Genomic DNA, 57,671 nt, shown 5'->3' with positions numbered 1-57,671 from the left:
TATCTTTTTATTAAAAGAATTATAGGAGGAATGGCAATTTTAGTAGTCCTTTTCCTTTTCCTACCTTGGACACAAAATATTTCTGGTTCTGGATTTGTAACCACATTAAAACCAGACCAAAGACCACAAGACATTCATTCTGCCATTGCTGGAAGAATAGAAAAATGGTATGTGAATGAAGGCGACTTCGTAAAAAAAGGAGATACCATCTTGTTTATTTCTGAAATTAAAGAAAATTATTTGGATCCAAATCTAGTTGAAAATACGGGCAATCAAGTAACTGCTAAAGAAAATGCGGTTAATTCATACGCTAGTAAAGTAAAAGCTTTAGACTTACAATTAGGTGCAATCGAAAATGAAAAAAACTTAAAATACAAACAGGCACAAAACAAATTAAAACAATCCTATTTAAAAGCAACTAGCGATAGCATTGATTTACAAGCTATACAAACACAATTGAAAATTGCTGAAACACAATTTAATCGTGCCGTTAATTTGAACAAAGAAGGGCTAAAACCTTTAACTGATGTAGAAGAGAAAAAAGTAAAATTACAGGAAATGCAAGCTAAAATTATTACACAAGAAAATAAATATTTAGCAAGTCAAAATGAAATTTTAAATGCGACTATGGAGTTAAATCGAATTGCAGCAGAATATGCTGAAAAAAGTGCCAAAGCTAGTAGCGATAAACAAACAGCATTAAGCTCACAATATGACACTGAAGCACAAGTAAACAAGCTTAAAAACCAATATACAAATTACCAAATTCGAAACGGTTTATATTATATTACAGCACCTCAAGATGGTTACATCAATCGTGCCATTCAATCTGGGATAGGAGAAACTATAAAAGAAGGTGCTTCAATTGTAAGTATTATGCCTTCCAATTTTGAAATAGCAGTTGAAACCTATATCGACCCTGTTGATTTTCCATTGATTAATAAAGGAGAAAAAGTTAGAGTATGGTTTGATGGTTGGCCTACTATTGTTTTTAGTGGTTGGCCAGGTGTTTCTTATGGTACATTTGGAGGAGTTGTTGTGGCTAAAGAAAACTTCATTAGTCAAAATGGAAAATACCGTGTGTTAATTGCTCCAGATCCTAAGGATAAAAAATGGCCAGAACAATTAAGCATTGGTGCAGGAACTCAATCAATCGCTTTATTAGAAGATGTTCCTATTTGGTTTGAAATTTGGCGAACCCTAAACGGTTTTCCTCCCAATTTTTACCGACCAGAAAGTGCTAAAAACAAATCAGACCAAAAGTAATAGTATATGAAAAAAATCAATAGCCTTTTTTTATTACTATTTGGAACAATACTTTTTGGTCAAAGTCCTTCAAAAGAATTTACGTTTGAAGAGTTTCTTGGACATGTCAAAAAAAATCATCCATTAGTAAAACAAGCCGATTTAAAAATATCTGAAGCACAAGCAAAGTTATTAAAAGCCAGAGGTGGTTTTGATCCTAAAATAGAGGCAGATTACACTGAAAAGCAATATTCAGACAAAAACTACTATTCTATTTTTAACGGAAGCTTTAAAATTCCAACTTGGTATGGCATTGAAATTAAAGCCGCTTTTGACAACAATGAAGGTATTTATCTAAACCCAGAGAATACCGTTCCCAATGCTGGATTAACTTCTGTAGGAATTAGTATTCCTGTAGGTCAAGGCCTTTGGATAAACGAAAGAATGTCTGATTTAAGAAAAGCAAAATTGTATCAAAAATTAAATAAAGCCGAAAGAGATATAGCAACCACTGATGTAATATACGAAGCGGCTTTACGCTACATCAATTGGAAAAAAAGTTATAATGAAAGGGAACTTTATGCAACCTACCTTGAGAATGCTGAAATACGATATAAAGGTGTTATAAAATTAATTGAACAAGGAGACAAGGCTGGCATAGACAGTATTGAAACTGGTATAACCCTAAAAACAAGAAAATTAAATCTTGAAAATGCTCAGTTGAAATTAACTAAAAGTAAATTAGAGTTATCAAACTTTTTATGGACAGAAGAAGGAGTACCTTTAGAACTAGATGATTCATTATTTCCAGATACCAATTTAGAAAATACCATTTTAACCTCGCTGCAAATGGATGATTTTGCGGCGATAAATATGGTGGATCATCCAAAAATTAATGCTTTGGAATCGAAGATAGCTGTTTTGCATGTAGATAGAAAATTACAAGCTAATAGTTTGTTACCAAAATTAAATTTAAGTTATAACTATCTTTCAGAACCAAGTAATTTTGAAGATTATCGGTTTGAAGATTATAAAATAGGAATTCAATTTGCCTTTCCTTTATTTTTGAGAAAAGAAAGAGCCAATTTAAAATTAGCCAAACTTAAAATTCAAGATGCAGAATTTGGTTTGCTTTTTGAAAGAGAAAGTTTAAAGAACAAAATAACCTATCAAAAACAAGAAATTGAATCATTTAAGAGGCAAAGAGATTGGAACAAGCAATTAGTGCTAGACTACAACACAATGCTTAACGCTGAGGAACGCTTATTTCAGATGGGAGAAAGCTCTATTTTTTTAATTAACTCTAGAGAAAACAAAGTAGTGAGTACACAATTAGAAAATATAGCTCTTGAAAATGCCTTTTTAGCAGCAACACTAGGATTATTTAAAACCATTGCCAAACCAGAATAAATAAAAAATCCCGAAATATTTCGGGATTTTATCTTTTATAACACTACAGATAATTAGTAACGACCACCTCTATTGTTATCTCTGTTGGAAAAGTTTCCTCTTCCACCTCCACCATTTCCACTACGGTTGAAAGGTTTTCTTTCTCTTTCACCTTGTGGTTTTGGTTCAGATTTGTTTACAACGATAGTTCTGCCTTCAACAGTACCACCATTTAACTCATCGATAGCTTTTTGAGCTTCAGCGTCATTTGGCATTTCAACGAATCCAAATCCTTTACTTCTTCCAGTAAATTTATCAGAGATAATCTTAACTGAATCAACAGTTCCATACTCTTCAAAAAAACCTCTTAAATCTGCTTCCTCTATACTATAAGGAAGACTTCCTACAAAAATGTTCATAAATAGATATTATATTACAACAAATGTAGTATTTTAATGAATACAAAAGTGTTTTATTTCATTTATTTTCAAATATTTAGATAAATATTTTTTTTTAACCAACAAACTATTGAGTTACAAACTATTTACTAAATCAAAATAAGCCTTCTCAATCCTCTCTTGATGGGTAGGATGTGCAATTTTGACTAATTCATTCACCCTTTGTTTCAAAGACTTACCGTATAAATCAGCAATTCCGTTTTCTGTAATCACATAATGTATATGAGATCTAGTAGTAACTACTCCAGCTCCTTGTTTTAAATAAGGAACAATTCTACTGTCTCCATTTTTTGTAATTGAAGGCAAGGCTATAATAGCTTTTCCCCCTTCACTTAAAGAAGCTCCACGAATAAAATCCATTTGCCCTCCTACTCCTGAATACATTTTGGCTCCAATAGAATCGGCACATACTTGCCCAGTAACATCTACTTCAATAGCAGAATTAATTGCTACCATTCTTGGATTTTTGCGAATGCGAGCCGTATCGTTTACAATAGAAGATTCTTTCATTTCTATAAAAGGATTATCATGTACAAAGTCATATAAGCGTTTTGACCCAATTAAAAAAGTAGCTAAAGCTCTTCCTTGAAAAATACCTTTAGAATTACAATTAATTACACCTTTTTCAATTAAATCAATCACGCCATCAGAAAACATTTCAGTATGTAATCCTAAATTTTTATGATGAATTAATTTTGACAAAGCCGCATTAGGTATAGAACCGATGCCCATTTGTAAGGTACTTTTATCTTCAATTAACGATGCAATAAATGTTCCTATTTTTTCTTCTGCGGCTGTAAAAGGCGCTACATCATGAGCATATATTGGCAGATTTACTTCCACCAAACAATCAATTTTTGAAATATGAATAATTCCATCTCCAAAAGTTCTAGGCATATTTGGATTTACTTGTGCTATCACTTTTTTAGCATTTTCAATAGCTGCAATTGAGGCCTCAACAGAAACTCCTAACGAACAATATCCATGTAAATCGGGAGGTGAAACCTGAATAAAAACAACATCAAGTAATACTACCTTTTTTCTAAAAAGCAATGGCAATTCACTTAAAAAAACTGGAGTATAAGACCCATTTCCTGCTTTTAAAGTATGACGTACATTTTGACCAATAAAAAATGAATTTACGTGAAAACTTGCTGCTAATTCAGGATTTGCATAAGGAGCATCTCCTTCTGTATGTAAATGACAAATCTCAACATTTCTAAGTTCGGAAGCCCTTTCAGATAGTGCTTTCGTTAAAACCGTGGGAGTTGCTGCTGCTGCTTGTACATACACTCTATTTCCAGATTGCACCATTTTTACCGCTTCAGCTGCTGTTACAAACTTATTCATACCTTTTAATTTTATAGTGCAAAATTAACAACCAATATTCTTATAAAACATGATATTTCTCACCTTTTAATAGTAAAAAGGATTTCAAAATAAGTCTGAAAAATCATTTTAAATTGTATTTTTGTTTTTTGAATTAAATGGATTATGATTATTATAAAGACAAGAGAGGAAATTGAATTAATGCGTGAAAGCGCACTACTTGTTTCAAAAACTTTAGGATTAATAGCAAAGGAAATAAAACCTGGTGTTACTACATTATATCTTGATAAAATGGCAGAAGAATTTATTAGAGACCATGGTGCAGAACCTGCTTTTTTAGGCATGTATGGTTTCCCAAATTCGCTATGCATGAGTCCAAATACGCAAGTTGTACATGGTATACCAAATGAAACGCCTTTACAAGAAGGTGATATTATTTCTGTAGATTGTGGTGCCTATAAAAATGGTTTTTATGGTGATCATGCCTACACATTCGAAGTAGGTGAAGTAGATGTTGCAACCAAAAAATTACTTCAAGTAACCAAAGAATCTCTTTATGAAGGGATTCGTGCTACCAAAGTGGGTAATCGTGTGGAAGATATTGGATATACAATTCAACAATATTGTGAAAAACACGGTTATGGAGTAGTACGTGAATTATGTGGTCATGGTTTGGGGAGAAAAATGCACGAAGATCCAGAAGTACCTAATTATGGTAAACGTGGTAGAGGTAAAAAATTAGTAAACGGCATGGTCATTGCCATAGAGCCAATGATTAATATGGGAACCAAAAATATTATCCAACATAGAGATGGTTGGACAATAACCACAGCAGATGGAAAACCTAGTGCACATTTTGAACACGATGTAGCTATTGTAGATGGAAAACCAGAATTACTATCTACTTTTGCATACATTTATGAAGCATTAGGCATTGTAAGTAATGAAGAGGACGGACTAAGACAAAATGCATTCGTTTTATAATACTTAAAAAATCTATTTATTCCTAAAAAACAATTTATGAACTGTAAAACTTGTGATACATTATTAGATTCTAATGCCAAGTTTTGTTCTCATTGTGGAGCCAAAATTGTTCATGACCGACTCTCTTTCAAAGGAACTATGGAAGAATTTATAGGTCCATTTCTAAGTTGGGAAAACAATTTCTGGAGAACATTTGTTGGGTTGTTTAAAACACCTAAAGAAGTACTAGAAGCCTATATTCATGGTGCAAGAAAAAAGTATTTTCAACCTTTTTCTTATCTGATTTTATACACTACTATTGCCGTTCTTTTTTACAAATTGTTTCCCTTACCAGACATTTATGATTTTACAGCTAATTTTAGTGAAGGGGCAAAGGATCCGAATGTTCCACAAATAGACATGAAAAAGTTTTATAGTAATTTCTACAATTACTATAACTTTATTATTATATTAACGATTCCTTTATATTCCTTATTAACGTATCTTACTTTTAAACGAAAAGGAAATAATTTTTTTGAGCATTTAGTATTCAACTCTTATTTACAAACTAACATCGGTTATGTATCGATAGTTATACAAATCCTATTATTACATATTTTACATCAGCCATCACCTTTTTTTACCATTCAAATTTTATTTTCCGTTTGTTTTAGTGTTTATGCTTTTAAAAAACTTTATCTTTTAAGTACAAAACAAATTGTTATTGCAATTTTAAAATTTTGGGGCTTAGCATTATTAATGTATCTTATACTAACTATTATTATTGGAGGTTTCGTAGCAATTTCAATGCTTTTATCAAAATAAACGAAATGAAAAAAATTTTCAAATTTATCCTTAACACTATTCCCAGACCTATTCTTATTAGACTGAGTATCGTGGTAAGACCAATTATTGCTTTTGTTTTAAAAGGAAACAAATTTACAGATCCTATAGACGGAAAAAGTTTTTCTATGTTTCTTCCTTATGGATATGGCACACAAAGAAACAACGTACTTTCTCCTAGCACTTTGTCTTTAGAAAGACATCGTTTGCTTTGGTTATACCTTCAAAATGAAACCAATTTCTTTTCCTCTGAAGAAAAATTAGAAGTTTTACATTTTGCTCCAGAACAAGAATTTTACAAACGGTTTAAGAAGCAAAAAAATATTCATTACACCACTACCGACTTGCTTTCACCATTAGCAGATGTAAAAGCAGATATTTGCAATTTACCTTTTGAAGACAATCGATATGATGTTATTCTTTGCAATCACGTTTTGGAACATATCCCAGACGACACTAAAGCCATGCAAGAATTGTATCGTGTTTTAAAACCTGGCGGAATGGGTATTTTTCAAATTCCTCAAGATTTATCCAGAGCAACCACCTTTTCAGATGACAGTATAACAGATCCAAAGGAAAGAGCCAAAATATTTGGTCAATATGACCACGTAAGAGTTTATGGTCGCGATTACTTCGACAAATTAAGAAGCATTGGTTTTGAAGTAAAAGAAGTAAATTATACCCAAACACTTTCTAATGATTTAGTTGAAAAGTACTGTTTAGCTAAAGGAGAAATTATCCCTGTTTGCTTTAAATAATTAAATATGCCCACTTCAAAAGAGACAAATCATGCTTTAGTATTTGATTTATCTTACCATTCCATTTTAGAAACCTACATTCCTTCTGCTTATATTGTGGAGCAAAACGAAGGTGCCCTTTCCTATATTATTAAAATGGCAAATAGTAAGACTATTGCAGAATCTGAAATAGAATTAGATATTACCGAACAGCAATTATTAAGTATTTCTGATAAACTGACGACAAAACAATTACTATCAAAATATAAGATTAAAAATAAAGAAGCTAAAAGTTTGGAATTACTTTTAAGTGATTTAAAAGTAAAAAAATTAGTTTCTCATTTTATTGATTTTTCCATGGAACGCTTTTTTAAGCTTATTGCATCTACAGTAATTCCATTAAGCATCGATTTGAACAAAAAAGACGTTTTTAATAAGCAACAAGTGGTATTTGCTACAACAATACTAGAACCTAAATTCCATTTTTCTAAAACACCAGAAAATCTTATCTATCGCTTAACTTTATTAGATAATCAAAAAGAATTTTTTCCGTATAAACAAGAGGTAAAAATCGTAATGAACGAACCTTCATGGATTACTTTTAATAGAAAAATATATCATATTCAGCATATTAATGGAAATAAACTAAAACCTTTTTTACAAAAGAAAGAAGTTATTATTCCTAACAAAAACAGTATTGAATATTTTAATAAATTTATCAAGAATGTTATTAAGAAAGTGCCTATAGAAGCGGAAGGTTTTAATGTCATAAAGGACGTTTATTGTAAAGGTTGTATTATAAAACCTAGTTTATCTATAACACATAAAGTTTACCTTTTAGAAATACTTTTTGTTTATAACGATTACACTTTCTCTATAATTGACGAAAAAAACACACATATTAGTTTAAATTACAACGACGATAATGAATTTACTGTTCTACAAACAGTGCGAAATAAAAATCAAGAAGCTGAGATTATTAAAAATCTAGAAACAAACGGATTTTTATTTCTAAATTCCAAATTCGCTTCTTTTACAAATAACATAAATGAAGTTTCGGAATATTATAATATAACAGAACTGATTGCAAAACGAGAGACCATTGAAGATGAAAGCATAACTATCGATTGGGAAATAAATGGCAAGTTGATAAATACGCAACATTTCAAAATAGCGTCTCATTTTATTGAAAAAAAGGATTGGTTTGATATTGAAATGACGATTGAAATTGGAACTCATACCTTTCCATTCTCATCCATTATTCCTTATTTAAAAACAGGAAACCCTTATTATGAGTTACCCGATGAAAGCCTATTTATTATTCCTGATGCGTGGTTTAGTAAATACAAACCTTTGGCTGATTTTGGTAAACAACAAAATAATTTAATTCAAATTCAAAAAAACCAATTTACGCTTTTAGAAGAAACTGGGATTGCTAAGGAAAATAATTCGTTTAACAAAGAAATTATTCCTTATGAAACAACAGGTAACATTCAAGCTACCTTGAGAAATTATCAAAATGAAGGTGTTAATTGGTTAGTTAAAAACTACCAATTGGGTTTGGGTTCTTGTTTAGCAGACGATATGGGACTTGGGAAAACGATTCAATCTTTAGCCTATTTAGATTTTGTTTTTACTCGTTTTGAAGAAGATTTTTCAATAATTCCAGAAACTGAACCTTCCTTCGATTTATTTAGCAATGCTACTCAGCATAAAGAAAAGAAATTAAAAGCATTAGTAGTAGCACCTAGTTCGTTAACCTACAACTGGTTCAATGAAACCAAAAAATTTGCTCCACATTTTACGCGATTAAACTATACTGGTTTAGACCGAAAAATAAAACGAAAAAAGTTAGACAAAGTAGATTTGGTTTTTACCTCCTATGGTTTACTACTTAAAGACATTTCAATACTAAAGGCAATCCCATTTCATTTTTTAATTATAGATGAAAGTCAGCAAATAAAAAATAGAAATTCTAAGATTTACAAGGCTATTAATACCATAAATGCTACTCATAAAGTATCTTTAAGTGGAACTCCTATAGAAAATTCTTTAAGTGATTTATGGAGTCAGATGCAATTTATAAATCCGAATTTATTAAATAGTTTTACTTTTTTTGATTCTCATTTTAAAAAACCAATTGAAAAACAGCAAGACGCTCAAAAAGTTAAAGAGTTAAAATCTTTGATAAATCCTTATTTATTAAGGAGAACTAAAATGGAAGTCGCTCAGGATTTACCAGAAGTATCAGAGCAGTTATTTTATTCTGAGATGAGTGAATTACAAGCCAAATTATATGATAATGAAAAGTCTATTGTCAGAAATTATTTAATTGATAAAAAAATAAATGCCTTAGAAGCAAAACAAAATTCGAAAATTTCAATTTTAAATGCTTTATCGAGACTAAGACAATTAGCCAATCATCCTATTTTAATAGGTGAAGAAATGGAATCGGGCAAGTTTTCAGATGTGACAGCTTATTTAGAAACATTGGTACAAGCCCAACAAAAAACATTAATTTTTAGTTCATATACCTCACATTTAAAAATTTATACAGATTGGTGTGATAAAAAGAAACTAGATTACTGTCTTTTAACCGGAAATACTACATTAAAAGACAGAGAAAAGCAAGTGACTCAATTTCAGGAAAACAATTCAAAATTACTTTTCTTTATTTCTTTGAAAGCAGGAGGAACGGGTTTAAATTTAACAAAAGCTTCTTACGTCCTTCTTTTAGACCCTTGGTGGAATCCTTTTGCCGAATTACAAGCGATTGGGAGAGCTCATCGTATTGGTCAAAAGAACCAAGTAAATGTGGTTCGTTTTATTGCTAAAGATACTATTGAAGAAAAAATTAATCAATTACAACAAAGCAAAAAAGAGATTTCAGATTCTATTATTGAAAATACAATTCCAGAAGAAATTTTCGACAACATAAACTATATATTAACATAAAAAAACCCCACTTTTAGGCAGGATTTTTTTATGTTAATTTTTTAAATTTATTCTTCTGGCATCAACACCGCTACAACTTTATCTTTTGTTAGGTATTTTTTCGCTACAGCTTGAATATCTTTTGTTGTTATTTTAGAAACCTGATCTAAATAATTAAGCATTTCTTCTGGGTTACTTTCGTTTAAATATGACTTTGTTAAATTGTTCATCCAAAATCTATTCTCTTTCATTTTTTCTTTATAATCTAATTTCTCAGTTTCTTTAAACTTATCTACATCTTTTTGTTCAGGACCCTTTTCAATAATTTTATTTAATTCTCTTAAAGCCGAAGCAATTAAAGTTTCTGCGTTTTCAGGTCCACAAGGAAAGTTGATTGAAAAATTATAGCTTCCATATGGGGTTTTACTCATCGAACCTCTTGCCCCTACACCATACACACCACTTTCATTTTCTCTAAGTTCCTCTACAAGTTTAATCGTTAAAACGTCTCCTAATGCTTTCAACGCAAAAGCTTCTTCACTATCATATTTAGTATCACCATAAAATAAAATATTCACTGTACTTTTTGGATCTTTTCCTTTGTTTACTACTTTTTTATGTTCTCCTTTTAACATTCTATAACCTAAATCTACCATTTTTTCTTTATTCTTAGAAGAAGGTAAAGAAGCTATATAAAGTGCTGCATATTCTAAAATTTTTGCTTCATCTATGTTCCCTATAAAATAAAAATTAAAATCCCCTGCATTCGAAAAACGTTCTTTATAAATCTTGTAGGCTAAATCATAATCTGCACTATCATAATCTTCAGGTTTAGGAAACCCTTTATAACGAGGATTTTCTTTATTTAAATAAGTATACAATTCATTAGAAAAATATGTAGAAGGTTGCGACAACAAATTAGACATAAAACCTTTTTGTTTAGCAACATAACCCGTAAATGCTTCTTTATCAAAATTCAAATCTGTAAAATAAGCATATATCATTTGCATTAAATATTCAAAATCTTTTGGAGTACAAGACCCATTCATTCCTTCGGATGTAGAGCTTACAAAAGGATTTACTCGAGCTATCTTACCAGTCATGAATTTATTAATATCGTTTTTATTCATTCCAGAAAAACCTGCTTCAGACAATCCATACATAGCTAAAGAAGTTTTTAAATACTCTTCATTAGAGACTAAATTTGTTCCTCCAAAACTTAATGCTTGAAATTGAATTTCATCATTTTTAAAATCGGTTTTTTTATATACAACTGTTGCACCGTTAGATAAGGTAAGCGTAGTAATATCTAACTTATCATTTTTTTCGGTTTTTATAACTTTCCCTTTTACTGGTTCTTTTCTTAACAAACTTGTTGCTATAGCTGTTTCTTTATAAGGTTCCAATGTTTTTTGATCCACTTTTAGTGTTTCTAATACTTGCTTCTCTGTTGGCAAATCTAAACCTTCCTTTTCAGGGCCAGTTAAAATGACTACTCTGTTCTCATCTTTAATATAAGTTGCAATTAAATCATTCGTTTCTTTTAAAGAAATACTAGGTAATAATTGTTTTAAGGCAGCAAATGTCCATTCGATACTTGGAACAGGCTCCTGATCAAGAAAATTACGTTGTAGGTTATTTACAAAACGATCTGATTCTGTTTTATCTCTTTCGTTATATTGTCTTTCAATTTGATTTAAGAATTCAGCTTTAGCTCTTTCTAATTCGCCTTCGGTAAATCCAAATTTCTTCACTCTTTCATTTTCTTCAACTAGAACTTTTAAAGCATCTAACTGTTTGTCTTGACCTACCATAGCAAAAGATTGAAAAGCTTTTTTGGTTCTAGCCCAAGTTTCACCATGATATGTGTAACCAAAAGTAAAAGGTGGTGTAGGTGAATTTTGTTTTTCTTCTAATCTATTGTTCAACATGGTGGTAAATAAACCATCAATTAATTCGTCTCTAAAATCCTTTACAGTAACGTTTTTTTTGGGTTCAGATTTATCTTTGTATAACAATTGAACTTGTGTAAAAGCAGCTTCTTTATCGCTTTCAATAGCTACAAAGGTTTCCTTATGATTTGGAACATCAAAAACCTTTCTCTGTTTTTCATTTTTTGGATTTTTATAGCTTGAAAAATGGTCTTTAATTTTTTGTTCCATTTCTGCCACATCAATATCACCAACCACCACTACACTCATTAAATTTGGTCGATACCAATCTTTGTAAAAAGAAGTTAATTTATCGTATGTAAAATTTTCTAAAATTTCTTTTTGACCTATTGGTAAACGCTTAGCATAATGTGAATTATACATCATTTTGGGCATATAACGTCCCATCATTCTTTTATCTGCTCCAAGGCCTAAGCGGTATTCTTCTAAAACAACACCTCTTTCTTTATCTATTTCTTCAGGTGTTAAAGTAGTATTGAATGCCCAATCTTCAATAATTTGAAATCCTTTTTCTACTTTTTCTTTATCGTCTGATGGAATTGGCAAAAAATATACGGTTTCATCAAAACTAGTATATGCATTAAGATGCTGGCCAAATTTAACGCCAATACTTTGAAGATAATCTACTAATTTGTTTTTTGGAAAACGTTTGGTACCGTTGAAACACATATGTTCCATAAAATGGGCTAATCCTTGTTGTTCATCTGTTTCTAAAATAGAACCTGCATTAACCATTAATCGTAACACCACTTTATTTTCTGGCTTACTGTTTTTCTTAATGTAATACGTTAATCCATTTTTTAATTTGCCCATTTTTACAGACGGATCCATAGGGATTGGACTGTCCATTTTTAATTCCTGCGCAACTAATAAAGAGGGTGTTGCCAGTAAAAAATAAAAGAATTGTCTAAATTTTTTCATGAAGTTATATTTTTTTCAAATCTAAATATATAACCATGAATAAGGTAAATTATTATAATTAAATTAACTTTTACTTTATCAATTTAGAAAAGTTAGCTGTAGTAAATTGTTGCAATTTATTATTGTTATCTACATATAAAATCAGAATATACAAATCGGGATGCTTTGTTGTAAATGCTTTTATATCCTCTAAAGACATGAGCATAAAAGCAGTTGCATAACCGTCGGCCATAATACATTTTGATGCTAAAACTGTAGCACTCAAAATGGTGTTTTTCTCTCTTTTACCGGTTTTAGGATTGATAATATGTACAAATTTTTCGCCCGTAATCGAATCGGTAATTACTTTTCTATAATTTCCAGATGTTGCCATTCCAAGATTTTCAATCCCAATGGTTGCAATTAATCTTCTTTCATCTGGTTTTTGAAGTGGATCATCAATACCCACCACCCATTTTTTTTGATCGATAGAATTACTCCCTATAGCTACTAATTCTCCTCCTATTTCAATTATAGCATCTTCAATTCCTTTAGATTTTAAGAAATCAGCAACAACATCTACAGAATAACCTTGGGCTATAGCATTAAAATCGAAATAGGTTTGTGGATACTGTTTAGAAATAGCTAAATCAGATTTTAATTTCACTTTATTAAATCCCACATATTGTAATAAACTATCAATTTCATTTTGAGATAAATTTTGATGTCTTTTACTAGGACCAAACCCATACGCATTAATTAAAACACCAATTGTCGGGTCAAACAAACCGTCTGTCTCCTCATAGATTTGATTAGATGCTTCAAATGTAGTTACAAACAAATTATCAACAACGACTGTTGTATCACCTGCATTAATTTTTGAAATTTTAGAATCGGCCCTATATGTTGATAAAGACATATCAAAAGCTGTAAGTAAAGAATCGATTTGCTTTTTTATAACCCATTCCTCAGTGGCAATGTATTTAATACTATAAGTACTACCTTGAGCGACACCTTGAATTACAAAAAAAGTAGGTGTTTTATCTTGCTTTTTATCTTGGCAAGAGGATAAAACAAAAACAAAAAAAATAAAGCTATAAAAGAGTTTGGTATCCATTGTAATTAATTATATAATCAGAATTTTTGCAAACAGGTTTCTCTAAATCTTCGGTATTTGCAATTCCTACACCTGCATACAATACTTTAGCATTTTTAGTTTTTGCATGGTTAATGAAAGTTTCTACAAATAAAAGATTAGGTTCGTCTGGATTAATTGGATAGGGAACCGCTTGAACCATTACAAAGTGAAGTGTATTTGTTTTTTTATCAACACAAACAAACTGAGGGTGCTTTCTCAATTGACTATTAATTGCAATGAACTCAAAACCGTTTTTTTCAAGGTCTTTGCCAACATGGTTCATGGCAATTTGATGTAATTCCTGTTCTGTTAATTCTTCCATACTACAAAAGTACAAATTGATTGTATAGAAATAAAAAAACCGTTCTAAAATAAGAACGGTTTTTATGTAATAATATTCATTTAGATTATCCACCGAAGTCGTCAAATCTAATATTTTCAGGATCTAATCCAAAATCTTCACCCATTTTTTGAACTGCTTTGTTCATCATAGGTGGTCCACAGAAATACAATTCTATGTCTTCAGGATTGTCGTGTTTTGACAAGTAATTATCAATTACAACATTATGAATAAACCCAACAAATCCATCTCCATCTCCTTCTACTCCGTCTTTTACTTTCCAGTTATCTTCTGGCAATGGCTCAGATAAAGCAAGGTAGAATTTAAAGTTTGGAAAATCTTTTTCTAAAGCTCTAAAGTGATCCGTATAGAACAGCTCTCTCTTAGAACGACCTCCATACCAATACGTTACTTTTCTTCCTGTTTTAATAGTACGGAATAAATGATATAAATGAGAACGCATTGGAGCCATTCCAGCTCCTCCACCTACATATAGCATTTCTGCATCAGATTCATTAATAAAGAACTCCCCATAAGGACCTGAAACTACAACAGGGTCTCCTGCTTTTCTAGAAAAAATGTAAGATGAAGCAACTCCTGGATTTACTTTCGCCCAACCATTAATATTTCTATCCCATGGTGGTGTAGCCACACGTACATTTAACATAATTTTTCTTCCTTCTGCTGGATAAGAAGCCATAGAATAAGCTCTTTCCACTAACTCATCGTTTTTCATTACTAATGGCCATAAATTAAATTTATCCCATTCTGCTTTGAATTTTTCTGGTTCTCCAGGGTGTTCAACAGGATGTGCTGTAATATCTATATCTGAGTATTTAATTTCGCATTTAGGAATTTCAATTTGAATATAACCTCCTGGCTCATAATGCATATCGTCTGGTAATTCAACAATAAATTCTTTGATAAAAGAAGCAACATTATAATTAGAATATACTTTTGCTTCAAATTTCTTGATACCAAATACTTCTTCAGGTACCTCGATTTTCATATCTCCTTTTACCTTTACCTGACATCCTAAACGCCATCCTTCTGCTAATTCTTTTCTATTAAAATGAGGTATTTCAGTTGGTAAAGCTTCCCCTCCACCTTCTAATACCTTACATTTACATTGAATACAAGTTCCACCACCACCACATGCAGATGGTAAAAATATTTTTGAACTTCCCAATGTAGATAATAAAGAACTTCCTGAATTTACTTCAATTTCTTCTTCACCATTGATTTTAATTTTAACAGGTCCGGAAGGAACTAATTTTGCTTTAGCAAACAAAATAACAGCCACTAAAACCAATAATAAAACTAAAAAGGCAACTACTGTTGTTAAAATTAAACCTGTAGTACTTACTTCTAATGCTATCATAATTAATTTTGCGCTATTTCGGTTAATGAATCTTTTACAGTTTCCACAGCAGTAGAATCAATTTTTACTTCTTCAACTGGAGTTATTTCTTGTATTTCGGTTGGTGTTACAACTTCCACAACTTCTTTTTTAGGCGTTTCATCACCTCCAGTTAACATTCCACCGAAAGACATAAATCCGATAGCCATTAAACCAGTTAAGATAAAAGTGATACCTAATCCTCTGAAAGCTGGTGGCACATTGGAATATCTGATTTTTTCTCGAATCGCTCCAATAGCTAAAATAGCTAAAAACCATCCAATACCAGAACCTACTCCATAAACCGTTGCTTCTGTAATGTTATTAAATTCTTTTTGTTGCATAAATAAAGACCCTCCTAAAATTGCACAGTTTACCGCAATTAATGGTAAGAAAATCCCTAATGAATTGTATAATGCTGGTGCAAATTTCTCCACAATCATCTCAACTAACTGAACCATTGTTGCAATAGTGGCGATGAATAAAATGAAAGTTAAAAAGCTCAAATCATAATCTACATACTCATCCCCTAACCATACTAATGCACCAGGACGAAGTAAGTACTGATCTAACAAATAGTTTAATGGTACCGTTACTAACATAACGAAAATTACCGCTGCTCCAAGTCCTACAGCTGTAGAAACTTTTTTAGAAACTGCTAAGTAAGAACACATTCCTAAGAACGTGGCAAATACCATATTGTCAATAAAAATTGACTTTAAAAATAATTGTAATAAATCCATTTCTTAGTGTGTTTCTTCAATTAAACTTTTATTTCTTGAACGTTGGAAACCAATAATTAGACCCAATGTAATTAAAGCCATTGGTGCTAACAACATGAATCCATTGTTTTCATATCCTAAGGCATACAATCCTGTTTTTTCAACTGGATTACCTAGTATTTCAATACCGAATAATTTTCCTGAACCTAATAATTCACGGAAAAAACCAACGATTACTAAGATAACTCCATATCCTAATCCGTTACCTATACCATCTAAGAATGATTTCCATGGTGTATTTCCTAAAGCGAATGCTTCAAATCGCCCCATGATAATACAGTTGGTAATAATTAATCCAATGAAAACTGATAATTTTTTAGCTAAATCTGGTACAAAAGCTTTCAAAGTTAAGTCTACCAAGATTACTAATGCTGCAGCAACTACTAACTGTGTAATAATACGAATGGAATTTGGTATAATATTACGCATTAAAGATATTACTACGTTACCCATAGCTGTTACGAAAATTACCGATAAAGCCATAATAACTGAAGCTTTTAATTCTGCGGTAATTGCTAAAGCAGAACAAATACCTAATACTTGAACCGTAATTGGGTTATTATCTGCTAAAGGATCTTTTACAAGTCCAAGATTCTTTTTTGAGAACAATGGCTCTTTTTCTTTTGTTTTAGTATCTGCCATAGTTTTATTTTTTTAGAGTTTCAAAGTAAGGTAAATACAAACTTAAATCTTTTTTCAACATAGCAGTTACTCCATTTCCTGTAATCGTTGCTCCAGAAATAGCGTCTACTTCGTTATCGGTTTTGTCTGTATTATTAGGATCTCCATTTGATTTAGAAGTAGCAACTGCTTTAAAATTACCTGCTTTATCATAAATCATTTCACCTTTAAAATCGTCTTTAAAGAAAGGTTCAGTAATATTAGCTCCTAAACCTGGTGTTTCTCCTTTATGATCGAAGAAAACCCCATAAATAGATTTTAAATCATCATTAAGTGCAACATATCCCCAAATGGAGTCCCATAATCCATTACCTCTTACAGGAACAATGTAGATAGTTTTTCCGTCTTTTTCAGCTTCAAAAATAGGTAAACGTTGCGTTTTTCCTTCTTTAGCTGCATTTTGTTCTTTTTTAATATCAATTAAATAAGCTTCAGAATTCTCAGTTGGAGTAGTTCCTTCTACAACAAATTGTTTTTTAATATACTGATTAAACATTTCAGTTGCATTGGCACGAGTTGCCTCTACACCTATCGAACTTAAAATATCTAATTGCGTTTTAACTTTATCATTGTTAACACGCATATCTTTTGTAGCATTTGCAAAGAATGCCAACAAAGAACCCACCACTACTACTAGTATTACAGCGAATACGATAGTATATATGTTTGAATCTGTACGTTTTGTTGACATAATTAAGTTGTTTTAAGTTTTAAACGTTTCATTCTTCTCTTCACGTTTGCCTGAACAACATAATGATCAATTGTAGGAGCAAATACGTTCATTAATAAGATTGCCATCATTACACCTTCTGGATAAGCAGGATTGAAAACTCGAATTAAAATAGAGAATAATCCAATTAAAAATCCATAAATAATTTTACCTATATTGGTTTGTGAGGCACTTACTGGATCTGTAGCCATAAATACAATACCGAAAGCTAAACCACCTATTAATAAGTGTTGCCAAAATGGTAAATGCATTAAGCTATAGAACTTACTTCCTTCTACGATAGCTCCAGAATCTACTAAACCATTAAAAATTAACCCCATTACTGCAGCACCAATGATAGCAGAAATCATGATTCGAGCACTTCCAATACCAGTTAAAATTAAGAATAAACCAGCTAGCAAAATTAAGAATGTAGAAGTTTCTCCAACTGAACCTGGAATAAATCCCATAAACATATCGTATGCTGAATGATGTAATTCTTTATTCTGAGCTAATTGCCCTAAAATAGTTTCTCCTGAAATAGCATCTACACCATTTGCCTGCATTACTTTATCAACAGCACCATGAACCCAAACTTTATCACCAGACATCCATGCAGCCCAGTTAAAGAATAAAAATGCACGAATTGTTAACGCAGGGTTTAGTACATTCATACCCGTACCCCCAAATAATTCTTTACCAATAATAACACCAAATGCCACAGCAACAGCTAACATCCATAAAGGCAAATCGATAGGCACAATAAGTGGTACTAACATACCTGTTACTAAGTATCCTTCTTCCACTTCGTGTTTTTTAATCGTAGCAAAGATAAATTCGATACCTAAACCAACGCCATAAGAAACTACTAATAATGGAAGTATCTTTTTCAATCCAACTAAAAAGTTGTCTAATGTGAAAAAATCAACAGCTTCAAAACCATTAATTTGTCCATTCATTTGGTAACCTGCATTAAACATACCGAATAATAGAACAGGAACCATTGCCATAATAACGGTGTTCATCACACGTTTTAAATCGGCAGCATCTCTAACATGTGAACCAGAATGTGTTGTAATGTTAGGCATATAAAGAAAAGTATGCAACGCGTTGAACGATTGTTCCATTTTAGTACCGCGATACTTTTCTTTTAAATTATGTAAATTTTGTTTCAAACTCATTTTTTGTGATTTTAAATTTCTTAAAGGGATTAACCTACTTCTTTAATCATTAAGTCTAATCCTTGTCTCACAATTCTCTGATGATCTTGTTTTGAAACATCAACAAATTCTGTTAAAGCAAAATCTTCAGGAGCAACTTCATAAATACCTAACGCTTCCATTTGGTCAATATCTTTAACCAAAATAGCTTTTAATAATTGCATTGGGTAAATATCAAGCGGACAAACTTTTTCATACTCACCTGTTAACACAAAACCTCTGTGCTCACCGTTTGTATTTGTATTTAAGTCGTATTTCTTATTCGGTGTTAAAAACGAGAACATCATCGCTCTGTAAACACTAAATTTATTAGGACGTGGTAAATTCCAACCAAAGAAATCGTAATCATTACCTTCTGGAATAACCGTAATCTGATTATGATAAAAACCTAAAGCGTTTTCTTTTGTTTTTTTATCACCCGTAAGTACATTTCCACTAATAATTCTATAATTACCTTCTTTTAAGTTCCCAGCAACTATATCGTTAATTTGTGTACCAATTAAAGCTTTCACATAAGAAGGTCTTTCGAAACCAGTTCCGGTTAAAGCAACTATTCTTTCTGAATTGATTTTACCCGTTAAAAACAACTCACCAATAATAACTACATCTTCTATCTGAACAGTCCACACTTTTTCACCTTTATTGATTGGATCAATTTTAGCAATTTGGGTAGAAACTAAACCAACAGGGTGAACACCTTCACCTTTATGTATTACGACTCCTTCTACTGAAGGTATAAAATCAGCTTTTGGAGAAACTGTTACATGTACTTTCCCCGAAGTTAATTTTGTTAACGCAGAAAAACCAGCTTCAAGAGCTTGATTTTTTCCTTCTAATACAAAGCTTAAATCACCTTCAAGTGGTGCTGAGTGAATTCCAGAAACAAAAATAGCTTTTGGAGTATCTGCCGAATTAGCAACAACATCATAAGGACGCTGTTTAATAAATGGCCAACAACCAGAAGCTAATAAATGTTGTTTTACTTCGGAACCAGATAAAGATCTTGGATCTTGTTTGCTATGCTCTACATGGACATCTTGAGAGTCAGCAAGTATTCTAATCTCTAGAATTACTCTTTTTTCTCCACGGATGATTTCCTGAATGGTTCCACTTACTGGTGAAACAAACTTTACACCTTCATCTTTCTTAGAAAAGAAAATCGGCTCACCTGCTTTTACAGTAGCTCCTTCTTTTAAAATCATTTTTGGAGTTACTCCATGAAAATCGGAAGGTTTAATAGCATAGACTTTCGATCGGGCAGCATTTGAAAGTTGTTTTTCCGCTTCACCCTTCAACTTAAGGTCTAAACCTTTTTTAATTCGAATGTCTTTTGACATGTTTATTGAAGATATGGTTAGTACTATTTTATAAAACGTGCAAATTTAATTAATTAAGAAACACTACTCCAAAAATATAACCACTGATTTTCATTATTTATATTTATTCTAAATTGTAAAAAAACAAGTAATGTTGCATAAATTTTGTATTCCTATTTACAGAATTATTATTTTTACAAAAACAATAAAAAACATAATGATAAAAAAAGCATTTTATATTTTTATTTTACTCTCACTATCAACAACTTACTCCCAAATAGAAAATGAAATTGAACCGCCTTATAACATCAAAACCATCTCCTTTGTTCAAAACAACAAAAATGTTTTACCTTTCTTCAGATTAGGTGAATCTTTTGAATTACAATTTGATGATTTATTTGGAAATGAAGCAGACTACTATTATACCATTACACAGTATAACTACGACTGGTCTCCCTCCATATTAGCTAAAGTTGAATATTTAAATGGAATCGACAACCAAAGAATTATAACATATGAAAATTCTTTCAACACCTTACAGCTTTATTCTCATTATAAACAACAATTCCCAAACAAATACAATCGTATTACAAAATCAGGAAATTATATTTTAAAAGTATTTAACGACGAACAAGAAATTGTTTTTTCAAGAAAATTTATCATTTATGAAGAATCAGTTACTGTAGCTTCAGAAGTAAGAAGAGCGAGAGACTTTGAAAGCTTAAACGAAAAACAAAACATTCAAATTGCAATTAATTATGGTGATTTAATTTTACAAAACCCAATTCAAAATGTAAAAATTAACATCTTTAAAAATGGTAATTGGAAAGAACAAATCTCAAACATTAAACCACAATACACCATTGGCACAGAATTAATCTACAGATACAATAAAGAAACACAATTTTGGGCTGGCAATGAATTTTACACCTTAGACAATTCTCAAATTCGAGTAACAAACAATAGTGTTTCAAGGGTAACATCAGGAGACATTTACAACTCCCATCTTTATGTAAATAATGCCCGAAAAAACGGTGTTTACACTTATTTCCCAGATTTTAACGGCAACTATATTATTTTGAATGCCAATTCAGAAAACCCAGAAGTGGAAGCGGATTATTCTTGGGTTTATTTTTCTTTAAACGCCCCCAACTTATTCCACGATGAAAGCATTTATATTACTGGTATGTTCAACAATTACAGTATAGGCGAAGAAAATAAAATGACTTACAACTCAGAATCAGGATTGTTTGAAAAAGCCATTTTAATTAAGCAAGGTTATACCAACTATCAATATACCATGCTCGATAAAAATAAAAAAATAGACTATAAAAATGCCATTGACGGCAACTTTTATCAAACAGAAAATAATTATACCATTATAGTTTATTACAAAGGAAATAATGACCGCTACCATAGTGTTATAGGCATTGCGAATACTAATAGTGAAGGAATTAGAAATTAATGATAAAAAGAAAATTCAAACAGTATCGAGGCTACGAATGTTTAAACTGCGAAACCCCTTTAGACGTAAGTGAAAAATATTGTCATCATTGCGGACAACTAAATTCTACAAAAAAAATAACTATTAGCGATTTTATTGAAGAATTTCTATCCAATTTTTACGCATATGACTCTCGTTTGCGTAACTCTATTATTTCCATGTTTACAAAACCTGGTCTTTTAGCCAAAGAGTTTAATGAAGGAAAAAGGCAAAAATATGCCAACCCTTTTCGTTTATTCTTAAGTGTTTCTATTCTTTTATTTCTTTCAATGAGTTTATCTAACAAATATTCTCAACCTGAAAAGACAGCAAGTTCAACCTCTATTAATAGTAACAAACCAGAAGAACTAAGCAAGCTTATTATTAATGACAGTCTTGCTAATCCGGAACAAGAAAAATTGAAAAAAAAAATTGAAAAGCAAATAGAATCTCGTCGCGATTTTCATAAAGATTCTATTTACACCAATCAGGAATTAAGCAAAAATTCTTTAGGTTTTTATTATGGCTTAAGCTCATTTAGAAACTTCAATTTAAAATACCCTAATAAATCTGAAAGCGAAGCCTTAAAAGAGCTTGGATATGATGATAATCAACTTAATCGATATATTTACAGTAAATCTAAATTATTTAAAACTAATGATATAAAAAGCGAACTTACCGAATATTTTTATCAAAAACTCCCGTTTTTAATTTTTTTATCACTACCCATCATTACTATTATTTTCTGGATGATGTTCTATTCCAGAAAAATAAATTATACGGAACATCTTATTTTTTCATATACCTATTTTACATTCTTATTTATTTGTTTAATACTCTACAACACAATAGATATTTTCTACAGTACTGTAGCCGATTTTTTAATGGGATTTTACACCATAATTCTGTTTCCTTTTTACCTCTATCGCTCGTTACGTAATTTTTATCAGCAAAATCGTTGGATAACCATTTTAAAATTTGTAATTTTGAATCCTTTATTTGGGATATTTTTATTAATTTCATCACTGATTATGATATTCTTAGGAATACTTTTATTTTAGAATATGGTAACACAAATAACAAAAGGCATTAAAATTTCAGTTTTAACTAGTTTTGAAGGTACTTACTTCAAGAACTATAAGATTCATTTTGCCTTTAGTTACGAAATCAAAATTGAAAACCAAAGCAAAGACTCTGTTCAATTAAACACAAGACATTGGGAAATTTACGACGCATTAAACAATAAAGAAATTGTGGATGGTGAAGGAGTTGTAGGTAAAAAACCCGTTTTAAAACCAGGAGAAACACACACCTATACTTCAGGATGCTTACTATCTTCTCCTATTGGCGCAATGAAAGGGTTTTACAACATGATTAATTTTACGACCACCAAAAGCTTTAGAGTTATCATTCCTACCTTTAAATTTAGCGCTCCTTTTGCTCTAAATTAACTTTTTATTGACTTTATTCTACAACATTTGTTGCTAGTTATCCATTATTTTTTTCTTAAATTTGCCCATCTATATTCAATAATTCATTAAAAAACATTACTTATGTTAAAAGGATTTTTTAACGTTCCAAAAGCTGTAAATGAACCTGTTAAAACATATGCAGTTGGCTCAAAAGAAAGAGAAGCAGTTGCAAATGCTTACAAAGAAATGTGGAATTCAACAATAGAAGTTCCATTATATATAGGAGATCAAGAAATTAAAACTGGCAATACACGCAATATGTCTGCTCCTCACGATCATCAACATATTGTAGGAACATATCATTTAGCAGAAAAATCGCATATCACACAAGCAATTGACAATGCCCTTGAAACCAGAAAAAAATGGGCGACCATGTCTTGGGAAAACAGAGCTGCTATATTTTTAAAAGCTGCCGAATTAATCGCAGGACCTTATAGAGCAAAAATTAATGCCGCAACCATGATTGCACAATCGAAGACAATTCACCAAGCAGAAATTGACGCAGCTTGTGAATTAATCGATTTTTTACGTTTTAATGTAGAATACATGACACAAATCTACAAAGAACAACCTAACTCCGATTCATCAACTTGGAACCGACTAGAACACAGACCTTTAGAAGGATTCATATATGCCATCACGCCATTTAACTTTACAGCTATTGCCGCTAACTTACCTGCAAGTGCAGCTATGATGGGTAATGTTGTGGTTTGGAAACCAAGTGATAGTCAAGTATTTTCTGCCAAAGTAATTATTGATGTTTTCAAAGAAGCTGGACTACCTAATGGAGTAATCAATGTCGTATTTGGTGACGCTATCATGATTACTGATACTATTTTAGCAAGTCCTGATTTTGCTGGAATACATTTCACAGGTTCTACACATGTATTTAAAGATATTTGGGCTAAAATTGGGAACAACATTAACAAATACAAAACATATCCTAGAATTGTAGGAGAAACTGGAGGTAAAGATTTCATTATTGCACATCCTTCTGCAAATGCAAAACAAGTTACTACAGGAATCACAAGAGGTGCTTTTGAATTCCAAGGACAAAAATGTAGCGCAGCTTCTAGAGTTTATATACCTCAAAGTTTATGGCCTGCTGTAAAAAACCAATTAGAAATTGATTTAAAATCAATGAAAATGGGCTCACCAGAAGACATGTCTAACTTTATTACTGCTGTAATTCACGAAGGTTCGTTTGACAAATTAACCTCATATATTGATCAAGCTAAAAAAGATTCGGATGCAGAAGTAATTTTTGGAGGAAACTATGATAAATCAAAAGGATATTTCATAGAACCTACCGTTATTTTAACTACAAATCCAAAGTATACCACAATGGAAACAGAATTATTTGGTCCAGTAGTAACTATTTATGTATACGAAGACGCAAAATGGTCTGAAACACTTACACTAGTTGATGAAACTTCTGAATATGCCTTAACTGGAGCTGTATTTAGCACAAATCGATTTGCTATTGAAGAAGCCACTGTCGCTTTACAAAATTGTGCGGGTAACTTCTATATTAACGACAAACCAACAGGTGCTGTAGTAGGTTGCCAACCATTTGGAGGAGCTAGAGCTTCAGGAACAAATGATAAAGCAGGTTCTGTATTAAACTTATTACGATGGGTTTCACCTAGAACTATCAAAGAAACTTTTGTAACACCAGAAGATTATAGATATCCTTTCTTAGGAAACTAAGTCAAAAGGAATAAATAAAAAAAACGCTATCAGAAAATTTGATAGCGTTTTTTGTTAGACTATTTCTTATGCTTCAATGGTAAATACACTACTTTTTTAGTTTCAAAAAAATCTTCTTCAAAAAAATCAGACAAGTCATATTGTTTTGCATTTGGAAAAGAGGCTAATTCTTCGGTTAAATCACCACCTTTTAAATATAAAATTCCGTTTTTAAATTCGTGCTTTGATTCTTTCACAGTTCTATCTGCAACCCATTTTACAAAATCTGGCATATTAGTAACTGCTCTGCTTACGATAAAATCAAAGTTCCATTTTACTAATTCAGCTCTTTTTTGTTCAGCAACCACATTTTTAAGTCCTAAAGCCTTAGCTACTTCAGTAACCACTTTTATTTTTTTTGCAATAACATCTATTAAGTAAAACTCCACTTCAGGATACATAATAGCTAATGGAATTCCCGGAAACCCACCGCCTGTACCTACATCCATAATCTTAGACCCTTTTTTAAATTCTAAAACTTTGGTTATTCCTAAAGAATGCAACACATGTCTTACATATAGCTCTTCAATATCTTTTCTTGAAATCACATTTATTTTCGCATTCCAATCTTCATACAAATCCTTCAGCATCTCAAATTGTTTTATTTGATTCTCATTAAGATCAGGGAAATATTTTAAAATTAACTCCATTGCTTTTTTTGTTGCAAAAATACATTTTTTAAGAAACAATTAGGTTAAAATACGCAGTCTAATAGAGATTATTATTATCTTTGGTCGCAAACAAAGCTTTAGACAAAAATAGAATGAATACAAAAACCCCTATTTTCTCAAAAACTGATAATGCTAAGTTTTTTAGAACTTTAAATAAAAGAGTAAACGATTATTTTAAAGAAAAAAACTTAAAAAGAACTGGTAACTGGAAGTTGCATTTGAAAACTGTAATTATGTTTACTTTATTTCTAGCTCCTTACTTTATTTTGATTTCATTGGCTATGCCATTTTGGGTCTATGTTTTACTAAGTATAACTATAGGTATTGGAATGGCAGGCGTAGGAATGAATGTAATGCATGATGGAAACCACGGTTCTTATTCTACTAAATCGTGGGTTAATAAATTCATGGGAGGCAGTATCTATATTTTAGCCGGTAATGTATACAACTGGCAAGTACAACATAATGTATTACACCATACCTATACCAATATTCCTGGACATGATGAAGATTTAGACGCAGGCAGAATTATTCGCTTTACTAAAGAAGCAAAATGGTATAAATTTCATAAGTTCCAACATTATTATTCTGTATTTTTATATGGTTTATTAACTTTCAATTGGGCTTTAACTACCGATTTCAAACAGATGAAAGGTTATATCAAAAGAAAACTTTCGTATGGAAAAGTAAAAAGTCCAAAAATCTTATGGACTACCTTAGTTATCACTAAAATGATTTATTTTTCTGTTTGGATTATTATCCCCATGCTACTAGGCGTGTTATGGTGGAAAGTACTTATTGGATTTTTTATCATGCATTATACTGCGGGTTTAATTTTAAGTGTTATCTTTCAATTAGCACACGTAGTGGAAGAAACCTCAAATCCAATTCCATCTGAAGAAACGGGAGAAATCGAAAATACTTGGGCTATCCACCAATTGTTTACCACTACTAACTTTGCTCCTAAAAACTGGATTGTAAATTGGTACACTGGAGGTTTAAATCATCAAATTGAACACCATATTTTTCCAAATATTAGCCATATTCATTATACTAAAATTGCAGAAATCGTAAAACAAACGGCTAAGGAATGCAATCTTCCCTATTATGAATATAAAACGATGAGAAGTGCCGTAATAGCACATTTTAAGCATCTCAAAGAATTAGGTCAACAACCACAATTAGCATAAAATTGAGACGCGAGTAATCGCGTCTTTTCTATAAACTATAAATAACAAACTACACAATGAATGTATTATCAGATAGAATTAACAATTTATCTACTTCGCAAACACTAGCAATGGCTGCTTTAGCTAGAGAGTTAAAAGCACAAGGAAAAGATATTATTAGCTTAAGTTTAGGTGAACCCGATTTCAACACACCCGATTTTATTAAAGACGCTGCCAAAAAAGCAATCGATGAAAATTACAGCACCTATAGTCCTGTTGACGGTTATGCAGACTTAAAAGAAGCTATTTGTAAAAAATTCAAACGCGATAATGATTTAGAATACAAACCAGCCAACATTGTAGTTTCAACAGGTGCAAAACAATCCCTTTATAATATTGCTCAAGTAATGCTAAATGAAGGTGATGAAGTAATTTTACCCGCACCATATTGGGTATCCTATTTTGAAATTATCAAACTTTCTGGAGGCACTCCAGTAGAAGTACCCACTTCAGTGGAAAGTGATTTTAAAATAACTCCTGAACAATTAGAGAAAGCAATTACACCAAAAACAAAAATGATGTGGTTTAGTTCACCTTGTAATCCAAGTGGTTCAGTATATAACAAAGAAGAATTAACCGCACTTTGTAAAGTTTTAGAAAAACATCCAAATATTTATGTAGTTTCAGATGAAATTTATGAACATATTAATTTCTCTGGAACATTTTGTAGTATTGGGTCTATCCCTGGAATGTTAGAAAGAACCATTACTGTAAATGGTGTTGCCAAAGCATTTGCCATGACTGGATGGCGAATTGGGTACATTGGTGCTCCTGAATTTATCGCAAAAGCGTGTACAAAAATTCAAGGACAAGTAACTAGTGGTGCCAATAGTATTGCACAAAGAGCTACTATCACAGCTGTTGAAGCAGACCCAAAAGTATTACACCACATGGTGGATGCTTTTCACAAAAGAAGGGATTTAGTGGTAGGATTAATTCAAGAAATTCCTGGTTTAAAAATTAATGTACCAGAAGGTGCATTTTATGTATTTCCAGATGTTTCTGAATACTTTGGTAAAACATTAAAAGGAACTAAAATAGAAAATGCAACCGATTTCTCTATGTATCTTTTAGCAGAAGCTAATGTAGCAACCGTAACAGGAGAAGCTTTTGGAAACCCAAATTGTATTCGTTTTTCTTATGCAACTAGCGAAGAATTATTAAAAGAAGCATTACGCAGAATAAAAGAAGCGTTAAGCTAATTCTAAAATACATATAAAAGGGTGTGAATTTAAAATTGCACCCTTTTCCTTTTTTAAAACAAAACTATTCCTTTACATACAAAGCTGCAATATTCTTCACTATACTGGTTGGTGAATGGCAATCACAATTACTTAAGCCTACCACATAGATCTTTTCCTTTGGCAAATAGACAGCCATTGATTTAAAACCAAAAATACTTCCACCGTGTTCATATGAAATGGCTTCCTCTATTTTAGTAATATGCCATCCATAACCATACCCTATTTTCTCACCATTATTTAACATGTAATTTTTAAAAATCTTATCTTTTGTTTTTTGTTTTACTAATGTATTTGTCTCCAAAGCCATTTGCCATTTCAACAAATCATCAACCGTAGACAATATAGAACCCGAAGCATAAGGCAAACTAAAACTAATATATTTATTATTTACAAATGCTCCTTTAAAATGATACCCTGATACTCTTTTTTTAGTTATTTTATTATGACTTGCGTAAGATGAAGAACTCATATCTAATGGTTTAAAAATATTTTCTTGGATAAATTCAGCATACGATTGACCTGAAACAACTTCAATGATATAACCTAACATAACATAGCCTGAATTGCAATATTTATATTTTTCTCCAGACTTAAAATCCATGGGTTCGTCTTTAAAAAACTGAATAAGTTCGACTGGAGACAACTCTTTTTCTGCAATATCATTAATCGCTTTTATCTTAGTAAAATCTTTAATGCCTGATGTGTGTGTTAAAAGATGATGTATCGTAATTTTATGACCATGAGTAGGATAATCGGGAATATATTTTACAATTTCATCTTCAAAATGCAATTTTCCTTGTTCTTCTAGCAATGCAATTCCTACTGCTGTAAACTGTTTTGTCATCGAACCGATTTCAAAAATAAACTCAGGTTGCATCATAACATCTAGCTCTAAATTAGCTATTCCAAAAGCTTTTCTATAGTTTATCTTTCCATCTTTGGCTACTAAAAAAACGCCTCCAGGCTCTTCTTCTTTAAAGGTATGTTTAATAATACTATCTATTTCTGAAGTAGTAACTTGCGCATAAAAAATATTCTGAATTGCTAAAAAAGCCATCAGAAAAAAAAGGATAACTGCTCTCATGATTTTTAGATTAATGATTTCCTTTTTTGACTTCCAAAAAGACTTCTGGGTTACAAAAAAAGCGAACATAACGTCCGCTTTTTTTATTTTCATATTAAGATTGCCATCGCTTCTTTTTATAAGAAACAATAAAAAACATTTGTAAAAGACTAAATACGAAAAATAGGAGTAAAGAAAATATAACGGTCTTAGAAAACTTTAGCCTTGTAAAAAAAGCATCATACGTATTCTGAAACACTCTTTCAAAGAACAACTTACTAGCTGATTCTGTACTGTTTTCATTTAATAAATAAAAAGCTACTAATAAAAAAACAGAAAACAAAACGCCAATTATTACCCATATTGTTTTAGAAATTAATGGTGCATTTATTTTTTGAAGCACTACTTCATGTTCAATTTGTTGCATTACTTTTAAAGTAAATTCTTCTGATGGGGTTTCCAAACTTGATTTACGTATCAATTGATTTACAAAAGCTTCATTCTTAATTTCTTCTTTCATAATTTTCTATAATTTCGGTTGGCAATTGTGTTCTTAAAATAGCTTCTAATTTTTTCCTACTTCTAAATAATTTTACTTTAGCATTATTTGAACTAATATGCAATACTTTTGCAATGTCATCTAGAGATTGATCTTCATAATAATATAAAGTTAACAATATACTTTCATCATAAGGTAACAAATGAAGACATTTTTGAATTATTATTTCTTGTTCTTGCTGAACTAATAGATTAAAAACAGATTCTAACGCTATACTTTCTTTTTCATTATAATCCGCTACTGCTACAATAAGCCTCTCCTTTTTATATTTTTTTAAAACATCTAAACACGTATTATATGCAATTTTATACACCCAAGTAGAAAATTTAGAATTCCCTTTAAACTTAGATAAGGATTTGAAGACTTTTACAAAAATATCCTGAGATGCTTCTTCTGCCTCTTCTCTATTTTTAAGCATTCTAACAGCAATAGTAAATACTAAATCTTTATACTTGTTCACTAAAACAGCAAAAGATTGAGTATCTCCTTGCAATACTTTTTGTATATAAATCTGATCTTCCGTACTACTCATATATCCATAAGACTGCTACTTTGTTATTTTGGTTACATCCTTTTAAAAAAAATCAAAAAATGTGTAACCTTATGAAAGTTCTCTTCGTCATAGACTAAAAACACATCCAATTTAATCAATTAAAAAACGAAAAGTTATGGGATCAGAAATTATTATTGTACCAATTATGTTTTTATCCATTTTTGGAATCTTTTATTTATTTTTAAACACACGTAATAAAGAGCGATTAGCACTTATTGAAAAAGGAGCTGATGCTAGTATCTTTTTTTCAAACAATACATCTGGTGTGCCTACATGGAAAATTATAGTAATTAATTTAGCTTGTTTAATGATAGGTATTGGTACAGGTATTTTATTGGCTTTAGTAGTCGATAATCTGTTTGAAATAGATAACGGACCTCTTTACCCAAGCTTAGTATTTATTTGTGCTGGTTTAGGTCTTTTAGTAGGATTTAAAATCGCTAAGAATCTAGAATAATTTCATCTAAATTTCTAAAAAATTGAATCCTTTTTGTAAAAAAGGGATTCAATTTTTTTTTACGTTTTTAAAAACTTAATTTTGTTTCGATTTAAACCAACACAACAATGACTAAAAAAATTTTACTTCTAGGTTCAGGTGAGCTAGGAAAAGAGTTTGTAATTGCAGCACAACGTATCGGACAGCATGTAATTGCAGTTGACAATTATGAAAATGCACCAGCCATGCAAGTAGCCCATCAATTTGAAGTAATTAATATGCTTAATGGATCTGAACTAGATCGCATTGTTGCTAAACATCAACCCGATTTTATTGTTCCAGAAATAGAAGCCATTCGTACCGAACGTTTTTATGATTATGAAAAACAAGGCATTACTGTGGTGCCATCTGCAAAAGCAGCTAATTTTACAATGAACCGAAAAGCCATTCGCGATTTAGCAGCTAAAGAATTAGGCTTGCGAACTGCTAAATACCGTTATGCTACTACTGCAAAAGAGCTAGAAGAAGCCGTAAATGAAGTAGGAATTCCTTGTGTGGTTAAACCTTTAATGAGTTCGTCAGGTAAAGGTCAATCAACAATAAAAACAATTCAGGATATTGAAAAAGCATGGAACTATGCGGTTGAAGGTTCTCGAGGCGATGTAGTAGAAGTTATTGTAGAAGCATTTGTAACCTTTGATTCGGAAATAACACTTTTAACAGTAACTCAAAATCACGGTTTGCCTACCCTATTTTGTGCGCCCATTGGTCACAGACAAGAAAGAGGAGATTATCAGGAAAGTTGGCAACCTGCAAACATTTCTGAAGCGGCACTTACTGAAGCTCAAGACATGGCAAGAAAAGTTACCGAAGCATTGGGTGGTGCTGGACTTTTTGGTGTAGAATTTTTTCTTACTAAAGAAGGCGTTTATTTCTCTGAATTATCTCCAAGACCTCATGATACAGGCATGGTAACTTTAGCTAATACGCAAAATTTTAATGAATTTGAATTACACCTTCGTGCTATTTTAGGTTTACCAATTGCCGAAATTACATTAGAAAAAAAAGGTGCTAGTGCGGTTATTTTAGCTTCTGAAAATTCGAATCATCCAACATATAGTGGCATTGAAAAAGTAGCGGTATTACCTAAAACTGATTTTAGAATCTTTGGTAAACCAACCTCTAGACCCTATCGAAGAATGGGAGTAGTTTTAATCCATGATTCAGTAGAAACTCCTATTGAAACTATTACAGAAACAGCAAAAGAAACAGCAAAATTAATCACTGTAAATTCTTAAAAATGAAAAAACTATTTTTATTAGTAGGTTTAATAGTTAGCTTTATAAGTCTTGCACAAGAAAAAACAAGCACAAAGAAAAAACAAATTGTAGAAGCTTCTTGTGGACAATGTCAGTTTGGAATGAACGGTAATGGTTGCGATTTAGCCGTAAGAATTGATGGGAAAGCCTATTTTGTAGAAGGCACAGATATCGATAAACATGGAGACGCTCATGCAGAAGACGGTTTTTGTCAAGCCATTCGCAAAGCGGAAGTTGTAGGAACCATAAAAGATACGGTTTTTGTTGTAACTCAATTTAAATTGCTCCCAAAAACAACCAAATAATGGCTTTAATTTTAGATAATATTTCCAAAATAACCCCACTTACCGATAGTGAAAAGGAATTCATTCTTTCCAAAACCGAAATAAAAGAATTTAAAGCCAAAACGATGTTACATAGTGCAGGTGAAATATGCAAACATTCTTATTTTGTAAATTCGGGTATTGTAAGAAGCTTCAATATCAACGATCAAATTGTAGAGCATGTGTTACATTTTGCTTGTGAAGGTTGGTGGATTGGCGATATGTATAGTTTACTTTCACAAAAACCTGGCAATCTATTTATTGAAGTTTTAGAAGATGCAGAAGTAGTTTTATTATCTAAAGAAAATCAAGATATCCTATACCGTGAAATCCCAAAATTAGAACGTTTTTTTAGAATTCTAATGGAAAAATCATTGGTTGCACACCAAGAGCGATTGATGGATAATTTGAGCTTGTCTGCCGAAGAACGATTCGAAAAATTTTGCAATCGGTATCCAAGTTTAATTCAAAATGTACCTCAAAAACAAATTGCATCTTACATTGGGGTAACCCCAGAATTTTTCAGCAAAATGAAAAGTCGTTTGTTGAGAAAATAAGGTTATACCTTCAAATAATAATCTCAAAGCTTCTATCAAATAGCTAAAAGGTTAAAACGAATCGCTTTTACATTATAATGAATACCTTTTAGCTACTATTTAATAGCAAAAAGCTTAAAAGAAACACCTTTTTGCTTAAAATAAGTAACCTAAAGCTTATAATTCAAAGCTTCAAGGTATTTTTCGGAAGCTAAAAAACTAAAGACAGTAGGTAATCTTTTAAAATGTTACCAATTAGCAAAAGAAACTCCTATTCCCAAAGTAGTCTGACTTACATTATAATCTATTAAGGTTTCACCATAGCCGTGAAATACTTGCGCATGACCTCGCAAATGTCCTCTAATAGGAAAAACATAATTTAACTGAATATTTCCTTTTTTAAAGGTGGAAAATGAATGCGACATAATAGTATAAAACTCATGTTTTCCAAAATTTGCCCCTATTTCTAATTCAGCATCGCCAATATATTTAGTTATATCCGGGTTTTCATCTTCTGTATCTGGCACTCGATACCATGGTCTGAAATTTACATTCCAATTTCTGTACTCATAACCAATATTAAAAATAATTCTATTCCAGCTCCTTGAAGTTGGAATATCTTTCCCGTTTGACTGATGATTTAAAACAACTCCAAAGTTTCTAATATTACCGCCCCACAAATCAATACACATTGGAAAATTAAAAATAATTTCTGGTTCATAATTTAATTCTCTAAAAGCACGCGACAATTTTTTATTATACACTTGCCAATGCGCTTTTTGTGTATAAGCTACCCACAAATCGCCTTTCCCAAAAAACAATCCTTCCACAACTTTTGTTTTAAAACTAATCTGAAATTTAGCTTCTATATTGTCGAAAATATTTTTATCATCAGTCGCAAATTCCCCACTTTCGTTAAAAGGTTCTTCATTATTTTTACTCGACCATCGTGCAGCTGAAAAATAAATTGGTCTATAGGATACTAATCGAAAGGTTCCTTTTTTATCAATACTATCCAATTCCCATTGTTGTGACATAGTTTTTTTTATGATTGGACTCCCTAATTGATGTTGTGAAAACGAATAATGGAGAGTAATAATCAAGGTTAGAAATAGTGAGAATTTTTTCATTTTTAGGTTTTTTATTGACACGAAATTACTGCATTCAGCCTAGTTCAGGTTTCATGAATTTGACAAAGATTTACATAATTATAAGGTTGTGATTGTTAATCAAAATTTTATCATGATATTGTAAGTACATTTCATATACAATGATTTTTTTATAAGAAAATATAACAAAAGGAAGACTTTATGAAACTACAACAGTATTTTTTAAGCATTAATTTTTCAAAAATGGATATTAATAAGTTTTCAGATTTAATTGCTGAAAAACTTACTGACTGGATGGAAAGTTTAGTCAAATTACTTCCCAATATTTTTTTAGCAGTTTTAGTTTTAGTATTGGGTTTATTTATAGCCAAATTTATTCGTAAAATGGCTTATAAAATCATAGCCAAAATTTCAAAGAATATCACCTTAAATAATTTATTCTCCTCTGTAATTTACCTCACTACAATAGGTATTGTTATTTTCACAGTTTTAAGTATTTTAAAATTAGACAAAGCAGTAACTTCTATTTTAGCTGGTGCGGGTATTTTAGGTTTGGCTTTGGCTTTTGCTTTTCAAGACATTGCTGCCAACTTTATGTCGGGTGTGTTTATTTCTTTCCGAAAACCATTGCGTGTAGGAGATATTGTAGAAGTAAAAGACTATATGGGTAAAATTATTGAAGTTAACTTAAGAGATACTGTCATGGAAACATTTCAAGGTCAAATTGTAATTATTCCAAACAAGGAAGTTTTTCAAAACCCTATCGAAAATTATTCTCACATTACCAAAAGGCGCTTCGATTTAAGTGTGGGTGTTTCTTATAACGATGATTTAGAAAAAGTAAAACAAGTTACATTAGAAGCTGTAAAACCAATTGAAAATCTTTCTAAAGAAGACGATGTTAAAATCTATTTTGTTGAATTTGGTGATAGTTCTATTAATTTATCAGTTAGAATGTGGGTAAATACCCCTGAACAATCTGTTTACAACCAAGTAGGAAGTGAAGCCATTATGCGAATTAAAAAAGCGTATGATGCCAATGACATTACGATTCCTTTTCCTATTCGTACGCTAGACTTTGGTATTAAAGGTGGAATTCCTCTTCATGAAATGCCTATCCAAATTGCAAATGGAAATCAAAAAACAACATAAAACTTTCTTAATCTAGGTTAAGCAATAAATCTGTAAGTGGGTTGTAAATTTGTATCATACAAGTTGAAAATCAACAATGAAAGAATAAAGATTAATATCATATTCCTTATAATTTCATCATTACAGTAACAACAAATCGTAAAAAAATGAAAAATTCAGTAATTCATAGAGCAAATACCCGAGGAAATGCAAATCATGGTTGGTTAAATGCATGGCATAGTTTTAGTTTCGCAAATTGGTACAATCCAGAACGAGTACACTTTGGAGCATTACGTGTATTAAATGACGATACAATAGCTGCAGGAATGGGTTTTGGCACACATCCTCATGACAATATGGAAATTATCACGATTCCTTTGGAAGGAGATTTAGCACATAAAGATAGTATGGGAAATGCAGCTACTATTAAAACAGGCGATGTGCAAGTGATGAGTGCAGGAACTGGCATTAGACATAGTGAGTTTAATCCTAATGCTGACCAACAAACAAAATTGTTCCAAATTTGGTTATTCCCTAACCAACAAAATGTAACACCTCGTTACCAACAAATAACATTAGATCAATCGTTACAAAAAAATAATTTCGCACAAATTTTATCTCCTAACTCAGAAGATGAAGGCGTTTGGATTCATCAAGAGGCTTGGTTTTATTTAAGTGATTTTGATAAAGATTTTACCAAACAATTGGCTTTAAAAAAAGAAGGAAATGGTTTTTATATCATGACAATTGAAGGAGAAATTGAAGTAAATGGAGAAAAACTAAACAAAAGAGATGCTATTGGAATCTGGAATACAGATACACTCGAAATTAAAGCCGTAACTGCAGCTAAATTTTTAGTAATGGAAATTCCAATGGAACATTAATACAACAAATTATGACACCAACAGTCCAATTAGAAACCAACGACAAAAACGGTTACTTCTACATTGAAGTAGACGGAAAATTAGCCGCAAAAATGACTTTTGTTTATGCGGGTAGTGACAAAATAATCATCGATCACACCGAAGTAAATGAAGCATACAATGGTAAAGGCTTTGGAAAACAAATGGTAGCTCAAGCAGTCGCTTTTGCTCGTGAGAAAAATATAAAAATTATTCCTTTGTGCCCTTTTGCAAAAAAAGTTTTTGAAAAAACACCTGAATATCAAGACGTACTATAATTATGGAGAATTTATTAGAAAATAATGTACTAGGACATATTGGTTTACAAAAATATAAATGTACCATTTCATGGCGAAATGGTACATTTGTAATGGATGAACCCGAAAGTATTGAAGGTAAAGATTTAGGTCCAGATCCATACACTACTCTTTTAGCCTCTTTAGCGGGTTGCACTTTGTCTACTTTACGAATGTATATCGATAGAAAAGGCTGGATTATTCCTGAAATAAATATTTCCTTAAATTTATATCAAGAAAACACTCCTGAACTAACAACAACCATAACACGTAACATTAGCTTTTCAGAAAACATAGAAGAAGACATTAAAAACAGATTATTACTAATTGCAGAAAAATGTCCAGTATCTAAAATTTTGAAAAACAAAATCGTTATCGATACCACAATTTAATTGTACTTTTAACAAACTAAATAATAACAACATATGAATCCGAAAGACATTACAAAAGAATACACAAATGGAGAAGTAACCATAGTGTGGCAATCTGGAAAGTGCATTCATTCTGGAAATTGCGTACGAAACAATCCCGATGTTTTTAAACCTAAAGAAAAACCTTGGATTACTCCAGAAAATTCAACTACTGAAAAAATTATTGCAACTGTTGAGAAATGTCCATCAGGAGCATTAACCTATTATAAAAACAAATAAATAATGGCAAAAAAAATTATTGCTTTCGGTGCATCAAACAGTAAAAAATCAATTAATAAACAATTAGCTACTTATGCTGCCAGTCTTTTTACCAATGCTACAACAGAAGTTTTAGATTTAAATGATTTTCCAGTACCAACGTACTCCATAGACATTGAAAAAGAACAAGGTTTTCCTAAAGCCGCTCATGATTTTTTAGCAAAAATTGCAGAAGCTGATTTACTTGTTATTTCTATGGCAGAACATAATGGAAATTATACAGCCGCTTTCAAAAGTCTTTTCGATTGGATGTCTCGCATCAACGTAAAACTATTTCAAGGAAAAAGTATATTCCTTTTAGCAACTTCTCCAGGAGCTCGTGGCGGTAGTTCTGTTTTAGAAATTGCTGAAGGAAGATTTCCAAGACATGATGGCGTTACTGAAGCTACTTTTTCATTGCCTAGTTTTAATGATAATTTCGATACTAAAAAAGGTGTGATTACCAATACTAGTTTAGATGCTGAATTAAAAGAAAAAGTTAAAAAAATAAACTTCTAATCTTATTTCTTAATCTAGGTTAAGTGATTAGCTAACTAACTGATTGTAAATTTGTAGTGTAATTAATAAATAATTTAAAAATAAATAATATGGCAACTACAAAATGGACCATAGATTCCACACACTCAGAAATAGGTTTTAAAGTAAAACACATGATGTTTACAAATGTTTCAGGAAAATTTGACTCTTATGAAGGAACAATTGAAACAGAAGAAAATGATTTTTCAACGGCAAAAATTTCTTTCTCAGCCGCAATAAATTCTATAAACACAAGTAATACAGATAGAGATAACCATTTAAAAAGCGGTGATTTTTTTGATGCTGACAACTTTCCAAACTTAACTTTTTCAAGTAGCTCTTTTTCTAAAATATCAGAACACAATTATGAATTAACTGGTACATTAACAATTAAAGGTACTTCAAAAGAAGTAAAATTACCTGTTGAGTTTAGCGGATTAATGCAAGATCCTTGGGGAAATACAAAAGTAGGTTTAAACATAGAAAGTAAAATTAACCGAAAAGATTGGGGATTAAACTGGAATGCGGCACTAGAAACCGGTGGCGTTTTAGTAGGAGAAGAAGTTAAACTGATCATTGAATTACAATTAGTTAAAGCGTAATTTTACGTTTTACAAATACAACACCTTACAGGTTTTAGGACTTGTAAGGTTTTTTTATGCTTAAAAAAGTTTATTTTTGTACAGATTATGAATAAATTAAAAACATAACGCATTAAAAATTAAACGAAATAAATGAAAGCATACGTATTTCCAGGTCAAGGTGCCCAATTTACAGGAATGGGAAAAGACTTGTATGAAAATTCGGCAACAGCCAAAGAACTATTTGAAAAAGCGAATGAAATATTGGGTTTTAGAATTACCGACATCATGTTTGAAGGAACTGCTGAGCAATTGAAAGAAACCAAAGTAACACAACCAGCCGTTTTTCTACACTCTGTAATTTTAGCAAAAACATTAGAAAATTTCAAACCTGAAATGGTAGCTGGACATTCTTTAGGTGAATTTTCAGCATTAGTTGCTAATGGCGCTTTGTCATTTGAAGATGGTTTAAAACTAGTTTCGCAAAGAGCACAAGCCATGCAAAAAGCTTGCGAAATAACACCTTCAACAATGGCAGCGGTTTTAAATTTAGAAGACAAAATAGTAGAAGATATTTGTGCCAGTATTGATGGTGTTGTAGTAGCAGCCAATTACAATTGTCCTGGACAGTTAGTCATTTCTGGAGAATACAAAGCTGTTGAAATGGCCTGTGAAAAAATGAAAGAAGCGGGTGCAAAAAGAGCTTTAATTTTACCTGTTGGAGGTGCTTTCCATTCACCTATGATGGAACCTGCAAGAGAAGAATTAGCAGCCGCAATTGAAGCTACTACTTTTTCAAAACCAATTTGTCCAGTTTACCAAAATGTAACAGCAAATGCGGTTTCTGATCCTGAAGAAATAAAGAAAAATTTAATTATCCAATTGACAGCTCCTGTAAAATGGACACAATCAGTAAATCAAATGATAGCAGATGGAGCCACAAGTTTTACAGAAGTAGGTCCAGGAAAAGTATTAGTTGGTTTAGTGAATAAAATCAATAAAGAAGTAGCTACACACTCTGCTTAATCAAAAACAACTAGTCATGAAAAAAACAATCTTATGGATGAGTATTTTGCTTTTATTTTCTTGTCAAGAAACACCTAAAAAAGAAGGAAATAAAACAGAAGAAACTGCACTTCAAAATGAGACAAAAGAGATTCCAGAGTTTACCAAAGGAATTGAAGCTACTCATAACAAAGTCGCTTTTCAATCTAAAGAAATGTTTAGTTATGATTTAGTAGTGCATTTTGGTGATTCAAAATATCTTTCTGCTCATTTTACTCAAACTGTAGATGGTAGCAAAATACGAATGGAAAGAGAAAATGGAGAACTTGTTATTTATGATGGTACTTCTGTTTTTACCAATCAATCTGAAGCGAATCTTTCTAAAGACCGTTTTGATATTTTTACTTGGCCTTATTTTGTAACTTTGCCATTTAAATTAAATGATGCTGGAACTATTTGGTCTGATTTTCAAAACAAACCTTTTGAAGACAGTGTCATACCAACAGGCAAATTAACTTTTGAAGCCAATACTGGAGATGCACCAGATGATTGGTATGTAATTTATAAAAATCAACAAAATTATCTCGTGGGAGCTGCTTATATTGTAAGTTTTGGCAAAGGAAAAGAAGCTGCTGAAAAAGAGCCACACGCTGTAAAATACACCCATTTTACTGAGGTAGAAGGCATTCCTTTTGCAAAAGACTGGACCTATCATCTTTGGACTACAGAAAATGGCTTTGAATCTCAAATAGGCGATGCCACATTAACTAATATTGTTTTTTCAAACAAAAACGATAGTCTCTTTACCAAACCAAAGCAAGCTATTTTAGTCCCATTACAAGAATAGTTTTAACCAACTTTATATATAAAACTCCTATAAACAAGTAGGAGTTTTTTAATTATATTTGTTACAATCGTTTGATAAATTACTATGAATTTAAATTTACGAACCGTAAATGTAACCCGATACATTACTCCTCTTCGAGAAGGAGGGTCTTTACCTGCTTTAGCAGATGCTGATGATGATTTTAAATATGTTTTAAAATTTAGAGGTGCTGGTCATGGTGTGAAAGCATTAATTGCTGAATTTTTAGGTGGTCAAATTGCAAAAGTACTCGGTTTACCTGTCCCCGAATTAGTTTTTGCAAATTTGGATGAAGCTTTCGGAAGAACTGAAGCAGACGAAGAAATTCAGGACTTATTAAAATTTAGTCAAGGCTTAAATTTAGGATTGCATTTTTTATCCGGTGCTTTAACCTATGATGCAGCAGCAAATGATTGTGAGGCTTTACTGGCTTCAAAAATTGTTTGGTTGGATGCTTTTATTACCAATGTAGATCGTACGTTTAAAAACACAAATCTACTGCTTTGGAAAAAAGAACTTTGGCTCATTGATCATGGTGCGTCATTTTATTTTCATCATTCTTGGACGAATTGGGAAACTACAGCTAAAACCCCTTTTGCACTAATTAAAGATCATGTTTTGTTACCTAAAGCTTCACAATTAGAAGTGGCTCATGATTTTTGCACTACTACTTTAAATTTCGATATTTTAAAAGAAATAGTAACCCAAATTCCTGAAGAATGGCTACAATGGGAAGATCAATTGATTACACCTGAAGAAATAAAAGAAGTTTATTTTCAGTTTTTGACGATTCGTTTACAATATGCTGAATTATTTTTAAAACAAGCGCAAGATGCACGAAAAACACTTATATGATTATACTATAATTCGTGTTGTACCAAGAGTAGAGCGCGAAGAATTTATCAACGTGGGTTTGATGCTTTTTTGTAAACGTCAAAAATACCTTCGTATTCAATATCAAATACCAAAGGAAAAAATCATCGCTTTTTGTCCCAAATTTGATTTAGAACAATTACATATTAATTTAGAAGCTTTAGTAACCATTTGTGAAGGCAAAAAAGAAGGCGGACCTGTTGCTCAATTTGAAAAAGAAGAACGTTTCAGATGGATTAGTGCCGTTAAAAGCTCAAGTATTCAAACCTCTAGACCTCATGCTGGTTTCAGTGCTAACTTAGAGCAAACATTTGATAAACTATACCAAGAATTAGTAGAATAAAAGCCCTATAAATGAATCACTTAGAAACTATTCTCCAAAATCAAAAAAACATTAAAGTTATCGATGCTTCCATTGATTACACTCTGTATGCTCCTATTAATCTTTCAGCTTCAAACACACATTTAATTCCTGAAGTTCTAAAAGATGCTGAAGCTTTTGAACAATATATAGAAACTCATTTATCAAAAAACAAAGCTAAAGTAGCCTTTGGCGGTTATTTAGAAACTCGCAATTTATACAAAAGAAGTTCCGTTTTTAATGATACTATTTCAGAAGAACGCAATATTCATATCGGTTTAGATTTATGGATCAAGGCAGGAACATCTGTTTTAGCAGCTTTAGATGGAACCATACATAGTTTTCAGAATAATACTGCATTAGGAGATTATGGTCCCACTATTATTTTGAAACATCAAATGGAAGACGTCACTTTTTATACCTTATATGGTCATCTTAGTTTAGATAGTCTTGACAATAAAACCATTGGTCAAACTATAAAAAAAGGAGAGTGTATAGCGACACTTGGAGCACCACCTATAAATGGTGATTATGCTCCACATCTTCATTTTCAGATTATTACTGATTTACAAGAAAAAACAGGTGATTACCCCGGTGTTTGTAGTAGTAAAGACCTTTCTTTTTATAAAAACAATTGTCCTGACCCTAATTTGTTGTTAAAAATTTAAATTTTACTTACATTTGAGAGAATAATTTTAAAACAAACATAATGAAAAAGTTCTTTTTAACATGTGCATGTTTGGCAACATTACTGATTGTTTCATGCAAAGAATCGACACAAGACAAAGTAGAAGAAACGACTGAAGCTATTGGTGAAGATATTAAAGAAACTACTCAAGATGCAGTAGAAACTATCGACACCACTATGACAGAAATAGGAAACGACATCGAAAATGGTGTTGAAAAAGCAAAAGAAGAAATACACGAAGAAGAAGTTGAAAAGTAATTCTATTCTCTTTATTTAAAAAAAGCTCCAAATTTGGAGCTTTTTTTATTCTTATCTAGCCAATACAGCGGTATCTGTAAAATCGGTAAACAACCCATCTAAACCTAAAGCATAGAATGCTTGATATTCTAAAATAGGATTATTATGATAATTACTTAATAATCTTCTACTTTCGTTTCTAAATGTATAAGCATGAACCTGCAATCCTTTAGCATGTGCTTTTTCAATTAAATTACTTGGTTCTAAAGCTGTTTTATCTGCATCATTAATTTTTCCATCAGCATTCATATCATCTGCCATCATATCATTATTCGCATCAGTTCCTTTATAAGAAATAATAAACGGTTTCCAAGGTCCTATTCCATCTGCGTATGTTTTTACAAAATTCAACCCTGCTTCGGTAGTAAAATAACTGTAATCGCGTGTGTCGCCTTGTAGATGCCAATCATAAGGCTTTCCATACGATATGGTTTCCCCATTTGGCACTTCAAAAATTAAATCTCCGTTTAAAGCCACATCATAGCAACTTAACAATTGAATAATTTTAACTGTTGATTTGGAACGAATGTACTGCAAATTAGTCACTTCAAAAGATTGTACAAATACTGGTGCTGACTTACTGTTCCAACCTGCAACTGTTAAAGCTTCTAATAATTTATCTGAAATAGGTAAATTGAGAGCTTCATGAAAAGCAGGATGCTTTGTTTCGGGATAAATGCCAATCGTTTTTCTCATTTGAGCTGATTTTTCTTTAACCAAAGCAATCACTTCTGCAAATGTAGGCACTTCATAGAGATTATTATATTGCTGTGATCTTTCGGAAAACGCTTGCTTGGCTTTTAATTGTTTAATTTCTGCCAAAGTAAAATCGGAAGCAAACCAATCTTCCACCATCACTCCATCAATATTTTTTGTAGTTTTCTTAGAAGCAAAAGCTGGAATCTCAGATACATTAGTCGTTCCAGACAACATGGGTTCATGTCGTACGACTAAGACACCATCTTGAGTCATAACTAAATCGGGTTCAATAAAATCGGCACCTAATTCGATAGCTTTAGTATATCCTGCCAATGTATGTTCTGGCAAATAACCCGATGCCCCTCGATGGGCTACAATTAAAGGATTTTTACCTGTTAATGTAGGATACTTTGAAACTGGTGTTGTTTCTGAAGAACTGTCGTCTTGGTTACACCCCATAACCAATAGTGTTGCCAACGCTAGAAAAGTGTTTTTTAAAATCATGGTAAAATTTGTTTGTTTGAAATGCAAAACAGCATCTTTTTTTCAAATTTCAGATTACCCAATTGTTAAAAATAGATTATTAAAAACTTTAATGCTTATCTCATACTTTAATTTTAATCAAAAAAAACCAGACTAAAGTTAGTCTGGTCCTTATTTTATATTTTAACTAGAAAACAATTAACTTCTAATTTTTTGCTCCCATTTCCAAGCACTTGCTAAAGCATCTTCAAGAGAATGTGTTGCTTTCCATCCTAAAACAGTATTGGCTTTGTCTGTATTAGCATAAGCTTCTGTTATATCACCTTCTCGTCTACCAACAATCTTGTAATTCAACTTTTTTCCTGAAACTTTTTCAAAAGCGGTAATCACTTCTAAAACAGAACTTCCTTTTCCTGTACCTAAATTAAACACTTCCACTTTTTCTGTATTCTTTCCTGCTAGTAAACGTTGTAAGGCTATAACGTGTGCTTTCGCTAAATCGACCACATGAATATAATCTCTAATAGCCGTACCATCTTGTGTAGGATAATCGTTTCCGTATACTGAAAGTTGCTCTCTTAACCCAATAGCTGTTTGGGTAATGAAAGGTATTAAATTTTGAGGAACTCCTAATGGTAATTCTCCAATAGCAATAGAAGGATGTGCTCCAACTGGATTAAAATAACGCAATAAAATAGCATCGATTGCTGTTACTTTAGCTACATCTTGAATAATTTCTTCTCCTATTTGCTTTGTATTTCCGTAAGGAGAAAAAGCAGGCACTACAGGTGAATCTTCCTTAATTGGCATTTTTTCGGCTTGCCCATAAACCGTACAAGAAGAACTAAAAATAAAATGTGCTTTAGGTAATTGTTGCATTTCTTGCATTACATACACTAATGCATTAATATTGTTCTCATAATATAACAACGGGTTTTCTACACTTTCTCCAACAGCCTTAGAAGCTGCAAAGTGAATTACTCCTGTAATATCCTGATATTTTTTAAACAAGTCCTGAACGGACGCTTTTTCTCGTAAATCGATTTTTTCAAAGATGATTTTTTTCCCCGTAATGGCAAAAATTCCATCTAAGACTTTTTCTGAAGAGTTTGATAAATTATCAACTACAATTACCTCAAAACCTTCATTTTGCAATTCTACAACGGTATGAGAACCTATAAAACCTAATCCTCCAGTAACTAATATCTTCATTTTTTTTAGTTGTTGGTTGCTGGCTGTTGGTTGTTAGATGAGTACCATCAACTATCTACCAATAACCAAACAATTATATTACAAATTCTAAAACTGAATCGGTTATAAACTTAATTTGTTCATCGTCTAATTCAGTATGCATTGGTAGTGCAATTACTTCTTCACACAATTGATTGGTTATTGGAAAATCAGACTCTTTATAGCGTGCATCTGTATAGGCTTTTTGTTTGTGTAAAGGAATTGGATAATAAATTGCACAAGGAATTTGCTTGCTTTGTAAATGTGCTAATAAACCATCTCTTTTACCATTTGTAACACGAACAACATATTGATGAAACACATGATCGTCTCCATTCCAATCAAATTGCGGTACGATTAAATGTGGATTTACACGTAATGCTTCGTTATATTTTTTTGCAGCTAATCTTCTGGCTGTATTATAAGTATCTAAATGTGGTAATTTTGCTTTTAAAACACCTGCTTGAATACTATCTAAACGTGAATTTACCCCAACTACATCATGATGGTATCTTTCATACATTCCATGATTTACAATTCCTCTCAAAGTGTGTGCTAAAGCATCATCATTTGTAAAAATAGCTCCTCCATCACCATAACAACCTAAATTCTTAGAAGGAAAAAAGGAAGTTGCTGCAACGTGTCCAATGGTCCCAACTTTTGTTTTTTCGCCTTTAGCATTCGTATAATTAGCTCCTATCGCTTGGGCATTATCTTCAATAACGTATAAATTATGAGCTTGCGCTAGTTCCATAATTGCATCCATATTGGCTGCACGTCCAAATAAATGCACTGGAACAATTGCTTTTGTTTTTGATGTGATGGCTTTTTTAATTCCTTCAATAGAGATGTTCATATTATCCATATCTACATCCACTAAAACAGGTGTTAATTGTAACAAAGCAATTACTTCAACTGTAGCTGCAAATGTAAAATCGGCAGTAATTACTTCATCACCAGGTTTTAAATCCAATCCCATCATCGCAATTTGTAATGCATCAGTACCATTAGCACAGGGAATTACATGTTTTGCTCCTAAATACTTTTCTAAGTCAGCTTGAAATTGATGAACCAAAGGTCCATTTATATAGGTATTTGTATCTAAAACTTCTTGGATAGAAGCGTCAACTTCTGTTTTTATTTTTTCATATTGACTTTTTAAGTCAACCATTTGTAATTTTTTCATTAATATAAATTTGGTTGTACAAAAATAAGAAATTATATGCTACTTTTTCGGTTAACCAAAAAGAAACGTATTTTAGCAGTTAAATTTGGAAACATGTTTTTTTTATATAATCTATTAGTCATTTTTACTGGCTTTTTACTACAAATTATTGCTCTTTTTAGTCCGAAAATGAAATTATTTGTTTCTGGACGAAAAAATGTATTTTCTACTCTAAAAGAAACCATACAAAACAAAGACAAAGTAATTTGGTTTCACGCCGCCTCTTTAGGAGAATATGAACAAGGTTTACCTGTAATGGAAGCCATAAAAAAAGCATATCCTAATCATAAAATAGTACTTACTTTTTTTTCTCCATCTGGTTATGAAGTTCGAAAAAACAATACTGTAGCTAACATAACCCTATATTTACCTTTGGATACTCAAAAAAATGCTTCTCAGTTTATCGCTTTAACTCATCCTGAAAAAGTATTTTTTATAAAATATGAATTTTGGCCCAATTATTTGAATCAGCTAAAAAAAGCAACACAAGATTTTGGCACACAAACCTATTTAATTTCGGGTATATTTAGAGAAAAACAGGCTTTTTTTAAATGGTATGGCGGTTTTTATAGAAACGCCTTACACAGTTTTGACCATTTTTTTGTGCAAAATGAAAAATCGAAAACCTTAATACAAAATATTGGCTATACTAATGTTACTATTTCAGGCGATACTCGTTTTGATCGGGTTACTGCAATTCTCGAAAGAGACAATCAACTACCCTTTATTGCTGATTTTAAAAATAACAAAACTACTATTGTTATTGGAAGTTCATGGCCTAAAGACGAACAATTATTAGTAGATTATATCAACCAAGCTTCTGAAGGTGTTCAATTTATTATTGCCCCACACAACATTAAAACCGAACAAATTTTACATTTAAAATCTCAAATTAAGAAAAAAACAATCTTATTTTCAGAAAAAGAATCTTATTCAAATAGAATTGATTACCAAGTTTTTATCATTGACACCATTGGCATTTTAACTAAAATTTACTCCTATGCTGATATTGCTTATGTAGGCGGTGGTTTTGGGAATCCAGGTGTACATAATATTCTAGAACCGGCTACTTTTGGTGTACCAATTGTAATTGGCCCTAATTATTCCCATTTTGCTGAAGCCACTGCTTTAGTTAATTTAGAGGGTTGCCTTTCAATTTCTGACTACTCTTCTTTAGAAAATGCTTTTGACTTGTTATTACAAAATGAAGAGGAGCGACATGAAAAAGGACACATTTGTAGTACGTTTGTACAAATGAACAAAGGAGCTACTGAAGCAGTTTTAAAATATCTAAAAAACAAAGAAGCTTAAAACTCAATTCTCAAATTTATTTCTTCAAAAGTAAATTCTAAAACACACACTATATAAAACCTAAATAGCAATTTTTAAACAGACCAAAAAATCCGTAAATTGCGCACGATAATAAATAAAACAATTATGAAATTTTTAAAATTACTGATCCTATTATTTACAATTCCTATTTTTTCGCAACAAGGAGGCATGTGGATTCCTTCTTTATTAAAAGGAATGAATGAAACTGAGATGAAAAACCTTGGTATGAAAATGAAAGCTGAAGATATTTATAGCGTTAACAAATCGAGCTTAAAAGATGCTATTGTTCATTTTAATGGCGGATGTACCTCAGAAATTATTTCAAACAAAGGTTTAATTTTAACTAATCATCATTGTGGTTACGACGCGATTCAAAGTCATTCTTCTTTAGACCATGATTATTTACAAGATGGTTTTTGGGCAAGAGATATTTACGCTGAATTACCAAACCCAGGCATGGTTGCTACTTTAATTGTTAGTATAAATGATGTTACCGACCAAGTATTAGAAGGTGTAGCTGCCTTACCTACTGAAGCTGAAAAGCAGAAGAAAATTCAGGAAAACACTACTAAAGTACAAAATGAATTCCCTAGAGAATCTTGGCAAGACACTAAAATTAGAACTTTCTACGAAGGAAATCAATATATTCTTTTCGTTACTGAGACTTTTAAAGATATTCGTTTAGTGGGTGCTCCACCAAGTTCTATTGGAAAATTTGGTTCTGATACTGATAATTGGGTATGGCCAAGACATACAGGAGACTTCTCTATTTTTAGAATTTATGCTAATAGAGACAATAAACCTGCTGAATATTCTCAAGACAATATTCCTTACACACCAAAACATTTTTTACCAATTTCTTTAGATGGAATAAGCGAAGATGACTTCACGTTAGTATTTGGTTTCCCAGGAAGAACACAAGAATATTTACCTTCATTTGCTGTAGAACAAATTGTAAATACTTTAAATCCAGCTAAAATAGAAATTAGAGAGGCTGCTTTAAAAGTACAAGATGGTTTTATGAGAAAAGACAAAGCTATTAAAATACAATATGCCTCAAAATATGCGAGCGTAGCTAATTATTGGAAAAAATGGATTGGCGAGAAACAGGGTTTAGAAAAATCTAACGCCATTCAATTGAAAAAAGATTTTGAAGCAGAATTTGCCAAAAGAGTTGAAAAAGAAGGAAAAAACAAAGAATATGGTAATATCTTAAAAGATTTCAAAGAAAGCTACGGTGAAATTACGGAATATGCTCTAGCAAGAGATTATTTTAATGAAGTGGTCTTAAGAAACACCGAATTATTAAGTTTTGGATTTCAATTGTACCAATTAGAACAAATCTATGCAGCAAAAGGAGAGCAAGCTTTTAACGATCGAAAAGACAATCTATTAAAAAGATTTAACGAAGCCTATAAAGACTTCAATCCTACGGTAGACGAGCGCGTTTTTGAGCAATTAATGAGTTTATACCTTAGTAAATCTCCTTATTCTCCTCCTTCTCTTAAAAAAGAAGATTTAAACAAACTAGCTTCTGATGTCTATAAAAAATCGAAGCTAACTTCATTCGAAGGTATCAAAGAATTATTAAAAGGAGATGCTAAATCGAGTATTAAAGATTTAAATAAAGATAGTGGTTATGAATTAGTAAAACTGTTAGCAGACTATTACAATGACAAAGTTACTACGATTTATAACGAATTAAATTTAAAAATTAACGGACTACAAAGGGAATACATGAAAGCACAATTAGAGCTTTTCCCAGATGCTAGACATTTCCCAGACGCCAATAGCACATTGCGTGTGACCTATGGTAAAGTAAAAGGATACAATCCAAGTGATGCGGTATACTATGAAGCCGTAACACATTTAGATGGTATTATGGAAAAATACATTCCTGGCGATTATGAATTTGATGTACCAACCAAGTTGATTCAATTGTATAAAAACAAAGATTATGGCGTATATGGAGAAGATGGTAAAATGCCTGTTTGTTTTATAGGAACCAATCACACTACGGGTGGAAATTCGGGAAGTCCGGCAATCGATGCTGAAGGAAACCTAATTGGTTTAAATTTTGACCGTGTATGGGAAGGAACTATGAGCGATATTCATTATGACCCAGAAATCTGCCGTAACATTATGGTCGATATCCGTTATGTTTTATTCATTATAGATAAGTTTGCCAATGCCGATAATTTAATTGAAGAAATGAAATTAGTGCATCCAAAGAAATCTACCAAGAAAACAAAAAAAAGAAGGTAAGAATTTTAGGATTTTTTGGCACGTAATTTGCTCATTATGAACACCAGAGTGAGGATGAAAAAATTTTAAAAAAAAAGTCAAAAAATATTTTGTCAAGTCAAAAAATTTATATCTTTGCTCCGAATTAATAATTAACCTTTTATAATTTAGTAAGATGAAAAAAGTTGTTTTAAGTTTAGCATTAGTTGCTATGATGTTCGTTTCTTGTAAAGAAACTGCTGCTGAAGAAACTCCAGTTACAGAAGAAACTGTAGAAGTTGAAGCTACTACTCCAGTTGTTGAAGAGACTGTAGTTGAAGAGACTGTAGTTGATACTACTAACACTCCTGCTGAGGCTCCAGCTGAAACTCCAGCTGAAACTCCAGCTAAGTAATTAATTGCTAACTAGCAAAAAAATCAAGCTCCACTAAGTGGAGCTTTTTTTATGCTTTTATTTTTAAAATCTTATTCATTTACCCAAAAAGGAAAACATTGTTCAATTAAAAAATTCATTTTATCAAAACCAGATTACTTTATTTGTGTAAACAAAGTGTGTAAAATTTTCACACTTCACCATAAAGCTATTTTTCAAAAAAAAATTTTTTAACCATTTTCTTCAAAAGCAGCAAAAATATCTTCTCCAGTAGAAAAATCTAAAATCTCAGCTAAATTACCATACTTTACAAACTCATCAATTCCTTTTTGAAGCAACAATTGTGTGGAGTATTTCCGACTTACAGCAATTTGTTTTTCATCTAAAATAATTCGAAAGAAGAACTTTCCATTTCCAGATCGAAAACGCATAAAAATTAACCTTTCAATATTTTCCTGAAGGTACTGAATATGCTCTTCGCATTCAAAACGCAATTCAAAACTATTACTAGTAAAAATGGTTTTGCCCTTACGAGACGTTAATTCATATTTATACTCTCCATTGAGACGTTTGGTTATTACAAAAGTGGCCATATTTGTTGTTTGTTAATTGCAGTACTGCAAAATACTATTTTGATTTTAACTAAAAAACAATACTAAAAATAAGTTATCAAGAAAATCATCTCACTTATATAGTACCCAATCCATGCAGAAAACAAAAAAAGGGGAAATATCCGCTATAATTTCAGGCATAACACTCTTTTAATCAATTTATTATACAATTACTTTTATGTTTTTATTGACGTAAGCCGAAAAGTCAACAATAGAGTAGGCAATTTAAAAAACAAAAACATGAAACTAAAAACAATCAGCTTAATTGCATGTCTTGCTGTAGGTGTATTACTACTCTCGCAATGCAAGCCTAGGAAATCATTATTGTATAATGAGGCAGGAAATTATTTGGTTGACGGAAACTTCCTCATCCAAAGTACAAAAGAAATCTCCCCAGGAGATATTGAAAAATTACTATCCTTACATAAAGAGTATGCAGATCAAATTAAAGGAAAAGCCTTTCTTTCTTATCTTGTAAACACGCAACAAGTTCAATTTATCCAAAGAATTCAAAACTTAGATCGAATATCTAGAATTCAAAAAATTAACTTTATTCACAAAGGGTGTTTTGAAACAGCTCAAATTGATTGGTCTCAATTTGGCAACTTAAAAAATCAATTAGATCAAATTTTAGACAAATACAAGCCCATGTTAATAAATGGTAATGTCGCAATTACAAATAATCAAATTGCAACAAAAGCAGTTAAAATGAGCGAAAAAGACATTAGCACCTTATCAAAATTAAGTATTTACGGTCTTGATGATGCTAATATTTGTGGCGATTTTATGGGCGTAAATAAATATTCTAGAGTGTTATTCCGAGTAAACAGTGTAGCTCCAGATAAAGAACTACAAACCCGTTTAGAAGGAATTATTCAACAATATCATTAAAAATAAGGCAAGACTGGTTTTATATCGGTCTTGTCTTTTTAAAAGTTTACTACCATGAAAAAGAAACTACAATTGGCAGGTATTTTTACCATTCTACTATTGGTTTTCACAGTAGGATTAAAAGGGACATTTGATGGATATTATGGCTTCTATTACGCAGAAAAAGAATATAAAAAACCAATCGCATTTACGCTTTCAGAAGAAATAATCAAACTAAAACCAGTAAGTATATTTCTATCTTATACTGGTTTTGATACAGGGTACAGCTTTTTTGCCCCCAATGTAGCCAGCGATTTTGTTTTATTATTTGAATTAAAAGACCAAAAAGGAAATGTTATAGAAAACAAAATTATGCCTGCCTTTAAAAACAAAGAAAGCATTACACGCTACACTTCGATATACAATATGTTTTTAGACAAGATATCGGCTGAAGGTGGCACCATGAAAGACAACAAATACCAGCAATATCTAGATATTATTATAAAGCAAATTGCCGTTTCTGTAAAAAAAGAAAACCCAGATACAGCCTCTATAATTGCCAGATTATATCTATACCATTACCCTGATTTAAAAAGTTATCAGAAAGGAGAAAAATCAGAACGATTAATTCTTGTAGGCGAATATAAATAAATTTAAAAATGAAAAAACTATCCAAAATCTATTCTAAAATCGAACATTTTTTCTTTGTTCCATCAAACAATGATGAGTTTCTACTCTTTTTCAGAGTGGCTGCCGGAATAATTATTGTTCTCCATTTCATATCTATTTTTGGCGATTTTAATCAATTTTTTTCAAGCAAAAGTATTGTTCCATTAGATATCATGGCTACTTTTAATCAAGATTGGCAACTTACCTTTCCTTTTGTTATAAAACAATTAGAAACCATAGGTATTTCAGAAGTCACTACTATTGGAGTAACCAAGATAACTTATATTTCGTTAGGGGTAAGTATTATCCTTGGTTTCTATTCCAGAATTAGTGCATGCTTGCTCCTATTTATTCAAATATTACTAATGAAAGGAAGTAGTTTTTTTATTTATGGTGCCGATTTCTTTACTAGTATGTCGCTATTCTATTTAATTTTATTTCCTTCAGATAGTGTTTTTTCAATTCGCAATCTATTCCATTCCAAACAGAAAAAGAAGACTAATTATATGCCTGTCAAACGCCTTTTCCAACTTCATCTTAGTATTGCTTATTTTTTCTCGGGCTTTGATAAATTATTAGGCTTTAATTGGTGGAACGGCGAATCGATATGGAAAGCCATAAACCTCCCTTATGCAAACAGAGACTTTAGTTTTGACTTTGCCTGGATGGCAGATTATAGCTTTATTCTTGTCCTTATTGGCTGGTCTACCATACTAATTGAAATGTGCTATCCTATATTTGTATGGATTCCAAAAACACGAAAACTATGGGTTGTTTTAACTATTTCCATGCATATAGGAATCGCATTAGTCTTAAATTTATATTACTTTTCTGCGATTATGATTGTTTGGAATTTAACCAACTTCTATTTTGAAGACACTCCTTCCTTAGCAACGCATAAAAAATCGATCTTACATTCTTTATTTCTTAATAAAAAGAAAGTTTTTAAACTAACATAACAAACATATATTATAGTAAACGATACAAAATAAAAAAGCTCCTAACATAGTTAGGAGCTTTTTGTACTCAAGGCGGGACTTGAACCCGCACGGACATTACTGCCCACTGGATTTTAAGTCCAGCGTGTCTACCAATTCCACCACTCGAGCCTTTTGTTACTTTTAGAGTATCTCTTTTCAGCACATCTCTTTGAGCAACTATTCTGTATTTGGTAAACTCATTTCAATAAAAATTAAGGCGATTAAAACAATCATTTCCCTAATTGCGAGTGCAAATATAAGCCTTTTAATTAACCTCACAAATTAATTTTAGTAAAAAATAAAAAAAGAATTAAAACAAAAAAAGCTTCTAACTATGTTAGAAGCTTTTGTACTCAAGGCGGGACTTGAACCCGCACGGACATTACTGCCCACTGGATTTTAAGTCCAGCGTGTCTACCAATTCCACCACTCGAGCGATTATTTTTATTTGGTATTTTGAGCGAAAAACGGGGTTCGAACCCGCGACCTCAACCTTGGCAAGGTTGCGCTCTACCAACTGAGCTATTTTCGCATTTTATATATTTAAGAACATAAGCAATCAGAAATTCCCTCATTGCGGATGCAAATATAACATCTATTTTCCTTTCTACAAGGATTTTTATCGAAAAAATACAAAAAAATTACAACCTATTGATTACTAATTAATTATTTTTTAGTTAACATTCGTTTTATCTCGTTCAACTTCATTAATGCTTCCACAGGTGTTAGCGTATTGATGTCGGTATTTAAAATTTCTTCCTTTATTTCTTCTAACAACGGGTCATCTAAATTGAAAATACTCAACTGCATTTCCGCTTCTTTTTCTAATTTATTACCATTTAAAGCATCTCCCGAATGGTCTTTCTCTAGTTTCTTTAATAGCTTTTGCGCTTTTTGAATTACTACTTGTGGCATGCCTGCCATTTTTGCTACATGAATACCAAAACTATGCGCGCTACCTCCTTTTACTAATTTTCGGATAAACAAAACCGTATCTTTTAATTCTTTAACCGACACGTTAAAATTTTGAATGCGTTCAAAAATTGCCTCCATTTCATTTAGTTCATGATAATGTGTCGCAAAAAGGGTTTTCGGCTTGTTTGGATGTTCATGCAAGTATTCTGAAATAGCCCATGCAATTGAAATACCATCATAAGTAGAGGTTCCTCTTCCTATTTCATCTAGCAAAACCAAACTTCTTTCGGAAATATTGTTCAAAATAGAAGCTGTTTCATTCATTTCAACCATAAAAGTAGACTCGCCCATAGAAATATTATCGCTTGCTCCTACTCTGGTAAATATTTTATCTACTATACCCATGCGCACACTTTCAGCAGGTACAAAGCTTCCCATTTGAGCTAACAAAACAATTAACGCGGTTTGTCTTAATATAGCCGATTTACCCGACATGTTTGGTCCAGTAATCATAATGATTTGCTGACTTACATTGTCTAGAAAAACATCATTTGAAATATAAGGCACTCCCACTGGCAATTGTTTTTCAATTACGGGATGGCGTCCTTCTTTGATTTCTAAATCAAAACTATCATCGATTACAGGCTGAACGTATTTATGCTCTATGGCTAATTGGGTAAACGAATTCAAACAGTCTAACTGTGCAATTAGATTGGCATTGTGTTGCACGGGTTTTATATAAGTTGCCATCCAATTGACTAATTGTTCAAACAATTGGCTTTCTAATTGCTGTATTTTATCTTCCGCTCCTAAAATTTTACTTTCGTATTCTTTTAGTTCTTCTGTAATATAGCGCTCTGCACTTACAAGGGTTTGTTTTCTAATCCAGTCTGCTGGTACTTTGTCTTTATGGGTATTTCTAACTTCTATATAATATCCAAATACATTATTAAACGACACTTTTAAAGAAGAAATTCCTGTTTTTTCACTTTCTCTAATTTCTAAATCTTCCAAATAGCTTTTCCCTTTAGAAGAAATGGCTCTCAATTCGTCTAATTCGGCATGCACACCTGTAGCAATTGCATTTCCTTTGTTAACATGTACAGGCGCATCTTGGTTTAAAGTTGTTTGTATTTTTTCACGTAGTAATTCGCAGGCATGTAAACTATCTCCAATTCCTTTTAAAGCTTCATTTTTACTTTGCAGGGCCAATTCTTTAATGGGAATAATGGCTTGTAACGATTCGTTTAAATACACGACTTCTCTTGGTGAAACTTTCCCTGTTGCCACTTTAGAAATCAAACGTTCTAAATCTGAAATTTGCTTAATTTGGTACTGAATCTTTTGTAAAATTTCTTGATTGTCTTTTAAATATGCTACTACTTCATGACGACTTTTAATACGTGAAGCGTCTTTTAGTGGTAAAGCTAACCAACGCTTTAATAAACGCGATCCCATAGGTGACAACGTTTTGTCGATAACATCTAAAAGGGTAACCGCATTTAGATTGGTCGAATGATACAATTCGAGATTGCGAATGGTAAAGCGATCCATCCACACATAGGCATCTTCCGCAATACGCTGAATGTTTGTAATATGTTGGATTTTATTATGTTGGGTTTCCGACAAATAATACAAAATAGCACCCGAAGCCACAATTCCTTCTTGTAATTCTTCTATACCATAGCCTTTTAGGGAATTGGTTTGAAAATGTTTCGTTAAGGTTTCCAATGCATAATCTTCTTTATAGACCCAGTCTTCTAAAAAAAAGGCATGTAATTCTTCCCCAAAAGCACTTTTAAACTGACTCTTGTGGTGCTTTGGTACCAAAACCTCACTCGGATTAAAGTTTTGTAATAATTTATCAATATATTCTTCATTTCCTTGTGCGGTTAAAAATTCGCCCGTAGAAACATCTAAAAAAGCAATTCCTAGATTCTTTTTTCCAAAGTGCACCGAGGCTAAAAAGTTATTCGATTTAGCATGCAACACCTCATCATTCATAGCTACTCCAGGTGTTACTAATTCTGTAACTCCTCTTTTCACAATGGTTTTGGTCATTTTAGGATCTTCTAATTGGTCACAAATAGCTACACGAAGACCTGCTTTTACCAGTTTAGGCAAATAGGTATTTAAAGAATGGTGTGGAAAACCTGCCAAAGCTGTTTCGCTATCAGAGCCAGCTCCTCTTTTAGTTAAGGTAATTCCTAAAATTCCGGCTGCCCGAACTGCATCTTCACCGAAAGTTTCATAAAAATCGCCCACACGAAACAATAAGCAAGCATCGGGATATTTTCTTTTAATTTCATTGTATTGCTTCATTAAAGGGGTTTCCTTTTTCTCTTTGGTTTTCGTTGCTTCTTTCTTAGCCACAATTCTTAAATTTTAGTATCGTTGCGAAGGTAATAAAATCAAGAATAATTTCAAGTGGAAGAACAAGAACAATTTTAATTTCCCTTGCGCGTTCAAATTGACGCATTGACGCATTGTCAAATTGACGCATTATCTCTATTTTTGCCACATGAGAAAATTAGCTAACGCAGAATTAGAGCGATTAAATAAAGAAGAATTTAAGGAAGCCGCTAAAACACCTCTTATCATTGTTTTAGACGACATTAGAAGTTTACACAACATTGGTTCGGTTTTTAGAACAGCCGATGCTTTTTTAGTAGAAAAAATTTATTTGTGTGGTATTACGGCTGTTCCTCCTAACAAAGAAATTCATAAAACAGCTTTAGGTGCTACAGAAACGGTAGTTTGGGAATATGCCAAAGATGTATTAGACGTATTGGCAAAACTAAAAGAAGATAAGGTAGTTATTTATTCTATTGAGCAAACCGAAAACTCGATTATGCTTAACGATTTTAAAGTAGATACTACTACAAAATATGCTTTGGTTTTTGGAAATGAAGTCAAAGGGGTAGCTCAGGAAGCCATTAATTTAAGCGATGGGGTTATTGAAATTCCGCAACTGGGCACCAAACATTCTTTAAACATTTCGGTAAGTGCTGGTATTGTGGTTTGGGATTTGTTTCAAAAAATGGGATAAAAAACAATTGTATTGATGTCAATTAACTTTTAAATTAATTGACATCTGCATTATAACTAATTTTCAACAACGCCATCTTATCATCAAAACCTATGATTAAATTGTTTTGATTTTTTGTAACAAAATTTATATCCACATTTGTTTTATTATTACAGCCAAAACTTGTGCTAAATTTATATTTACCTGTTGAAAACGAATAACAATCTACTGTAATTTTATTAGATTGTTCATTTCTTGAAGAGAAAATGAATAAATCGTCGTTCATAGTAAAAAGGCCATTATTTGTATTAAACGTAGCGCCTCTTTTATAATAAGTTCCATTATTATTGGATACTAATTTAGGTTTAGGACTTTCATCCTTCGTTATGATTTCCTTTTGAAAGTTGCCATTAGTATTGAAGAAATATATTTTCGAATACTTATCACAGTAATAACTTATTGTGTCTTTACTTTTAGAAAAGTTACCCGAATAAATTAGTGAGTTATTCAGAATTTGAGAGGTATCACCTTCCTCTACAATATAAGTTTCAATCATTTCATTGGTTTCTAAATTAAGTAAAAAAAAACCTGTTTGGTATTTATGCCTACTTTTATACTCACCAAAAAGCAAGACTTTTTTTGAAGCTTCACCTATTGAAACAACATCATATATATTTAAATTTACTGCTATCTTTTTTTTCTTTTTTTCTTTTATAGAATAAACATA

General features: G+C 31.7%; 58 protein-coding genes and 3 tRNA genes (2 of these 61 cut by a window edge). 36 read left to right on the top strand and 25 right to left on the bottom strand.

Annotated elements, in window-relative coordinates:
- Positions 1-1,266 carry the 3' portion of an HlyD family secretion protein gene (locus tag CX675_RS11260; RefSeq protein ID WP_130735336.1) on the top strand. It extends 87 nt beyond the left edge of the window, so only the last 1,266 of its 1,353 coding nucleotides appear in the window; the start codon falls outside the window, past its left edge; its stop codon occupies positions 1,264-1,266.
- A gap of 6 nt (positions 1,267-1,272) precedes the next feature.
- On the top strand, positions 1,273-2,655 hold the full coding sequence (locus tag CX675_RS11255; protein WP_130735335.1) for a TolC family protein: 1,383 nt from the start codon (positions 1,273-1,275) through the stop codon (positions 2,653-2,655).
- Positions 2,656-2,708: 53 nt separating this feature from the next.
- Here CX675_RS11255 and CX675_RS11250 read toward each other — a convergent pair whose 3' ends face one another.
- Together CX675_RS11250 and CX675_RS11245 are read right to left on the bottom strand one after the other, a co-directional pair.
- A complete protein-coding gene (locus tag CX675_RS11250; RefSeq protein ID WP_130735334.1) occupies positions 2,709-3,053 on the bottom strand; it encodes an RNA-binding protein in 345 nt (114 codons plus the stop codon).
- Between the two features lie 114 nt (positions 3,054-3,167).
- Positions 3,168-4,442, bottom strand: coding sequence for an acetyl-CoA hydrolase/transferase family protein (locus tag CX675_RS11245; protein ID WP_130735333.1), 1,275 nt, complete (start codon positions 4,440-4,442; stop codon positions 3,168-3,170).
- 144 nt (positions 4,443-4,586) lie between these two features.
- Between CX675_RS11245 and map the strand changes: the two genes are divergently transcribed.
- From map to CX675_RS11225, 4 genes are read left to right on the top strand one after another with little or no spacing between them, the layout of a single operon-like run.
- Positions 4,587-5,405, top strand: a complete 819-nt coding sequence (gene map, locus CX675_RS11240; RefSeq protein ID WP_130735332.1) for a type I methionyl aminopeptidase — start codon at positions 4,587-4,589, stop codon at positions 5,403-5,405.
- Positions 5,406-5,441: 36 nt separating this feature from the next.
- Positions 5,442-6,209 (top strand): DUF3667 domain-containing protein, encoded by a 768-nt coding sequence (locus CX675_RS11235; RefSeq protein WP_130735331.1) that lies wholly within the window; start codon positions 5,442-5,444, stop codon positions 6,207-6,209.
- A 5-nt stretch (positions 6,210-6,214) separates the two neighbouring features.
- Positions 6,215-6,985 (top strand): class I SAM-dependent methyltransferase, encoded by a 771-nt coding sequence (locus tag CX675_RS11230; protein WP_130735330.1) that lies wholly within the window; start codon positions 6,215-6,217, stop codon positions 6,983-6,985.
- Positions 6,986-6,991: 6 nt separating this feature from the next.
- Complete coding sequence (locus CX675_RS11225) at positions 6,992-9,919, top strand: DEAD/DEAH box helicase (RefSeq protein WP_130735329.1); 2,928 nt, start codon at positions 6,992-6,994, stop codon at positions 9,917-9,919.
- A 47-nt stretch (positions 9,920-9,966) separates the two neighbouring features.
- On the opposite strand, the gene CX675_RS11220 is transcribed toward CX675_RS11225, so the two are convergent.
- The 9 genes from CX675_RS11220 to CX675_RS11180 form a co-directional block, all read right to left on the bottom strand.
- On the bottom strand, positions 9,967-12,771 hold the full coding sequence (locus CX675_RS11220) for a pitrilysin family protein (RefSeq protein WP_130735328.1): 2,805 nt from the start codon (positions 12,769-12,771) through the stop codon (positions 9,967-9,969).
- 70 nt (positions 12,772-12,841) lie between these two features.
- On the bottom strand, positions 12,842-13,867 hold the full coding sequence (locus tag CX675_RS11215) for an FAD:protein FMN transferase (RefSeq protein WP_130735327.1): 1,026 nt from the start codon (positions 13,865-13,867) through the stop codon (positions 12,842-12,844).
- Positions 13,845-14,210 carry a Na(+)-translocating NADH-quinone reductase subunit F gene (locus CX675_RS11210; RefSeq protein ID WP_130735326.1) on the bottom strand — a complete coding sequence of 122 codons (366 nt, stop codon included), beginning with the start codon at positions 14,208-14,210 and terminating at the stop codon, positions 13,845-13,847. The genes CX675_RS11215 and CX675_RS11210 overlap by 23 nt, the downstream gene beginning before the upstream one ends.
- Before the next feature lie 85 nt (positions 14,211-14,295).
- Complete coding sequence (nqrF, locus tag CX675_RS11205) at positions 14,296-15,609, bottom strand: NADH:ubiquinone reductase (Na(+)-transporting) subunit F (protein WP_130735325.1); 1,314 nt, start codon at positions 15,607-15,609, stop codon at positions 14,296-14,298.
- A gap of 2 nt (positions 15,610-15,611) precedes the next feature.
- The gene (gene nqrE, locus CX675_RS11200; RefSeq protein ID WP_130735324.1) at positions 15,612-16,370 is read right to left on the bottom strand and encodes an NADH:ubiquinone reductase (Na(+)-transporting) subunit E; all 759 of its coding nucleotides are present in this window, start codon (positions 16,368-16,370) and stop codon (positions 15,612-15,614) included.
- A gap of 3 nt (positions 16,371-16,373) precedes the next feature.
- On the bottom strand, positions 16,374-17,051 hold the full coding sequence (locus CX675_RS11195; RefSeq protein ID WP_130735323.1) for an NADH:ubiquinone reductase (Na(+)-transporting) subunit D: 678 nt from the start codon (positions 17,049-17,051) through the stop codon (positions 16,374-16,376).
- A 4-nt stretch (positions 17,052-17,055) separates the two neighbouring features.
- Entirely contained in the window at positions 17,056-17,781 is a 726-nt protein-coding gene (gene nqrC / locus CX675_RS11190; RefSeq protein WP_130735322.1) for an NADH:ubiquinone reductase (Na(+)-transporting) subunit C, read from the bottom strand.
- A 2-nt stretch (positions 17,782-17,783) separates the two neighbouring features.
- Positions 17,784-18,980, bottom strand: a complete 1,197-nt coding sequence (locus CX675_RS11185; RefSeq protein ID WP_130735321.1) for an NADH:ubiquinone reductase (Na(+)-transporting) subunit B — start codon at positions 18,978-18,980, stop codon at positions 17,784-17,786.
- Positions 18,981-19,009: 29 nt separating this feature from the next.
- Positions 19,010-20,356 carry a Na(+)-translocating NADH-quinone reductase subunit A gene (locus tag CX675_RS11180; protein WP_130735320.1) on the bottom strand — a complete coding sequence of 449 codons (1,347 nt, stop codon included), beginning with the start codon at positions 20,354-20,356 and terminating at the stop codon, positions 19,010-19,012.
- Between the two features lie 196 nt (positions 20,357-20,552).
- Between CX675_RS11180 and CX675_RS11175 the strand changes: the two genes are divergently transcribed.
- From CX675_RS11175 to pruA, 4 genes are all read left to right on the top strand, one after another.
- A complete protein-coding gene (locus CX675_RS11175) occupies positions 20,553-21,800 on the top strand; it encodes a DUF5103 domain-containing protein (RefSeq protein ID WP_165396026.1) in 1,248 nt (415 codons plus the stop codon).
- Positions 21,800-22,879 carry a DUF3667 domain-containing protein gene (locus tag CX675_RS11170; RefSeq protein ID WP_130735319.1) on the top strand — a complete coding sequence of 360 codons (1,080 nt, stop codon included), beginning with the start codon at positions 21,800-21,802 and terminating at the stop codon, positions 22,877-22,879. Before CX675_RS11175 ends, CX675_RS11170 begins: the two co-directional genes overlap by 1 nt.
- Positions 22,880-22,882: 3 nt before the next feature.
- Positions 22,883-23,269 carry a Co2+/Mg2+ efflux protein ApaG gene (apaG, locus tag CX675_RS11165; RefSeq protein WP_130735318.1) on the top strand — a complete coding sequence of 129 codons (387 nt, stop codon included), beginning with the start codon at positions 22,883-22,885 and terminating at the stop codon, positions 23,267-23,269.
- Positions 23,270-23,371: 102 nt separating this feature from the next.
- Positions 23,372-25,000: an L-glutamate gamma-semialdehyde dehydrogenase gene (gene pruA, locus CX675_RS11160; protein WP_130735317.1), complete on the top strand. Its 1,629-nt coding sequence runs from the start codon at positions 23,372-23,374 to the stop codon at positions 24,998-25,000.
- 59 nt (positions 25,001-25,059) lie between these two features.
- On the opposite strand, the gene rsmG is transcribed toward pruA, so the two are convergent.
- Positions 25,060-25,689, bottom strand: coding sequence for a 16S rRNA (guanine(527)-N(7))-methyltransferase RsmG (rsmG, locus tag CX675_RS11155; RefSeq protein ID WP_130735316.1), 630 nt, complete (start codon positions 25,687-25,689; stop codon positions 25,060-25,062).
- Between the two features lie 113 nt (positions 25,690-25,802).
- On the opposite strand from rsmG, the gene CX675_RS11150 reads away from it, so the two are divergent.
- Together CX675_RS11150 and CX675_RS11145 are read left to right on the top strand one after the other, a co-directional pair.
- Positions 25,803-26,900, top strand: coding sequence for an acyl-CoA desaturase (locus CX675_RS11150; protein ID WP_130735315.1), 1,098 nt, complete (start codon positions 25,803-25,805; stop codon positions 26,898-26,900).
- A gap of 56 nt (positions 26,901-26,956) precedes the next feature.
- Positions 26,957-28,141 carry a pyridoxal phosphate-dependent aminotransferase gene (locus CX675_RS11145; protein ID WP_130735314.1) on the top strand — a complete coding sequence of 395 codons (1,185 nt, stop codon included), beginning with the start codon at positions 26,957-26,959 and terminating at the stop codon, positions 28,139-28,141.
- 64 nt (positions 28,142-28,205) lie between these two features.
- Here the strand turns inward: CX675_RS11145 and CX675_RS11140 are convergent, their stop codons facing one another.
- From CX675_RS11140 to CX675_RS11130, 3 genes are all read right to left on the bottom strand, one after another.
- Entirely contained in the window at positions 28,206-29,267 is a 1,062-nt protein-coding gene (locus tag CX675_RS11140) for a serine hydrolase (protein ID WP_130735313.1), read from the bottom strand.
- A 94-nt stretch (positions 29,268-29,361) separates the two neighbouring features.
- The gene (locus CX675_RS11135; protein WP_130735312.1) at positions 29,362-29,766 is read right to left on the bottom strand and encodes a hypothetical protein; all 405 of its coding nucleotides are present in this window, start codon (positions 29,764-29,766) and stop codon (positions 29,362-29,364) included.
- Entirely contained in the window at positions 29,750-30,337 is a 588-nt protein-coding gene (locus CX675_RS11130) for an RNA polymerase sigma factor (protein ID WP_130735311.1), read from the bottom strand. The genes CX675_RS11135 and CX675_RS11130 overlap by 17 nt, the downstream gene beginning before the upstream one ends.
- Positions 30,338-30,473: 136 nt before the next feature.
- On the opposite strand from CX675_RS11130, the gene CX675_RS11125 reads away from it, so the two are divergent.
- From CX675_RS11125 to CX675_RS11110, 4 genes are all read left to right on the top strand, one after another.
- Positions 30,474-30,815 carry a DUF6249 domain-containing protein gene (locus CX675_RS11125; protein ID WP_130735310.1) on the top strand — a complete coding sequence of 114 codons (342 nt, stop codon included), beginning with the start codon at positions 30,474-30,476 and terminating at the stop codon, positions 30,813-30,815.
- A gap of 107 nt (positions 30,816-30,922) precedes the next feature.
- Entirely contained in the window at positions 30,923-32,092 is a 1,170-nt protein-coding gene (gene purT / locus CX675_RS11120) for a formate-dependent phosphoribosylglycinamide formyltransferase (protein ID WP_130735309.1), read from the top strand.
- Positions 32,093-32,094: 2 nt separating this feature from the next.
- Positions 32,095-32,418, top strand: coding sequence for a DUF6370 family protein (locus tag CX675_RS11115; protein ID WP_130735308.1), 324 nt, complete (start codon positions 32,095-32,097; stop codon positions 32,416-32,418).
- Positions 32,418-32,993, top strand: a complete 576-nt coding sequence (locus tag CX675_RS11110) for a Crp/Fnr family transcriptional regulator (RefSeq protein WP_130735307.1) — start codon at positions 32,418-32,420, stop codon at positions 32,991-32,993. Before CX675_RS11115 ends, CX675_RS11110 begins: the two co-directional genes overlap by 1 nt.
- A 227-nt stretch (positions 32,994-33,220) precedes the next feature.
- Here the strand turns inward: CX675_RS11110 and CX675_RS11105 are convergent, their stop codons facing one another.
- On the bottom strand, positions 33,221-34,102 hold the full coding sequence (locus CX675_RS11105; protein WP_205728632.1) for a phospholipase A: 882 nt from the start codon (positions 34,100-34,102) through the stop codon (positions 33,221-33,223).
- 180 nt (positions 34,103-34,282) lie between these two features.
- Here CX675_RS11105 and CX675_RS11100 point away from each other — a divergent pair, with 180 nt between their 5' ends.
- The 13 genes from CX675_RS11100 to CX675_RS11040 all read left to right on the top strand — a co-directional run bounded on the left by CX675_RS11100 (position 34,283) and on the right by CX675_RS11040 (position 42,246).
- Positions 34,283-35,233, top strand: a complete 951-nt coding sequence (locus CX675_RS11100) for a mechanosensitive ion channel family protein (RefSeq protein WP_205728631.1) — start codon at positions 34,283-34,285, stop codon at positions 35,231-35,233.
- A 146-nt stretch (positions 35,234-35,379) separates the two neighbouring features.
- Entirely contained in the window at positions 35,380-36,096 is a 717-nt protein-coding gene (locus CX675_RS11095; RefSeq protein ID WP_130735306.1) for a pirin family protein, read from the top strand.
- Positions 36,097-36,107: 11 nt separating this feature from the next.
- Positions 36,108-36,392 carry a GNAT family N-acetyltransferase gene (locus tag CX675_RS11090; RefSeq protein WP_130735305.1) on the top strand — a complete coding sequence of 95 codons (285 nt, stop codon included), beginning with the start codon at positions 36,108-36,110 and terminating at the stop codon, positions 36,390-36,392.
- A 2-nt stretch (positions 36,393-36,394) separates the two neighbouring features.
- Entirely contained in the window at positions 36,395-36,802 is a 408-nt protein-coding gene (locus CX675_RS11085) for an OsmC family protein (RefSeq protein WP_130735304.1), read from the top strand.
- A gap of 33 nt (positions 36,803-36,835) precedes the next feature.
- Complete coding sequence (locus tag CX675_RS11080) at positions 36,836-37,060, top strand: (4Fe-4S)-binding protein (protein WP_130735303.1); 225 nt, start codon at positions 36,836-36,838, stop codon at positions 37,058-37,060.
- A gap of 3 nt (positions 37,061-37,063) precedes the next feature.
- The gene (locus tag CX675_RS11075) at positions 37,064-37,597 is read left to right on the top strand and encodes an NADPH-dependent FMN reductase (RefSeq protein WP_130735302.1); all 534 of its coding nucleotides are present in this window, start codon (positions 37,064-37,066) and stop codon (positions 37,595-37,597) included.
- Positions 37,598-37,686: 89 nt separating this feature from the next.
- On the top strand, positions 37,687-38,217 hold the full coding sequence (locus CX675_RS11070) for a YceI family protein (RefSeq protein WP_130735301.1): 531 nt from the start codon (positions 37,687-37,689) through the stop codon (positions 38,215-38,217).
- 132 nt (positions 38,218-38,349) lie between these two features.
- Positions 38,350-39,222 carry an ACP S-malonyltransferase gene (gene fabD / locus CX675_RS11065; RefSeq protein WP_130735300.1) on the top strand — a complete coding sequence of 291 codons (873 nt, stop codon included), beginning with the start codon at positions 38,350-38,352 and terminating at the stop codon, positions 39,220-39,222.
- 16 nt (positions 39,223-39,238) lie between these two features.
- On the top strand, positions 39,239-40,048 hold the full coding sequence (locus CX675_RS11060) for a DUF6503 family protein (protein ID WP_130735299.1): 810 nt from the start codon (positions 39,239-39,241) through the stop codon (positions 40,046-40,048).
- A gap of 78 nt (positions 40,049-40,126) precedes the next feature.
- A complete protein-coding gene (locus tag CX675_RS11055; RefSeq protein ID WP_130735298.1) occupies positions 40,127-40,921 on the top strand; it encodes a HipA family kinase in 795 nt (264 codons plus the stop codon).
- A complete protein-coding gene (locus CX675_RS11050; RefSeq protein ID WP_130735297.1) occupies positions 40,899-41,282 on the top strand; it encodes a DUF3037 domain-containing protein in 384 nt (127 codons plus the stop codon). Before CX675_RS11055 ends, CX675_RS11050 begins: the two co-directional genes overlap by 23 nt.
- Before the next feature lie 11 nt (positions 41,283-41,293).
- The gene (locus tag CX675_RS11045) at positions 41,294-41,968 is read left to right on the top strand and encodes a peptidoglycan DD-metalloendopeptidase family protein (RefSeq protein WP_130735296.1); all 675 of its coding nucleotides are present in this window, start codon (positions 41,294-41,296) and stop codon (positions 41,966-41,968) included.
- 41 nt (positions 41,969-42,009) lie between these two features.
- The gene (locus tag CX675_RS11040) at positions 42,010-42,246 is read left to right on the top strand and encodes a hypothetical protein (protein ID WP_130735295.1); all 237 of its coding nucleotides are present in this window, start codon (positions 42,010-42,012) and stop codon (positions 42,244-42,246) included.
- Between the two features lie 51 nt (positions 42,247-42,297).
- On the opposite strand, the gene CX675_RS11035 is transcribed toward CX675_RS11040, so the two are convergent.
- From CX675_RS11035 to CX675_RS11025, 3 genes are all read right to left on the bottom strand, one after another.
- Positions 42,298-43,488 (bottom strand): glycerophosphodiester phosphodiesterase, encoded by a 1,191-nt coding sequence (locus CX675_RS11035; RefSeq protein WP_240723634.1) that lies wholly within the window; start codon positions 43,486-43,488, stop codon positions 42,298-42,300.
- Between the two features lie 177 nt (positions 43,489-43,665).
- Positions 43,666-44,679: a UDP-glucose 4-epimerase GalE gene (gene galE / locus CX675_RS11030; protein WP_130735294.1), complete on the bottom strand. Its 1,014-nt coding sequence runs from the start codon at positions 44,677-44,679 to the stop codon at positions 43,666-43,668.
- 73 nt (positions 44,680-44,752) lie between these two features.
- On the bottom strand, positions 44,753-45,883 hold the full coding sequence (locus CX675_RS11025; RefSeq protein WP_130735293.1) for a DegT/DnrJ/EryC1/StrS aminotransferase family protein: 1,131 nt from the start codon (positions 45,881-45,883) through the stop codon (positions 44,753-44,755).
- Positions 45,884-45,976: 93 nt separating this feature from the next.
- Here CX675_RS11025 and CX675_RS11020 point away from each other — a divergent pair, with 93 nt between their 5' ends.
- The 3 genes from CX675_RS11020 to CX675_RS11010 all read left to right on the top strand — a co-directional run bounded on the left by CX675_RS11020 (position 45,977) and on the right by CX675_RS11010 (position 49,892).
- On the top strand, positions 45,977-47,233 hold the full coding sequence (locus CX675_RS11020; RefSeq protein ID WP_130735292.1) for a 3-deoxy-D-manno-octulosonic acid transferase: 1,257 nt from the start codon (positions 45,977-45,979) through the stop codon (positions 47,231-47,233).
- A 126-nt stretch (positions 47,234-47,359) separates the two neighbouring features.
- Positions 47,360-49,519, top strand: a complete 2,160-nt coding sequence (locus CX675_RS11015) for a S46 family peptidase (protein ID WP_130735291.1) — start codon at positions 47,360-47,362, stop codon at positions 49,517-49,519.
- Between the two features lie 154 nt (positions 49,520-49,673).
- On the top strand, positions 49,674-49,892 hold the full coding sequence (locus tag CX675_RS11010) for a hypothetical protein (protein ID WP_130735290.1): 219 nt from the start codon (positions 49,674-49,676) through the stop codon (positions 49,890-49,892).
- A 209-nt stretch (positions 49,893-50,101) separates the two neighbouring features.
- Here CX675_RS11010 and CX675_RS11005 read toward each other — a convergent pair whose 3' ends face one another.
- Positions 50,102-50,464: a DUF1508 domain-containing protein gene (locus tag CX675_RS11005; RefSeq protein ID WP_130735289.1), complete on the bottom strand. Its 363-nt coding sequence runs from the start codon at positions 50,462-50,464 to the stop codon at positions 50,102-50,104.
- A gap of 258 nt (positions 50,465-50,722) precedes the next feature.
- Between CX675_RS11005 and CX675_RS11000 the strand changes: the two genes are divergently transcribed.
- Genes CX675_RS11000 through CX675_RS10990 form a run of 3 tightly spaced genes read left to right on the top strand, consistent with a single transcriptional unit; the run spans position 50,723 to position 52,980 of the window.
- On the top strand, positions 50,723-51,373 hold the full coding sequence (locus tag CX675_RS11000) for a hypothetical protein (RefSeq protein WP_130735288.1): 651 nt from the start codon (positions 50,723-50,725) through the stop codon (positions 51,371-51,373).
- Positions 51,374-51,427: 54 nt separating this feature from the next.
- On the top strand, positions 51,428-52,003 hold the full coding sequence (locus tag CX675_RS10995) for a hypothetical protein (protein WP_130735287.1): 576 nt from the start codon (positions 51,428-51,430) through the stop codon (positions 52,001-52,003).
- Between the two features lie 8 nt (positions 52,004-52,011).
- Entirely contained in the window at positions 52,012-52,980 is a 969-nt protein-coding gene (locus CX675_RS10990) for an HTTM domain-containing protein (protein WP_130735286.1), read from the top strand.
- Positions 52,981-53,044: 64 nt separating this feature from the next.
- Here CX675_RS10990 and CX675_RS10985 read toward each other — a convergent pair.
- From CX675_RS10985 to mutS, 4 genes are all read right to left on the bottom strand, one after another.
- A tRNA-Leu gene (locus tag CX675_RS10985) sits at positions 53,045-53,130 on the bottom strand.
- 221 nt (positions 53,131-53,351) lie between these two features.
- Positions 53,352-53,437: transfer RNA gene (locus tag CX675_RS10980), tRNA-Leu, on the bottom strand.
- Between the two features lie 23 nt (positions 53,438-53,460).
- Positions 53,461-53,533 (bottom strand) — tRNA-Gly (locus tag CX675_RS10975).
- Between the two features lie 134 nt (positions 53,534-53,667).
- Positions 53,668-56,238 (bottom strand): DNA mismatch repair protein MutS, encoded by a 2,571-nt coding sequence (mutS, locus tag CX675_RS10970; RefSeq protein ID WP_130735440.1) that lies wholly within the window; start codon positions 56,236-56,238, stop codon positions 53,668-53,670.
- Positions 56,239-56,437: 199 nt separating this feature from the next.
- On the opposite strand from mutS, the gene CX675_RS10965 reads away from it, so the two are divergent.
- A complete protein-coding gene (locus CX675_RS10965) occupies positions 56,438-56,965 on the top strand; it encodes an RNA methyltransferase (RefSeq protein ID WP_130735285.1) in 528 nt (175 codons plus the stop codon).
- A gap of 34 nt (positions 56,966-56,999) precedes the next feature.
- Here the strand turns inward: CX675_RS10965 and CX675_RS10960 are convergent, their stop codons facing one another.
- On the bottom strand, positions 57,000-57,671 hold the 3' portion of the coding sequence (locus tag CX675_RS10960) for a hypothetical protein (RefSeq protein ID WP_130735284.1). 369 nt of this gene lie beyond the right edge of the window; the window shows 672 of its 1,041 coding nt (coding positions 370-1,041); its start codon lies off the right edge, out of view; its stop codon occupies positions 57,000-57,002.

Source organism: Flavobacterium sp. J27, from assembly GCF_004303025.1.
Classification (GTDB): domain Bacteria; phylum Bacteroidota; class Bacteroidia; order Flavobacteriales; family Flavobacteriaceae; genus Flavobacterium.
This window is presented reverse-complemented; position numbering and strand designations above follow the sequence as displayed.

What these genes read in the sequence shown, in the direction of transcription:
- CX675_RS11235 (WP_130735331.1), top strand. Translation starts at nt 5,442, where the DNA reads ATGAACTGTAAAACTTGTGATACATTATTAGATTCTAATGCCAAGTTT.
- CX675_RS11045 (WP_130735296.1), top strand. Translation starts at nt 41,294, where the DNA reads ATGAATCACTTAGAAACTATTCTCCAAAATCAAAAAAACATTAAAGTT.
- CX675_RS11185 (WP_130735321.1), bottom strand. Translation starts at nt 18,980, where the DNA reads ATGAGTTTGAAACAAAATTTACATAATTTAAAAGAAAAGTATCGCGGT.
- CX675_RS11210 (WP_130735326.1), bottom strand. Translation starts at nt 14,210, where the DNA reads ATGGAAGAATTAACAGAACAGGAATTACATCAAATTGCCATGAACCAT.
- CX675_RS11110 (WP_130735307.1), top strand. Translation starts at nt 32,418, where the DNA reads ATGGCTTTAATTTTAGATAATATTTCCAAAATAACCCCACTTACCGAT.
- CX675_RS11255 (WP_130735335.1), top strand. Translation starts at nt 1,273, where the DNA reads ATGAAAAAAATCAATAGCCTTTTTTTATTACTATTTGGAACAATACTT.
- CX675_RS11010 (WP_130735290.1), top strand. Translation starts at nt 49,674, where the DNA reads ATGAAAAAAGTTGTTTTAAGTTTAGCATTAGTTGCTATGATGTTCGTT.
- nqrF (WP_130735325.1), bottom strand. Translation starts at nt 15,609, where the DNA reads ATGATAGCATTAGAAGTAAGTACTACAGGTTTAATTTTAACAACAGTA.
- nqrC (WP_130735322.1), bottom strand. Translation starts at nt 17,781, where the DNA reads ATGTCAACAAAACGTACAGATTCAAACATATATACTATCGTATTCGCT.
- CX675_RS11135 (WP_130735312.1), bottom strand. Translation starts at nt 29,766, where the DNA reads ATGAAAGAAGAAATTAAGAATGAAGCTTTTGTAAATCAATTGATACGT.
- CX675_RS11020 (WP_130735292.1), top strand. Translation starts at nt 45,977, where the DNA reads ATGTTTTTTTTATATAATCTATTAGTCATTTTTACTGGCTTTTTACTA.
- pruA (WP_130735317.1), top strand. Translation starts at nt 23,372, where the DNA reads ATGTTAAAAGGATTTTTTAACGTTCCAAAAGCTGTAAATGAACCTGTT.
- CX675_RS11130 (WP_130735311.1), bottom strand. Translation starts at nt 30,337, where the DNA reads ATGAGTAGTACGGAAGATCAGATTTATATACAAAAAGTATTGCAAGGA.
- CX675_RS10995 (WP_130735287.1), top strand. Translation starts at nt 51,428, where the DNA reads ATGAAAAAGAAACTACAATTGGCAGGTATTTTTACCATTCTACTATTG.
- CX675_RS11145 (WP_130735314.1), top strand. Translation starts at nt 26,957, where the DNA reads ATGAATGTATTATCAGATAGAATTAACAATTTATCTACTTCGCAAACA.
- CX675_RS11035 (WP_240723634.1), bottom strand. Translation starts at nt 43,488, where the DNA reads ATGATTTTAAAAAACACTTTTCTAGCGTTGGCAACACTATTGGTTATG.
- CX675_RS11150 (WP_130735315.1), top strand. Translation starts at nt 25,803, where the DNA reads ATGAATACAAAAACCCCTATTTTCTCAAAAACTGATAATGCTAAGTTT.
- CX675_RS11025 (WP_130735293.1), bottom strand. Translation starts at nt 45,883, where the DNA reads ATGAAAAAATTACAAATGGTTGACTTAAAAAGTCAATATGAAAAAATA.
- CX675_RS11040 (WP_130735295.1), top strand. Translation starts at nt 42,010, where the DNA reads ATGAAAAAGTTCTTTTTAACATGTGCATGTTTGGCAACATTACTGATT.
- CX675_RS11000 (WP_130735288.1), top strand. Translation starts at nt 50,723, where the DNA reads ATGAAACTAAAAACAATCAGCTTAATTGCATGTCTTGCTGTAGGTGTA.
- CX675_RS10965 (WP_130735285.1), top strand. Translation starts at nt 56,438, where the DNA reads ATGAGAAAATTAGCTAACGCAGAATTAGAGCGATTAAATAAAGAAGAA.
- CX675_RS11180 (WP_130735320.1), bottom strand. Translation starts at nt 20,356, where the DNA reads ATGTCAAAAGACATTCGAATTAAAAAAGGTTTAGACCTTAAGTTGAAG.
- CX675_RS11085 (WP_130735304.1), top strand. Translation starts at nt 36,395, where the DNA reads ATGGAGAATTTATTAGAAAATAATGTACTAGGACATATTGGTTTACAA.
- CX675_RS11175 (WP_165396026.1), top strand. Translation starts at nt 20,553, where the DNA reads ATGATAAAAAAAGCATTTTATATTTTTATTTTACTCTCACTATCAACA.
- CX675_RS11105 (WP_205728632.1), bottom strand. Translation starts at nt 34,102, where the DNA reads ATGAAAAAATTCTCACTATTTCTAACCTTGATTATTACTCTCCATTAT.
- mutS (WP_130735440.1), bottom strand. Translation starts at nt 56,238, where the DNA reads ATGAAGCAATACAATGAAATTAAAAGAAAATATCCCGATGCTTGCTTA.
- CX675_RS10990 (WP_130735286.1), top strand. Translation starts at nt 52,012, where the DNA reads ATGAAAAAACTATCCAAAATCTATTCTAAAATCGAACATTTTTTCTTT.
- CX675_RS11230 (WP_130735330.1), top strand. Translation starts at nt 6,215, where the DNA reads ATGAAAAAAATTTTCAAATTTATCCTTAACACTATTCCCAGACCTATT.
- CX675_RS11170 (WP_130735319.1), top strand. Translation starts at nt 21,800, where the DNA reads ATGATAAAAAGAAAATTCAAACAGTATCGAGGCTACGAATGTTTAAAC.
- purT (WP_130735309.1), top strand. Translation starts at nt 30,923, where the DNA reads ATGACTAAAAAAATTTTACTTCTAGGTTCAGGTGAGCTAGGAAAAGAG.
- CX675_RS11070 (WP_130735301.1), top strand. Translation starts at nt 37,687, where the DNA reads ATGGCAACTACAAAATGGACCATAGATTCCACACACTCAGAAATAGGT.
- CX675_RS11075 (WP_130735302.1), top strand. Translation starts at nt 37,064, where the DNA reads ATGGCAAAAAAAATTATTGCTTTCGGTGCATCAAACAGTAAAAAATCA.
- CX675_RS11015 (WP_130735291.1), top strand. Translation starts at nt 47,360, where the DNA reads ATGAAATTTTTAAAATTACTGATCCTATTATTTACAATTCCTATTTTT.
- CX675_RS11225 (WP_130735329.1), top strand. Translation starts at nt 6,992, where the DNA reads ATGCCCACTTCAAAAGAGACAAATCATGCTTTAGTATTTGATTTATCT.
- CX675_RS11095 (WP_130735306.1), top strand. Translation starts at nt 35,380, where the DNA reads ATGAAAAATTCAGTAATTCATAGAGCAAATACCCGAGGAAATGCAAAT.
- fabD (WP_130735300.1), top strand. Translation starts at nt 38,350, where the DNA reads ATGAAAGCATACGTATTTCCAGGTCAAGGTGCCCAATTTACAGGAATG.
- CX675_RS11060 (WP_130735299.1), top strand. Translation starts at nt 39,239, where the DNA reads ATGAAAAAAACAATCTTATGGATGAGTATTTTGCTTTTATTTTCTTGT.
- CX675_RS11250 (WP_130735334.1), bottom strand. Translation starts at nt 3,053, where the DNA reads ATGAACATTTTTGTAGGAAGTCTTCCTTATAGTATAGAGGAAGCAGAT.
- CX675_RS11115 (WP_130735308.1), top strand. Translation starts at nt 32,095, where the DNA reads ATGAAAAAACTATTTTTATTAGTAGGTTTAATAGTTAGCTTTATAAGT.
- CX675_RS11090 (WP_130735305.1), top strand. Translation starts at nt 36,108, where the DNA reads ATGACACCAACAGTCCAATTAGAAACCAACGACAAAAACGGTTACTTC.
- nqrE (WP_130735324.1), bottom strand. Translation starts at nt 16,370, where the DNA reads ATGGATTTATTACAATTATTTTTAAAGTCAATTTTTATTGACAATATG.
- CX675_RS11245 (WP_130735333.1), bottom strand. Translation starts at nt 4,442, where the DNA reads ATGAATAAGTTTGTAACAGCAGCTGAAGCGGTAAAAATGGTGCAATCT.
- galE (WP_130735294.1), bottom strand. Translation starts at nt 44,679, where the DNA reads ATGAAGATATTAGTTACTGGAGGATTAGGTTTTATAGGTTCTCATACC.
- CX675_RS11125 (WP_130735310.1), top strand. Translation starts at nt 30,474, where the DNA reads ATGGGATCAGAAATTATTATTGTACCAATTATGTTTTTATCCATTTTT.
- CX675_RS11050 (WP_130735297.1), top strand. Translation starts at nt 40,899, where the DNA reads ATGCACGAAAAACACTTATATGATTATACTATAATTCGTGTTGTACCA.
- CX675_RS11080 (WP_130735303.1), top strand. Translation starts at nt 36,836, where the DNA reads ATGAATCCGAAAGACATTACAAAAGAATACACAAATGGAGAAGTAACC.
- CX675_RS11140 (WP_130735313.1), bottom strand. Translation starts at nt 29,267, where the DNA reads ATGAGAGCAGTTATCCTTTTTTTTCTGATGGCTTTTTTAGCAATTCAG.
- CX675_RS11195 (WP_130735323.1), bottom strand. Translation starts at nt 17,051, where the DNA reads ATGGCAGATACTAAAACAAAAGAAAAAGAGCCATTGTTCTCAAAAAAG.
- map (WP_130735332.1), top strand. Translation starts at nt 4,587, where the DNA reads ATGATTATTATAAAGACAAGAGAGGAAATTGAATTAATGCGTGAAAGC.
- CX675_RS11100 (WP_205728631.1), top strand. Translation starts at nt 34,283, where the DNA reads ATGAAACTACAACAGTATTTTTTAAGCATTAATTTTTCAAAAATGGAT.
- apaG (WP_130735318.1), top strand. Translation starts at nt 22,883, where the DNA reads ATGGTAACACAAATAACAAAAGGCATTAAAATTTCAGTTTTAACTAGT.
- CX675_RS11220 (WP_130735328.1), bottom strand. Translation starts at nt 12,771, where the DNA reads ATGAAAAAATTTAGACAATTCTTTTATTTTTTACTGGCAACACCCTCT.
- CX675_RS11005 (WP_130735289.1), bottom strand. Translation starts at nt 50,464, where the DNA reads ATGGCCACTTTTGTAATAACCAAACGTCTCAATGGAGAGTATAAATAT.
- rsmG (WP_130735316.1), bottom strand. Translation starts at nt 25,689, where the DNA reads ATGGAGTTAATTTTAAAATATTTCCCTGATCTTAATGAGAATCAAATA.
- CX675_RS11215 (WP_130735327.1), bottom strand. Translation starts at nt 13,867, where the DNA reads ATGGATACCAAACTCTTTTATAGCTTTATTTTTTTTGTTTTTGTTTTA.